General features: G+C 71.2%; 44 protein-coding genes, 1 tRNA gene, 1 other RNA gene and 1 pseudogene (1 of these 47 cut by a window edge). 16 read left to right on the forward strand and 31 right to left on the reverse strand.

The annotated features are described in order from the left end of the window. Positions 1 to 326 precede the first annotated feature (326 nt). From thyX to DEIMA_RS15335, 5 genes are all read right to left on the reverse strand, one after another. The gene (gene thyX, locus DEIMA_RS15315; protein WP_013558190.1) at positions 327 to 1082 is read right to left on the reverse strand and encodes an FAD-dependent thymidylate synthase; all 756 of its coding nucleotides are present in this window, start codon (positions 1080 to 1082) and stop codon (positions 327 to 329) included. 120 nt (positions 1083 to 1202) lie between these two features. After that, a complete protein-coding gene (locus tag DEIMA_RS15320; protein WP_013558191.1) occupies positions 1203 to 3155 on the reverse strand; it encodes an APC family permease in 1953 nt (650 codons plus the stop codon). 119 nt (positions 3156 to 3274) lie between these two features. Beyond that, positions 3275 to 4459, reverse strand: coding sequence for a DUF418 domain-containing protein (locus DEIMA_RS15325; protein WP_013558192.1), 1185 nt, complete (start codon positions 4457 to 4459; stop codon positions 3275 to 3277). A 10-nt stretch (positions 4460 to 4469) separates the two neighbouring features. Continuing rightward, positions 4470 to 5051, reverse strand: a complete 582-nt coding sequence (locus DEIMA_RS15330) for a TetR/AcrR family transcriptional regulator (RefSeq protein WP_013558193.1) — start codon at positions 5049 to 5051, stop codon at positions 4470 to 4472. A 338-nt stretch (positions 5052 to 5389) separates the two neighbouring features. Next, positions 5390 to 5869 (reverse strand): EVE domain-containing protein, encoded by a 480-nt coding sequence (locus DEIMA_RS15335; RefSeq protein ID WP_013558194.1) that lies wholly within the window; start codon positions 5867 to 5869, stop codon positions 5390 to 5392. Positions 5870 to 5942: 73 nt separating this feature from the next. Between DEIMA_RS15335 and DEIMA_RS15340 the strand changes: the two genes are divergently transcribed. Further along, a complete protein-coding gene (locus tag DEIMA_RS15340; protein ID WP_013558195.1) occupies positions 5943 to 7013 on the forward strand; it encodes a S1C family serine protease in 1071 nt (356 codons plus the stop codon). A gap of 26 nt (positions 7014 to 7039) precedes the next feature. On the opposite strand, the gene DEIMA_RS15345 is transcribed toward DEIMA_RS15340, so the two are convergent. The 4 genes from DEIMA_RS15345 to DEIMA_RS15360 all read right to left on the reverse strand — a co-directional run bounded on the left by DEIMA_RS15345 (position 7040) and on the right by DEIMA_RS15360 (position 10003). Then, positions 7040 to 7306, reverse strand: a complete 267-nt coding sequence (locus tag DEIMA_RS15345) for a suppressor of fused domain protein (protein WP_043816835.1) — start codon at positions 7304 to 7306, stop codon at positions 7040 to 7042. 292 nt (positions 7307 to 7598) lie between these two features. Beyond that, positions 7599 to 8342, reverse strand: a complete 744-nt coding sequence (locus DEIMA_RS15350; protein WP_043817476.1) for a chlorite dismutase family protein — start codon at positions 8340 to 8342, stop codon at positions 7599 to 7601. A gap of 101 nt (positions 8343 to 8443) precedes the next feature. Next, a complete protein-coding gene (locus DEIMA_RS15355) occupies positions 8444 to 9469 on the reverse strand; it encodes an aldo/keto reductase (RefSeq protein ID WP_013558198.1) in 1026 nt (341 codons plus the stop codon). 84 nt (positions 9470 to 9553) lie between these two features. Continuing rightward, the gene (locus DEIMA_RS15360) at positions 9554 to 10003 is read right to left on the reverse strand and encodes an ASCH domain-containing protein (protein WP_013558199.1); all 450 of its coding nucleotides are present in this window, start codon (positions 10001 to 10003) and stop codon (positions 9554 to 9556) included. A gap of 149 nt (positions 10004 to 10152) precedes the next feature. On the opposite strand from DEIMA_RS15360, the gene DEIMA_RS15365 reads away from it, so the two are divergent. Genes DEIMA_RS15365 through DEIMA_RS15375 form a run of 3 tightly spaced genes read left to right on the forward strand, consistent with a single transcriptional unit; the run spans position 10153 to position 11976 of the window. After that, complete coding sequence (locus DEIMA_RS15365; RefSeq protein ID WP_013558200.1) at positions 10153 to 10827, forward strand: hypothetical protein; 675 nt, start codon at positions 10153 to 10155, stop codon at positions 10825 to 10827. A 17-nt stretch (positions 10828 to 10844) separates the two neighbouring features. Continuing rightward, the gene (locus tag DEIMA_RS15370) at positions 10845 to 11207 is read left to right on the forward strand and encodes a VOC family protein (RefSeq protein WP_013558201.1); all 363 of its coding nucleotides are present in this window, start codon (positions 10845 to 10847) and stop codon (positions 11205 to 11207) included. 40 nt (positions 11208 to 11247) lie between these two features. Beyond that, positions 11248 to 11976, forward strand: coding sequence for an HAD family hydrolase (locus DEIMA_RS15375; RefSeq protein ID WP_013558202.1), 729 nt, complete (start codon positions 11248 to 11250; stop codon positions 11974 to 11976). A 47-nt stretch (positions 11977 to 12023) separates the two neighbouring features. Here DEIMA_RS15375 and DEIMA_RS15380 read toward each other — a convergent pair whose 3' ends face one another. The 4 genes from DEIMA_RS15380 to DEIMA_RS15395 form a co-directional block, all read right to left on the reverse strand. Continuing rightward, on the reverse strand, positions 12024 to 13127 hold the full coding sequence (locus DEIMA_RS15380; protein ID WP_013558203.1) for an AI-2E family transporter: 1104 nt from the start codon (positions 13125 to 13127) through the stop codon (positions 12024 to 12026). Positions 13128 to 13180: 53 nt separating this feature from the next. Further along, positions 13181 to 14155 carry a helix-turn-helix domain-containing protein gene (locus tag DEIMA_RS15385; protein ID WP_013558204.1) on the reverse strand — a complete coding sequence of 325 codons (975 nt, stop codon included), beginning with the start codon at positions 14153 to 14155 and terminating at the stop codon, positions 13181 to 13183. Positions 14156 to 14306: 151 nt separating this feature from the next. Next, positions 14307 to 15209: an ABC transporter permease gene (locus DEIMA_RS15390; protein WP_013558205.1), complete on the reverse strand. Its 903-nt coding sequence runs from the start codon at positions 15207 to 15209 to the stop codon at positions 14307 to 14309. Further along, positions 15209 to 17143, reverse strand: coding sequence for an ABC transporter permease (locus DEIMA_RS15395; protein WP_013558206.1), 1935 nt, complete (start codon positions 17141 to 17143; stop codon positions 15209 to 15211). The genes DEIMA_RS15390 and DEIMA_RS15395 overlap by 1 nt, the downstream gene beginning before the upstream one ends. A 306-nt stretch (positions 17144 to 17449) precedes the next feature. Here DEIMA_RS15395 and ndk point away from each other — a divergent pair, with 306 nt between their 5' ends. Both ndk and DEIMA_RS15405 read left to right on the forward strand, forming a co-directional pair. Continuing rightward, the gene (gene ndk, locus DEIMA_RS15400) at positions 17450 to 17863 is read left to right on the forward strand and encodes a nucleoside-diphosphate kinase (RefSeq protein WP_043817478.1); all 414 of its coding nucleotides are present in this window, start codon (positions 17450 to 17452) and stop codon (positions 17861 to 17863) included. 62 nt (positions 17864 to 17925) lie between these two features. After that, positions 17926 to 19086, forward strand: a complete 1161-nt coding sequence (locus DEIMA_RS15405; RefSeq protein ID WP_013558208.1) for an acyl-CoA dehydrogenase family protein — start codon at positions 17926 to 17928, stop codon at positions 19084 to 19086. Between the two features lie 9 nt (positions 19087 to 19095). Here the strand turns inward: DEIMA_RS15405 and DEIMA_RS15410 are convergent, their stop codons facing one another. Together DEIMA_RS15410 and DEIMA_RS15415 are read right to left on the reverse strand one after the other, a co-directional pair. After that, entirely contained in the window at positions 19096 to 19986 is an 891-nt protein-coding gene (locus DEIMA_RS15410; protein ID WP_245528331.1) for an ROK family protein, read from the reverse strand. A 58-nt stretch (positions 19987 to 20044) separates the two neighbouring features. Beyond that, positions 20045 to 20602 carry a hypothetical protein gene (locus DEIMA_RS15415; protein ID WP_013558210.1) on the reverse strand — a complete coding sequence of 186 codons (558 nt, stop codon included), beginning with the start codon at positions 20600 to 20602 and terminating at the stop codon, positions 20045 to 20047. Positions 20603 to 20746: 144 nt separating this feature from the next. On the opposite strand from DEIMA_RS15415, the gene DEIMA_RS15420 reads away from it, so the two are divergent. The 4 genes and pseudogenes from DEIMA_RS15420 to DEIMA_RS15430 all read left to right on the forward strand — a co-directional run bounded on the left by DEIMA_RS15420 (position 20747) and on the right by DEIMA_RS15430 (position 24562). Further along, complete coding sequence (locus DEIMA_RS15420; protein ID WP_013558211.1) at positions 20747 to 21913, forward strand: pyridoxal phosphate-dependent aminotransferase; 1167 nt, start codon at positions 20747 to 20749, stop codon at positions 21911 to 21913. Positions 21914 to 22167: 254 nt separating this feature from the next. Further along, positions 22168 to 22641 (forward strand): annotated as a pseudogene (locus DEIMA_RS18510) (TerD family protein); the annotation flags it as partial. 171 nt (positions 22642 to 22812) lie between these two features. Next, entirely contained in the window at positions 22813 to 23541 is a 729-nt protein-coding gene (locus tag DEIMA_RS18515) for an AIM24 family protein (protein ID WP_043817482.1), read from the forward strand. Positions 23542 to 23647: 106 nt separating this feature from the next. Continuing rightward, on the forward strand, positions 23648 to 24562 hold the full coding sequence (locus DEIMA_RS15430; RefSeq protein WP_013558213.1) for an L-lactate dehydrogenase: 915 nt from the start codon (positions 23648 to 23650) through the stop codon (positions 24560 to 24562). Here DEIMA_RS15430 and DEIMA_RS15435 read toward each other — a convergent pair. From DEIMA_RS15435 to DEIMA_RS15445, 3 genes are read right to left on the reverse strand one after another with little or no spacing between them, the layout of a single operon-like run. Continuing rightward, on the reverse strand, positions 24559 to 25581 hold the full coding sequence (locus DEIMA_RS15435; protein ID WP_013558214.1) for an LptA/OstA family protein: 1023 nt from the start codon (positions 25579 to 25581) through the stop codon (positions 24559 to 24561). The two genes, DEIMA_RS15430 and DEIMA_RS15435, sit on opposite strands and share 4 nt — an antisense overlap. A 47-nt stretch (positions 25582 to 25628) precedes the next feature. Continuing rightward, positions 25629 to 26525, reverse strand: coding sequence for an LptA/OstA family protein (locus DEIMA_RS15440; protein ID WP_013558215.1), 897 nt, complete (start codon positions 26523 to 26525; stop codon positions 25629 to 25631). A 17-nt stretch (positions 26526 to 26542) separates the two neighbouring features. Continuing rightward, positions 26543 to 27139 carry a hypothetical protein gene (locus DEIMA_RS15445; RefSeq protein WP_043816839.1) on the reverse strand — a complete coding sequence of 199 codons (597 nt, stop codon included), beginning with the start codon at positions 27137 to 27139 and terminating at the stop codon, positions 26543 to 26545. Positions 27140 to 27248: 109 nt separating this feature from the next. On the opposite strand from DEIMA_RS15445, the gene DEIMA_RS15450 reads away from it, so the two are divergent. Both DEIMA_RS15450 and DEIMA_RS18050 read left to right on the forward strand, forming a co-directional pair. Next, positions 27249 to 28010: a TatD family hydrolase gene (locus DEIMA_RS15450; protein ID WP_043816841.1), complete on the forward strand. Its 762-nt coding sequence runs from the start codon at positions 27249 to 27251 to the stop codon at positions 28008 to 28010. Between the two features lie 18 nt (positions 28011 to 28028). Further along, a complete protein-coding gene (locus DEIMA_RS18050) occupies positions 28029 to 28649 on the forward strand; it encodes a hypothetical protein (RefSeq protein ID WP_013558218.1) in 621 nt (206 codons plus the stop codon). 20 nt (positions 28650 to 28669) lie between these two features. Here the strand turns inward: DEIMA_RS18050 and DEIMA_RS15460 are convergent, their stop codons facing one another. Together DEIMA_RS15460 and DEIMA_RS15465 are read right to left on the reverse strand one after the other, a co-directional pair. Continuing rightward, positions 28670 to 29275 (reverse strand): IMPACT family protein, encoded by a 606-nt coding sequence (locus DEIMA_RS15460; protein WP_013558219.1) that lies wholly within the window; start codon positions 29273 to 29275, stop codon positions 28670 to 28672. After that, the gene (locus tag DEIMA_RS15465; RefSeq protein WP_013558220.1) at positions 29272 to 29856 is read right to left on the reverse strand and encodes an NUDIX domain-containing protein; all 585 of its coding nucleotides are present in this window, start codon (positions 29854 to 29856) and stop codon (positions 29272 to 29274) included. Before DEIMA_RS15465 ends, DEIMA_RS15460 begins: the two co-directional genes overlap by 4 nt. A gap of 146 nt (positions 29857 to 30002) precedes the next feature. On the opposite strand from DEIMA_RS15465, the gene DEIMA_RS18755 reads away from it, so the two are divergent. Beyond that, entirely contained in the window at positions 30003 to 31727 is a 1725-nt protein-coding gene (locus tag DEIMA_RS18755; RefSeq protein WP_245528332.1) for an N-acetylmuramoyl-L-alanine amidase, read from the forward strand. A 46-nt stretch (positions 31728 to 31773) separates the two neighbouring features. Here DEIMA_RS18755 and DEIMA_RS18370 read toward each other — a convergent pair whose 3' ends face one another. The 3 genes from DEIMA_RS18370 to ssrA all read right to left on the reverse strand — a co-directional run bounded on the left by DEIMA_RS18370 (position 31774) and on the right by ssrA (position 32489). Next, entirely contained in the window at positions 31774 to 31914 is a 141-nt protein-coding gene (locus DEIMA_RS18370; protein ID WP_013558222.1) for a hypothetical protein, read from the reverse strand. A 52-nt stretch (positions 31915 to 31966) separates the two neighbouring features. Then, a tRNA-Leu gene (locus tag DEIMA_RS15475) sits at positions 31967 to 32051 on the reverse strand. Between the two features lie 77 nt (positions 32052 to 32128). Further along, positions 32129 to 32489, reverse strand: a transfer-messenger RNA (tmRNA) gene (ssrA, locus tag DEIMA_RS17455). Between the two features lie 100 nt (positions 32490 to 32589). Here ssrA and DEIMA_RS15480 point away from each other — a divergent pair. Continuing rightward, entirely contained in the window at positions 32590 to 33573 is a 984-nt protein-coding gene (locus DEIMA_RS15480; RefSeq protein WP_043816842.1) for a glycoside hydrolase family protein, read from the forward strand. Between the two features lie 59 nt (positions 33574 to 33632). Continuing rightward, positions 33633 to 34709, forward strand: coding sequence for a DNA-processing protein DprA (gene dprA / locus DEIMA_RS15485; protein ID WP_013558224.1), 1077 nt, complete (start codon positions 33633 to 33635; stop codon positions 34707 to 34709). A gap of 27 nt (positions 34710 to 34736) precedes the next feature. Here the strand turns inward: dprA and DEIMA_RS15490 are convergent, their stop codons facing one another. From DEIMA_RS15490 to DEIMA_RS15525, 8 genes are all read right to left on the reverse strand, one after another. Continuing rightward, entirely contained in the window at positions 34737 to 35126 is a 390-nt protein-coding gene (locus DEIMA_RS15490; RefSeq protein ID WP_013558225.1) for a hypothetical protein, read from the reverse strand. Further along, positions 35123 to 35425 carry a DUF7009 family protein gene (locus DEIMA_RS15495; protein ID WP_013558226.1) on the reverse strand — a complete coding sequence of 101 codons (303 nt, stop codon included), beginning with the start codon at positions 35423 to 35425 and terminating at the stop codon, positions 35123 to 35125. The genes DEIMA_RS15490 and DEIMA_RS15495 overlap by 4 nt, the downstream gene beginning before the upstream one ends. After that, positions 35422 to 37797, reverse strand: a complete 2376-nt coding sequence (locus DEIMA_RS15500) for a glycoside hydrolase family 31 protein (RefSeq protein WP_013558227.1) — start codon at positions 37795 to 37797, stop codon at positions 35422 to 35424. Before DEIMA_RS15500 ends, DEIMA_RS15495 begins: the two co-directional genes overlap by 4 nt. Before the next feature lie 91 nt (positions 37798 to 37888). Beyond that, a complete protein-coding gene (locus DEIMA_RS15505) occupies positions 37889 to 38698 on the reverse strand; it encodes an SDR family oxidoreductase (protein WP_013558228.1) in 810 nt (269 codons plus the stop codon). Positions 38699 to 38720: 22 nt separating this feature from the next. Then, positions 38721 to 39482 carry an enoyl-CoA hydratase-related protein gene (locus tag DEIMA_RS15510; RefSeq protein WP_013558229.1) on the reverse strand — a complete coding sequence of 254 codons (762 nt, stop codon included), beginning with the start codon at positions 39480 to 39482 and terminating at the stop codon, positions 38721 to 38723. Between the two features lie 92 nt (positions 39483 to 39574). Next, positions 39575 to 40573 (reverse strand): hypothetical protein, encoded by a 999-nt coding sequence (locus tag DEIMA_RS15515; RefSeq protein ID WP_013558230.1) that lies wholly within the window; start codon positions 40571 to 40573, stop codon positions 39575 to 39577. 22 nt (positions 40574 to 40595) lie between these two features. Continuing rightward, complete coding sequence (locus DEIMA_RS15520; RefSeq protein ID WP_013558231.1) at positions 40596 to 43289, reverse strand: LPS-assembly protein LptD; 2694 nt, start codon at positions 43287 to 43289, stop codon at positions 40596 to 40598. Continuing rightward, positions 43286 to 44530, reverse strand: a complete 1245-nt coding sequence (locus DEIMA_RS15525; protein WP_013558232.1) for a SpoIID/LytB domain-containing protein — start codon at positions 44528 to 44530, stop codon at positions 43286 to 43288. The genes DEIMA_RS15520 and DEIMA_RS15525 overlap by 4 nt, the downstream gene beginning before the upstream one ends. A 109-nt stretch (positions 44531 to 44639) precedes the next feature. On the opposite strand from DEIMA_RS15525, the gene DEIMA_RS15530 reads away from it, so the two are divergent. Then, positions 44640 to 45582, forward strand: the 5' portion of a protein-coding gene (locus tag DEIMA_RS15530) for an FAD-dependent oxidoreductase (RefSeq protein WP_043816843.1). The gene runs 320 nt beyond the window's last position; 943 of the gene's 1263 nt are visible here — the first part of the coding sequence; it begins with the start codon at positions 44640 to 44642; its stop codon lies beyond the right edge, outside the window.

Genomic DNA, 45582 nt, shown 5'->3' on the forward strand with positions numbered 1-45582 from the left:
GGGAGCGCGAGGGGCGTCCCGCACGCCTGCCCGGGCCGTTCGGCATGGTCGAATGGCTGCTCCGCGTGCCGACGCCGCCCCTCCTGGCAGCCCACCTGTAGCAGTCGCGCGCCGGACCGCTCGGTGAGCGCCCGGATGCTCGGTTCGCTGATCCCGCGGTAGAAATCTCCAGCACAGCCGTCGCCTGGTAGCGAGCGTGGTGGCCAGGACGGTCTTGCCGGAGGCAGGCCACTGACGGCCAGCAGAAGTGGGGGCACGCCTCCGTATGGCAGGAGGGGGTCGTTGCGGCGTGTGGCAACGGCCCCCTCCTGCGTGCTGCGGCCTGTTCAGTGCTTCTGCAGTTCGCGCCAGGCGCTGAAGGTGACGGGGAACAGCGGTTCGGCGAGTTCCGCCATGGCGCGGGCGTACAGGCGCGTCTCGTACTGCGCGCCGTTGTGGTCGCGGAGTTCGAGGAAGTGCAGCAGGCTGCGGACGTTGAAGGTGTAGTACGACTCGGTGTAGAGCGCCTGGGGGAGCACGCCGCGCGCCTGTTCGCGGGTGACGCCGAGGGTCAGGAGGTCCTGGTACGCGCCGAAGGCGTTCCGCCAGGCGTCCGCCCAGACTTGGGCGGCTTTGCCCTGGTCGAGGGTGCCGTCGTCCTCGACGCTGGCCTGGCGGTTGCTGGGGGCCTGCTTGCGGAATTCGGTGGGTTGGTAGCCGCGTTCCTGCATTTCGACGTAGCGGCCGCTGATTTCGTTTTTGCTGACGCCGACGCGGTGGCGGACCATCTGGCGGTCCACGAAGATCGGGCAGACGACCTTGAAGGTGATGAGGTTGTGCTCGAAGGGGCTGCCGTGGTGCTCGCGCAGGAGGTAGCGGAGGAGTTTCTCGTCGCGCGCGTCGAGGGGTTTGGTGTTGTCGCCGCCGAAGCTGACGCGGGCGGCGTTGACGATCATTTTGTCGTCGCCGATGTGCTGGACGAGGGCGACGCTGCCGATGCCGTCACCGAGGGGGTAGAGCTGCTGGGCCTGGGGGTCTGCGGGGGCGGGGTGCTGCGCGTCGAGGGTGTCCACCATAACCTTAATATTCTTCACGCTGCTCATGTTCTCCGGGTGAGTATGTTGCCCTCTCCCCCGCTCGCAACCACGGGAAATCCCGGTGGGCGCGGCGTCCAAATGATGAGGAGCGCCTGCCGGGGCGCTCCTCGGTGACCCGCGCTGGCGTTACCCGCCGACGTGCACGACCGGGCGGCGTTTCTGGTCGGGTTCGGCCTGCCGGAGCACTTCGTGCGTGAGCGGCGGGATGTCCCCTTCCCCGGCCACGATGAAGCGCAGGGCGTTCTTGATGGGGCCGTCCTCGTCCCATTCGAAGTACACGTGCGGGGGGATGCCGGTGATGTCGCGGACCTGCAGCAGGAACGCCGCGATGGTGTTCGGGACGCTCGCGCCGCGCGCGCGCAGCACCTGGTACTGCCCGACGGCGACGCCCTGCACGTCCACGACGTCGCTGAAGGCGCTGGCGTCGCTGACTTCCACTTCGAGGAACAGGACGGGGTCGCCGCCGGGAATGTGCGTGTCGTACCGCACCTCGAGTTCCTTGAGGCGGTACTCGTCGGTGTCGCCGGCGTCGAGGTGGTTGGCGATGAACCGCAGGGGACGCTCGCCGTGCTGCAGCAGGAAGTACTGCGCGGTGTGGTCCAGTTCGACGCGGTCGGCGCGGAGTTCGGTGGCGCGGACGACACGCGAGGCGATGCTGACGACCAGGATGGCTGCGACGAACAGCAGCGCGATGTACAGGCCCTCGGGGCGTTCGGCGATGGTGACGACGCTGGTGTAGACGAAGATCAGGCTGATGAGCGTGAAGGCGACGCCGAGGCCGCGTTCGCCGTTACGGTAGCAGCTGAGCGTCACGGCGATAGCGGCGCTGGTCATGAGGGCGAGGACGCCGGTGGCGTACGCGCCGGCCTGGGCGTCCACGTTCGCGCGGAACGCGATGGTCACGAGGAAGCACACGCCTGTGAAGAGCAGGACGAGGGGGCGGTTGGCGCGGGCCCAGTCGGGGGCCATGCCGTAGCGGGGCAGGTAGCGCGGCACGATGTTCAGCAGCCCTGCCATGGCGCTCGCGCCCGCGAACCACAGGATCAGGATGGTGATGGCGTCGTAGGCGGTGCCGAACACCTCCCCGAGGCGTTCGTGCGCGAGGTATGCCAGCGCGCGCCCGCTCGCCTCGCCGCCCGGCTGGAACTGCTCGGGCGGGATCAGCAGGGTCGTCACGAACGACGAGCCGATCAGCATGACGCTCATGATGAGCGCGGCGGTGGTCAGGAGCTTCTTGCCGTTGCTGATGCGTCCGCGTGGGTTGCTTTCGGTGTCGCTGCGGTCGCCCTTGACGAGGGGCATGACGACCACACCGGTCTCGAAGCCGGACAGGCCGAGCGCGAGGCGCGGGAACACCAGCAGCGCCGCGCCGATCAGCGCGAGCGGGCTGGCGTACGTGGTTGTGAGGGTGTGCGTCCAGTTGCCGATCAGGCTGGGCTGCGCGACGACGAGCTGCAGGGCCTTGCCGACGACGATGACGTTCATGGCGAGGTACACCATGACGAGCGCGACGGCGATGCCGATGGCCTCGTTGAAGCCCTTGAGGAACACTGCGCCCAGCAGCGCGATGAGCGCGAGCGTGATGGGCATCTGCCAGCCGTCCAGGAGGCGGTGCAGGAACGGGTTCTCGACCATGTGGGCGGCGGCGTCGGCGGCGCTCAGCGTGATGGTGATGACGAAGCCGGTCGCGACGAAGCCGATGAGGCTGAGCACGAGGACCTTGCTGGGCCAGAACGACAGCAGGCGTTCGAGCATGCTGATGCTGCCGTCCCCGTGAGGGCTTTCGCGGGCGACGCGCCGGTACATGGGGAGCGCGCCGAACAGCGTCACCAGTACCAGCACGAGCGTCGCGATGGGTGAGAGGGGGCCGGCGGCGAGGGCCGCAATGCCCGGCTGGTACCCGAGCGTGCTGAAGTAGTCCACCCCGGTCAGGCACATGACCTTCCACCATGGGTGCTGGTGGTGCTGCGCGTGGACAGCGCTCTCCTGTTCGTAGAATCCTTCTTGTTTCGCCTGGGCGGTGTCCGCCTGCAGGAGCCAGTGTTTCAGGCGGGTTCGCCAGGAGTCTGCGCGGGTCATAAGCTGAATGCATTCTGGACGATTCGGTGGTGGGGCGTGAGGGCGCCTTGAGGTATCCGGCGGCGCGTTCCTTCATGCTCGGTGGGCCGGGCGGCGTGGGGCTGGGGGGGTACTGGAGGTCAGGTGGGGCGGGCGCGGCGGGCGAGGGGCGGCCACGTCCAGAGGGTCAGGGCGCGCAGCAGCCATTCGAGCGGGCCGTACTGGGCGCGGTGGAGCCACGCGGCGCTCAGGCGCAGTTGCGCGGCGTAGATCAGCAGCGCGAGGGCGGCGACGGTGGCGATGCCGAGTTGGCCCATCAGGCGCAGACCGTACGCGTGGAAAATCAGGGCGCACGCGAGGGACTGCAGGACGTAGTTGCTGAGGGCCATGCGGCCCGCAGGGGCAAGGCGCGCGACGAGGGTCGGCCACGCGCGGGCGGCGCGCAGGAACAGCGTGACGTACGCGGCGCTCAGCAGCGGCGCGGTGAGGGTGTCCACGGCGAACCCGGCGGTGGCGAGGGCGGACGGCACGGGGGCGTGGACGGTGTAGGTGTAGAACGCGGCGCCGAGCAGGCCGACCGGGAGCATAAAGCGCAGCGCGCGGGTGAGGGCCGCGTCGTAGTCGGTCCAGCGGGCGAGAAACTGGCGTTTCCCGGCGGCGAGGCCCAGCAGGAACATCGCGAGGGCGCTGGGGCCCTGCAGGGCGATGAGGGTGGGCCAGACGGTCTGCCATTCGCGCCAGTGCTGCTGGACGGTGCTGACGATGGTGCCCGTGAAGCCCTGCAGGGCGCGCTGCGCGTCCGCGTTTGACGTGAGGGCGGACGCGCTGGGGCTGAGCGCTTCGAGGGCGCTCAGCCCCAGCCACACGGCGCCGCCCGTGAGAATCAGGGCGGCGCCGGTGCGGGCGGCGCGTCTGGGCGTCCAGTGGCGGACGAGGAGCAGCGCGATGCCCAGCGCGGCGTAGATGGTGAGGATGTCGCCGTGGTAGAGCAGCAGGGCGTGCGCGGCGCCAAACAGCAGCAGGCCGGCGTGGCGGCGGAGCATGCGCGGCGCGAAGCGGTCGCCGGCGCGCTGGGCGGCGTTCATCTGCAGGGTGAAGCTGTACCCGAACAGGAACGAGAACAGCAGGTAGAACTTCGTTTCGAACAACAGTGTGATCAGGGCGTACGCGGCGGCGTCGAGGGGGGTGCGGACGGCCGGGTCGGGCATGCCGGTGGCGTAGTAGGGCGTGGCGAAGGTCAGGATGTTGACGATCAGGATGCCGAGCAGCGCGAAGCCGCGCAGGGCGTCCACGACGTCCAGGCGAACGGGGGTGGTGGGGGGCATGGGGGCCTCCTTACGGGGTGAGCAGGCGCCGGACCTGTTGCGTCCAGAGGGGGCGGATGTCGATGTCTAGGCCCATCAGGACGGCGTTGCTGAGGCCGTCGAAGGTGAAGGCCAGCCAGGCGGCGTGCGTGTTCACGTCGAGGGGCGGGAGCGCGCCGAGCTGCACGCCGTGGCGCAGCAGGTCCCGGAAGCCGTCATGGTAGCCGCGGACGAGATCGCGCAGGGCGTCGGCGTAGCGGGGGTCGCGCAGGCCGAGCGCGAAGTACTCGTGGAGCACGCGCGAGAACATGGGGTGGCGTTGCTGCTCCTCGATGGACGCGGCGCCGTCCTCGGCGAGGCGGTCGAGGAAGTTTCCGGGGGTGTACGTGGCCCAGGCGAAGGTGGCAGGGAATGCGGCGGCGCGGCAGACCTCGTGGAACAGGGCGCGCAGCAGGTCGTCCTTGGAGGGGAAGTAGTGGTAGAGGGTGGGTTTGGCGATGCCGACGCGCCGCGCGAGCTCCGCGAGGGCCATGCCGTCCAGCCCTCCTTCAGCAATCAGGACGTACGCTTTTTCGAGAATGCGCTTGAGTGTTTGTTGTCCATCTCTTGTCATGAATGTCCTCTCTACCGTACGGTCGGTAGAGAGAGCATAGACCCTGCCCTTCTGCGCCACCACCCCCGCCCCGCAGGTGTTCCCTCATGCCCACCAACAACACGCGCTCCGCCGAAGCGGAGCGCGAGATCAACAGAAGAAAGGAGGGTTACTTGCGGTTCGAACGCACGCGCACAGGCACCAGGGCCCGTTCAGCGCGCGGCGCCGCGCGGTGAGCGACGAGAGCCAGGACCACGACCACGCTCAGCAGCAGAAGTTCCATGCCGTATTCTGCCGCGCGGCGCCTCACAAATCCGTGACAATTGCCCTACACCCGTCCTGGCCGCACACCAGCACCCCTACCACGCCCCCGATGACACGCCCACCGCCTCCAGCGCCGCCCGAAATTGCAACGCTGTCACAGGCAGGACGCTCAGCCGCGTGCCCCGCTGCACCAACGGCGACTCCGCCCACGCCGGCAACGCCCGCACCTCTGCCAGGCTCAGCACCCGCGGGAACGCCTGCACCGGCGCCACATCCACCATGCTCCAGCGCGGCTCCAGCGCACTGCTCCGCGCATCGAAGTACGCGCTGCCCGAATCGAACTGCAGGTCATCCGGGTACGCCGCGCGCACCACCCGCGCCACGCCCGCCACGCCCGCCGGCGTGGCGTTCGAATGGTAGAACAGCGCCAGATCCCCGACCTCCATGGCCCGCAGGAAATTCCGCGCCTGATAATTCCGCACGCCGTTCCAGGGCTCCACCCCCACCCGCTCCAGGTCGGCGTACCCGAACACGTCCGGCTCGCTCTTCAACAACCAGTACTGCACGCCCCGCATGCTAGAGCACCCACACGCACTCGGGGACATGCCTCACGCTCGCGCGCGCAGCAGGCCAGTACAGTGAACGCATATGCGCCGCACGCCGTGGCTGGTGATCCTGCTCCTGCTCGCTCTGGGGGCGTACCTCGCTCCCGAGCGGGCGTCGTCGCCCTTCACGACGAACATCCGCCTCACGCCGAACCCACAGGTGGTCGGCGCCGAAGAACTCCCCACCGACACGCGCGCCCTGTTCCAGAAGTCGCGCCCCGCCACCGTCCGCGTCACCACCCTCACCGACGCGGGCGCCATCGGCATCGGCACCGGCTTCTTCGTGAACGACGCCGGCCTGCTCCTCACCGCGTACCACGTCGTCGACGGTGGCCGCCTGTTCACGGTCACGACCTTCAGCGGCCAGAAGTTCAGCGCGGACCTCATCGGCTTCGACAACGCCGCCGACGTCGCCCTGCTGAAAATCCGCACGCGCGGGAAGGTCCCGTACCTGAACGTCACCACCCGCGCGCCCCGCGTGGGCGAGCAGGTCCTCGCCATCGGCAACAGCCGCGAGCAGTTCCTGCAACCTCGCCGGGGCCGCCTGCTCAGCCTGAACGCCGACGCCGGCGAAGCGGACTTCCCGGACGGCACGCTCGAAATGAGCGCGCCCCTCGCGCCCGGCGACAGCGGCGGGCCCATCATCGACGGGAATGGGGAGGCCATCGGCGTCGTCAGCTACATCCGCGTGAACAGCCAGGACGAGACGCTCGCGTCGTACGCCGTGCCCGTCACGCAGAACGGCGCGCTGTACCGCAGCCTCCGCTCCGGCGAGAAGAAGGACGTGCCCGCCATCGGCATCGCGTTCGACCGCACGCACGACGGCGTCACCGACCCGCCCGGCGCGGTCATCTCGCTCGTGCCGCGCGGCGGCCCCGCCGCGCGCGCAGGCCTGCGCGCCCCGAAACTCGACGCGGACGGCAACGTCGTCCGTTTCGGCGACATCATCACCGCCGTGGACGGCACCCGCACGCGCAGCGCGAACGACGTGATCTTCGAGATTCGCCGCCGCCACATCGGCGAAACCGTGACGCTCACCGTGCAGCGCGGCGACCAGAGCCTGCGCGTCCCCCTGAAGCTCGTCGCGAAGGGCAGCATCGCCTACGAGGAGTAACGGCAGGCGGCGCCGCTGCCCGGGCTTCAAACCACCAGGGCACGCCGGAAATCGTGAACGGCCGGTTTCCGCTCGGAGCCCAGGACCTCGACCGCGTCCGGGCCGGCCTGCCGGATGAACTGATGCTCGGACTCGTGCGCCGGGAACACCCAGAACACCTGCATGCGCGCCGTGAGCGTCAGGATCTGGCCGTACGGGTCGGTGATGTAGATGTTCAGGTCGTTCTCGTACGGGTACGTGAAGTACACGCTGTGCATGGGTGAACCGCCGCCGATGCCGGTCTGGCGGTTCACATACAGCCCGTCCCCGGCGCTGTACGGCTGCCGCGTGACGTGCGGGCTGGCGCAGCCGCGCGCGAGCAGGGCACGGGCACGTCCCAGGGAGGCCGTGCATGAGCAGCTCCTGACGTACGCCGCGCGCGTCGAGGTGGTCGGCCCTGAGGGGGCTGGACTGGTGGGCGTGCCGAGTCACTGGAGGGAACGCTCCCGGACGAGCGTTCAGGGGGCCTTGTGCTCGTTGAAGTCGTTCGTGGGCGCTTCAGCGAAAGGGGGGCCCGGCGCGCCGGGCCCCCTTTCCGGGTGGGGGTCAGGCGAGGTCGTTCAGGAGGTCCGGCAGGGCCTTTTTCACGCAGGTGAACATCGGCACGTCACGCAGGGTGTACATGCTCGCCTCGGTGTAGCGGAGGCGGTGCACGAGGTCCACGAATTCCTGCGGGTGGTCACTGTCGAAGCTCACGACGAACTCCTGGTCGTCGATGCCGTAGCTGTAGCTGGTGTTGATGCGCACGCCCTTAAACGGCGTGGACGCGAAGATGTGCTCGTCCATCATGCCCTGGCGGGAGTGCGGCGTGAGGTCGTACCACGCGCGCGTCTTGATGAACGGGTAGATGAACAGGAACTGCCCCTGGCCGGGCAGGATTTCCAGGCCGTGGCCGCTGCCTTCGACGCGGTTCACGTACTGGCTGCGTTTGTTCATGCTGACGTAGTTGTACGGCTGCGTGAGGTACCCCATCAGGCGCGTGCGGTTGAGGCGCGCCTGGGCGTCCTGGAAGTCGCGGACGTCGAACGCGATGCGCCACAGCATGAAGTCCACGTCGCCGCGCACGCCGGTGAGGCTGTACGTACGCTGGATGAGGCCCTTTTCGGCGCTCTGGTCGAGCCAGCCTTCGGCGGCGGCGAGGAATTCGGCTTTGATGTCGGCCTGCTCGTCGCGGGGGAGGCGGCGGAAGGCCGGGTCGAGTTTGAAGAAGGCGTAGTTGAGGAACTGGCGGTTCGCGCGGTCCGGTTCGCGTTGCGTGACCTGCCCGCTGGGGTCGAGGTCGACCATCATTTTGGGGCGGCCGCCGGGCGCGCCGGTGGGGCGACCGCTGCCGGTGGCGGGCGGGGTGCCTTCGGCGCTTGGTTCGGGACGCTGCGGTTGACGTTCGTCGCTCATCGGATGACCTCGCCGATCAGGTTGGTGTTCAGGCCGAAGTTGTCGGCGTACAGCACCTGGATGCTGTCGTAGTCGGCGTCGGTGAGGGGCGCGACGTCGAAGGTCGCGGCGTACTCCTCGAGGCCCTTCTCGTCGTAGATGTTGGGCAGGACGCTGGCCATGGCGGGGCTGTGCAGTGCGAACTGGATGGCGAGCTGCCCGATGGTGCGGCCCTGGCCCTGCACGAACTGCGCGTTGAGCTGCTCGACTTTCTTGAGGCCGTCTTCCATCCAGGCTTTGCGGCGTTCGTTGGTGGTCAGGCGCCAGTTGCGGTGGTCGCCGGGTTCGAATGTCGTGTCGAGGGTCATGTAGCCTTCGAGCAGGCCGGACGCGTGGGGCACGCGGGCCATGACGCCGACGCCTTCGGTTTCGGCGACGGGCAGGACCTGCTCACCGAGGACCTGTTCGAGCAGGTTGTAGATGATTTGGGTGGGCGCTTTGCGTTCGCGGAGGCTGGCGATGCCTTCCTCGATTTGGCGTTCGTTGAGGGCCGGGCCGAGGGCGGTGCCGTACGCGCGGATCAGGCCCTCGTGCTTGAGCTGTTCGAGTTCCGCCCAGAGGTCGTCCTGGCGGATGGCGTCGAGGCGGCAGTTGTGCAGCTGGTAGTAGTCGATGTAGTCGGTGCCGAGGCGCTTGAGGCTGCCTTCGAGGGCCTTGCGGAGGTACTGCGGGGTCCAGTCGTGCGGGCGTTCCTGCTGGCCGGGGCGTTCGGGGTGGGTGTAGATGTCGTACCCGAACTTGGTGCCGATGACGATCTTTTCGCGCACGTCCCCGAGCGCTTTGCGTTGGATTTCCTCGGCGCGGCCGGAGGCGTACGTGTCGGCGTTGTCGAAGAAGGTGATGCCGAGGTCGTAGGCGCGTTGGAGGAGGCGCACGGCCATATCTTCGTCCTTGACGCCCCACCAGGTGGTGCCGACGGTCCAGACGCCAAAGCCGACGGCGCTGAGGGTCAGGTCGGTGCCGAGCAGTTTCCGGTATTCCATAGCTGCACTATAGGAGGTGGTCGGGGGGACAATGCACCCTGACCGAACGGTCGGGAAGCCGCTCAGGGACGGCATTTTCGTGGTTCAGGGTCGCGCGTGGATGACCTCGAAGCGTTCGCACAGGACCTCCTCGTCGTCCGTGAAGGGGCGGTCGGCGCGCTGCCGGGTGAAGTACCGGCGGTGCGCCTCGCGCCAGGCGTGGAGGGTGCGGTCATCCTCGCCCTCGTCGTACGCGAAGGCGGCGTCCACCTGCAGGAACGGCACGCGGCGCAGTTCGGTCGTGCGGATCAGTGCGGCGGGTTCGCCGGCGCCGTTCAGGACGACGCTCAGGTCGCCGGGCGCGATGGTGGCGCTTTCCGGCGGCCAGGTGCAGGTCGCTGTTTTCAGGCCGCGCAGGACCAGCTGCAGGAGCGCGTCGGCGAGTTGCGGGTGGTCGCCGAACGCGAACACCTCTTGGACGGCGGGGAGGGCACCGAGGTGCTGTTCGGCCTCGGCCATGAAGGCCTGCACGGCGGGCGTGAGGGTGGGGGGCATGGACGCACGGTAGGGGGCGGGGGGGCGCGCGCGCATCCGCCAGATGCACCGCCTGCATACGCTTGACGGCGCGCGCATACCAGGGTATCTTTAAGACATCACCGCCCTTCGGGGCGGCTTTTTCATGGTGCCTCGCGTACTGTGAGGGCATGACCGTCCCGCTGGACTGGATGCTGCCCGCGGCCCTGCTGGTCGGCGTACCGGCGCTGGGCGTCGGGCTGCTGATCGCGTGGGTGCTGCGGCGCGTGGCGCGCGCGAACAGCGGGCCGGGCCGCCGCGCGTTCCGCGAGGAAGCGCTCGTGGCCCTCGGCGCGGAGCGCGCCACCCTCGCGCCGCTCGCGTCGCCTGAGGCGCTCACGGGGCGCGGACGCGTGCGCTTCACGGAAGCCGGATACGTCAGTGCCAGCGGGGACCTGCAGGACGTACAGGGGCAGATCGTCGCGCACTACCGCCTGCGCTGGGGCGCGGGCCCCATGGACGCTGTCGTCACCACCCGCGAGCACACCTGGACGTTCGCGCAGGACGCGGGAGGGGCGACGCAAATTCTCCTTGATGAGCAGGAGTTCGGGTGGGTGCAGGGCGCGCGCCTGCTGAACGCGCACGGCGCGGAGGTGGGCGCGCTCGGTCCGGCACGCGGGGGTTGGCGGGGCGTCCACGTGCGCGGGCACGCAGTTGCCGTGCTGGGCGCAGCCACGAGCGGCGCGCTCGTCCGGGGCGTGCCGACCACCCTGGAGGCCGAGGCCCGCCTGTGGATCACGGCGCTCGCGCTGCGCGTCGGCGTGGAGGCGGCCCGTAACGCCACGGGAACCACGGCGGCCCTCTGAGGCGGTACCCTGCGGGCATGTTGAAGCACGTCTCGTTCCTGACCCGCGATGCAGACGCCACCCTCGCGTTCTACACGCTGCTCGGCGCGGTCACCGAGAAGGACGTCCTGACGACCGAGGGGTTCCGCCGGGTGGTGCTCGCCTTCACGGGGGGCGGGCGCCTGCAGTTCTTCCAGGTCGGCGGGGAGACGCCCACGCCGCACCCGGCGTGGCAGGAGCACGTCGCGCTGGTTGTCCCGGACCTGCGCGCGCGCGTGGACACGCTCCGCACGCAGGGCGTGACGTTCACGCGCGCGCTGACGCTCAGTCCGGGCGGGCGCGACCTGGCGTTCGTCCTCGACCCGGACGGACGGCAGGTGGAACTGCTGCAGGCCGATTGACGGATGCAGCCCGGCCTCGCGCGTGCCAGGATGCCCCGCCATGTTGAAGGTGTTTCTGGATGACGGTGGCGTCCTGAACGACAACGCGCGGCGCGCGCCGCAATGGGCGGCGCTGATCGGGCCGTACCTGGCCGGCAGGTACGGCGGTGAGGCGAGCGAATGGGCAGCGGCGAACGCCCGCGTGGCCCCGGCCCTGTGGGGGCGCCTGCGCGCGGACACCGACCCGCACGGCGGCTGGGCGAAGTTCGAGGCGCAGTACGCGGCCCTGTGGGTGCGGGGGATGTTCGCGGCAGTGGGACGGACGCCCCCGCCCGGCGCGGACCTCATCGGCGTGCAGCGCGCCGCGTACGAGGCGGTCATTCCGCACGTGCACGCGGCCATTCCCGGCGCGGTCCAGGCCGTGAAGGAGGCGTACGCGCTGACCGGGCCGCTGTTCATGGCGTCCGGCGGCGCGAGCTGGGAACTGGAAGGGTACCTGGCCAGCATGGGCGAGGGCGTGCGGTCGCTGTTCGCGGAGCGCCTGCACGGCGCGGACCTCGTGGACACCCTCAAGGAGGGCGCCGCGTACCACCCGCGCGTGCTTACGGACGCGGGCGTGCGCCCGCAGGACGCGGTCGTGGTGGATGACCGCGCGGACTGCGTGTCGTGGGCCCGCGCGGCAGGCGCGCGGGCGGTGCTGATCGCGCCCGGCGGGACGGCGCACGCCAACGCGAACGCCGTCATTCCGCACCTGGGGGCCCTGCCGGCGCTGCTGCGCGCCTGGGCCTGAAGACAAGAAGCGCCAGGGTGGTCCCCGGCGCTTCTGCCTGCGGGGCGTCAGGGCCCTTCGGTGTACACCTTGCTGGGGTAGTAATACTCCTCGATCAGCAGCTTCCCGAGCGCCGCGAGCGGCACGGCGACGAGCGCGCCCACGATGCCGTACAGCGTGACGCCCGCGAGGATCGCCAGGATGACCGTGACGGGGTGCAGGTTGGTGCTCTTGCCGAGAATCATCGGGGAGAGCAGGTGCGCTTCGATCTGGTTGGCGAACACGAACACCACGATGACCAGCACGACCTTCAGCCACCCGGCGGCAGCGGCGAGCAGCAGCGCGGGCGTGATCGCGATGATCACGCCGAGGTACGGCACGATGTTGAACGCCCCGGCGAGGAACCCGAGCGCGGGCGCGCTCGGCACGCCGCAGATTGCGAGGCCCACCGCGACGATGATGCCGACGCATGACGCGATCAGGATCTGGCCGCGCAGGTACCCGCCGACGGCGTGTTCCACGTCGCGCGAGAGGTTCAGCACGAACGGCTGCCAGGAGCGCGGGAAGGCGCGCAGCAGCGTCAGGCCGATCTTGTCGAAGTCGAGCATCATGTAGATGGCGATGATCAGCACCGCGAGGCCCTCGGCGAGGGTGTTGGCGAAGCTGAACGCGCCGGTGAGCAGTGACGACTGGTACTTCTGGAGGTACGGTACGACGACGCTGCTGATCTGCGACAGGCCGCCCCCGGTGAAGTTCTCGATCTGTTCGCGCAGCGGTACCAGGAACGCGTGCTGCTGCGCGAGACGGTCAATGAAGGTGGTGGTGTTGCGCGCCAGTTCGGGGAGCTTCTGGATCAGGTCGCTGAGCTGCCCGATGACGGTGACGAGCAGCGTGCTGCACAGCGCCAGGAAGCCGAGCAGCACCAGGATCACGATGATGACGCCCATGGCGCGCGGCAGGCGGCGGCGTTGCAGCCAGATCAGCAGCGGGTTGGTGAGGTACGCGACGATGTACCCGATCAGCCCGAGCACGATCACGTGCGCGAGCGAGCCGAACACGCGCGAGGCGGCGTAGAGCATCAGCAGGAACACGAGGGCGCGCACCCAGGGGCTGCGCCACACGTACTGGAAGGCGTTCTCGCGTGGTGGCGCGCTGTGCGGGGACGGGAGCATACGCCCACGCTAACACGGGGCTCAGGGGGGTCCCGGCAAAGGTCGGCGGAGGGTTAAAACGTGCGCGTCAGGGCACTCGCGGACGCGCCGAACGCCTCGGCGGTCTGGCCGTTCACGCTGACCTGCACCGCCGTGGGGTTTCCGGCACGGACCATGACGCCGCTCGGGAAGTCGCGGGTGGAGCCGGGGGTGGGGATGCCTTCGTACAGGGTCCGGCCGGCCTGCGTGACGCGCACCCACGAGCGTCCGGTGAAGGTGAGGCGCACGCCGGTGGCGGGCGTGGCCGCCGGGGTGGGGACCGCGTCCGGCGTGGGCGTGCCGGTGGCCGCCACGGGCGTGGTCGGCTTGGGTGGCGGGGGCGTGACGGGCACGAGGGCGGTGGTGCCGCTGCCCCGCTGGAGCTTCACGGTGTACGCGACGTTGCGCTGCAGCGGAATGCGTTCCTCGATGGTCTTGAACCCGCCGTATTCCACGCGCAGGTTCGCGGTGTCGCGCGCGTCGAGCGGGAAGCCGCTCACGGGCGTGAGGCCCAGGAACCGGTTGTCGAGGTACACGCGCGCGCCTTCGGGTTGCGTGCGCAGCGTGAGCTTCACCTGCGTGGCGGGCGCGGTGGGCGCCGGCGTGGTCGCGTCGCTGGTCTGGGCGGGGCGGGCGATCCACGCGGTGTACCCGAAGTACCCGAGGACGCCCACGGCGAGCAGCGCGGACAGCGTGCCGGCGATCAGGCCGGTGGGGAGCGCGCGGCGCGGGCGGGTCCTGATGGTGGGGCGCGTGATGGTGGGCGTGTCGCTGGCGGCGCGGGGGACGTGGGCGTCGAAGTCCGCGAGCAGCGGCGCGGGGTCCAGGCCCAGGGTGCGCGCGAGCTGCTGCACGTACGCGCGGGTGTACGTGCGTTCCGGCAGGGCGCTGAGGTCGCCGGCTTCGAGCGCGGCGAGGTAGTCGGTGCGGATGTGCGTCCGCTGGGCCAGGTCCGCGAGGGTCAGGCCTCGTTGTTCGCGGGCATGCTTGAGTTGTTCAGCGAACTTCACGGGCGGCCGTCCTCTCTGCGCAGCATTCACGTTCAGTGTAGCGCGGCGGGCATGAGCGGACGCTGCGGTGAACCTTACGCAGTCGTGTCCCGCGGCGGGCAATGTAAGCACGCCCCCACCGCGCGGTGGGGGCGTGCCAGGTGAGGCGCGGTCAGCCTTCGAAGGGTTTCCCGATGGCTTTGGGCGCTTTGCTCTTGCCGGTGAAGATCAGCGCGAGGATCGTGATCAGGTACGGCAGGGCCTCCACGAAGGTGGGGGGAATCAGGTCGGTGTTGCCGAACTGGATGCTCAGGGCGCGCAGGAACCCGAACAGCAGGGTGGCGCCGAGCACGCCGAACGGGCGCCACTGGCCGAAGATCAGCGCGGCGAGCGAGATGAAGCCCAGGCCGGCGGACTGGCTGCGCGTGAACGCGTCGCTGTTGCCGATGGACAGGAACACCCCGGCGGTGCCGGCGAGCACGCCGGACAGGATCACGGCGCTGTAGCGGATGCGTTTGACGTTCACGCCGGTGCTGGCGGCGGCGGCGGGGTGTTCGCCGCTGGCGCGCAGGCGCAGGCCGTACGGCGTCTTGTACAGCACGTACCATGCGACCAGCACCATCAGCACCGCGAAGTACACGGGCGGCGTGAAGCGCAGCTCGCCGATGCCCCACAGCGGGAGGGGGTTGGCGACGTTCTTGCTTTCGGTGGTGACGTTGTACAGCGCGCTGAGCACGACGGGCGGCACGCCGGTGGCGAGCAGGTTGATGGCGGTGCCGCTGATGATCTGATCCGCGCGGTACTTGATGCTCAGGATGCCGTGAATCCAGGCGATGAGACCGCCGACGATGGCGCCGGCGAGCCAGCCGACCCAGGGGGCGGCGGCGCCGAGCTGTCCTTCGATCTGCTGGGTGATGACGGCGCCGGTGAGCGCGCCGAAGATGATGAGGCCTTCCAGGGCGATATTCGTGACGCCGCTGCGTTCGCTGTACAGACCGCCGAGCGCCGTGAGGAGCAGCGGGGCAGTGGAGCGAATCAGGATCGCCAGGAACGAGATGGTGAACAGCTGATCCATTACTGCTCCTCGCGTCGGGCGTCACCGGCGTTGGTGACGTTGGGCAGGGGGGTAGCGGCTTCCGGCGTGCCAGCGGCGCGCGCGGGCATGGCGTTCTTGTCGACGCTTACGCCGGCGTCCACGGCTTTCACCAGGGCGGGCGGGGGCGGATCAGTGACGCGGCGGCTCAGGAACCCGCCGGCGGCGATGAACAGCACGATCAGGGCCTTGAGGACCGTGACGATGTCCTTGCTGAGCGCGTCGAGTTTCTGGTCGACGACCTGCCCGCCGGTGTCGAAGGTGCCGAACAGCGTGCTGGCGGCGACGATGCCGACGGGGGTGCTCTGGCCCATCAGGGCGACGGTGATGCCGTCGAAGCCGACGCTGACGGGGAGGCTCTGCTTGAGGTTGTACTCGTCGAGCGCGCCGCCCATGGTGTAGTGCGTGGCGGCGAGGCCCGCGAAGGCGCCGGAGAGCGTCATGGCAAGGATGGTGTTGCGCGCGACGCTGATGCCGCCGTACTGCGCGGCTTTGGGGCTGAGGCCGACGGCGCGCAGCGCGTAGCCGGCGCTGGTGCGCCACATCAGGACGCCGAACAGGACCACGGCGGCGAGCGCGAGGAGGAAGCTGAGGTTCAGGGTGCTGCCGGCCAGGGCCGGGTCGATGTTGGCGGGCACGCCGACGCGCCAGAACGCGAACAGGCTGACGAGGGCAGCGACGCTGGCGATCAGGGTGCGGCGGACGTTCTGGCGCAGGCCGAAGTACAGCGCGGCGAACACGATGACCGCGATGAGCGGCGCGAGCGTGATGCGGCCCTGCCCGGCTTCGAGGCCGAGGAGGTTGCTGATGGTTTCGAGGCGCGCGGTCGGCTGGAAGTCCTGGCTTTTCGCTTCGAACGATTCTTCCGGCTTGAAGGGCAGGTTGTACTGCCGGCCGAGGAACGTGAAGGAGTTGCTGCTGAGCAGGAACACGAAGATCGCGCTGGCGATGTAGTTCAGCATGATCGTCACGACGACCTCGCTGCTGCCGAAGCGGGCCTTCAGGAAGCCGGGGATGGCGCCCCACAGCGCGCCGCCCGCGGCGGCGGCCAGGATGGTGAGGGGAATGTGGAGCACCGCGGGCAGGTGCACGTACACGCCGACGAGCATGGCGACAATGGCGCCGACGGTGAGCTGGCCGCCCGCGCCGATGTTGAACAGGCCGGTGCGGAACGCGAAGGCGACGCTGAGGCCCGTGAAGATCAGGGGCGTGGCGGCCTTGAGGCTGTCGAACAGTCCGGAGAGGCTCTTGAGCGGCGCGAACAGGGTGCTGTACACGAACCACACCAGGTCCGCGCGGGACTGGAGGTACGCGCCCACGCCGAGCGGCTGACCGCTGCTGTTGATGGTGGGTTGCACGATCAGCACGACGATCGCGCCGACGATGATCGCGAGGGCGATGGACACGAGCGGGACGAGCAGGCCACGCATGCGGTTCAGGCGGTCCCACCAGGACTGGCGGGCGCTGAGGCCTGCGAGGGTGATGGCGAGGCCGGACAGCAGCGGGAGGACGAGGCCGAGGCTGATGCCGCCGCCTTCGTAGAAGCGGCTGAGGCTGCGCAGGGCGCGGCGGCCGAGGCCGAGGCTGGGCAGACCGGCAATGACGCTGTTGAGACCGGTCTTGAAGCTGATGATGGCGAGCACAGCGCTCACGAGGGTGGCGAGGCCGGCGATCCACAGCCAGCGCGCGCGTTGCACTGCGCCGACGAGGGCGGCGGCGAGCAGGGCAATGGTCGCCCAGGCGAGCGCGAGGGTGGTGCCGGTGGCGGGAAGCTTGAGGGACTGGAGGTCCGCGCCGGCGAGGTTCAGCGTTCCGCCGAACAGCCGCACGAGCAGGCCTGCAGTTTCGTCGTTGCGGCCGACGGTTGCCAGCGGGAAGGCCAGCAAGCCCACAAGCGCGACCAGCGCGGCAATCATGCTGATGCGCGCGGCCACGGGTGATGGGCGCAGGGAGGTGTCTTGCGTCACCCGCTTATTGTACTCGTCACACTCACCTCATGATGGGAAGAAACAAGATACCGCTTCCATGGCCGCGCCGCGCGAACTCTGCCTAAATCCTGCGCTACAGGAACCTCACCTGCCCGTATGTTGAGGGCCGCTCCACGCCCCCCACCACGCGGTGAAAGGTCAGCCGTATCAGTGTCCCCGGGCCCCCGGACCTCGGGACAGTAGGAGGGGGCGCTGACGGCGCGCCGATCAAAATCGGGTATGCTGAACGACCGTATGGAACGCACTTTTGCCATGATCAAGCCCGACGGCGTGCGCCGCGGCCTTACCGCCGAGATTCTCGCCCGCATCCAGCGCAAGGGCTACCGCGTCGTCGGCCTCAAGCAGATGGTCATCCCCCGCGAAACCGCCGAAGCGCACTACGGTGAGCACAAGGAGCGCCCCTTCTTCGGTGAGCTGGTCGACTTCATCACCGGCGGCCCGGTGGTCGCCATTGCCCTCGAGGGCGAGAACGCCATTGCCGGCTGGCGCGCCATGATGGGCGCCACCAACCCTGCGAACGCCGCTCCCGGCAGCATCCGCGCGGACTACGCCACTACGGTCGGCGAGAACGTTACGCACGGGAGCGACAGCCCCGAGAGTGCCGAGCGCGAACTGGGCCTGTTCTTCAAGCCCGAAGAGCTGCTCTAAACGTTCCACGTGAAACGCGGCGCGCCCTCCGGGGCGCGCCGCGTTTGGCTTACGCTGGGCGCATGCTCGACTACCTGCACGCCCTGGACCTGCTGGCTCCCGAGGACCGCGCGGCGCGCGCGAGCGTCCGCGCCTTCGCGGACGCCGAACTGCTCCCGCACATCGGGGGGTGGTGGGACGCGGGGCACGCCCCCACCCGCGACCTGATGCAGCGTTTCGGGGCGCTCGGCCTGCTCGGCCCGAAAACCCCCGAAGCGTACGGCGGAGCGGGCGCGAGCAGCGCCGCGTACGGCGTCATGATGTACGAACTGGAACGCGCCGACAGCGGCCTGCGGTCCATGGCGAGCGTGCAGGGCAGCCTGGTGATGTACCCGATTCTCGCGTACGGCAGCGACGCGCAGCGCCGACGGTACCTGCCGGAACTCGCTGCGGGCCGCCTGATCGGTTGCTTCGGCCTCACGGAAGCGGACGGCGGGTCCGACCCGGGCGCCATGCGCACCCGCGCGCGCCGCGACGGCCAGCACTACGTCCTGAACGGCACGAAGATGTGGATCACCAACAGCCCCCTCGCGGACGTGGCCCTCGTGTGGGCCAAGGACGACGACGGGCACGTCCGCGGCTTCCTCGTGGACCGCGACACGCCCGGCTTGCACACTCCCACCATCGAACGCAAGATGAGCCTGCGCGCCAGCACGACCGGCGAGGTGGTGCTGGACGACGTGCGCGTGCCCGCCGAGCAGATGCTGCCGGACGCACGCGGCCTCAAGGGCCCCCTGTCGTGCCTTACGCAGGCGCGGTACGGCATCGCCTGGGGCGCACTCGGCGCGCTCGAAGCCGTCTACGCCGCGACGCTCGCCTACACGACCGAACGCACGACCTTCGGTCGACCCCTGGCCGCGCGGCAGCTCGTGCAGGACAAACTGGTCGGTATGCTGACCGCGCACACGACCGGCCTGCTGCTCGCTGCGCGCCTCGGGCAGCTCGCGGACGCCGGCGCCCTCACGCCCGCGCAGGTGAGCCTCGGGAAGCGCACGAACGTCCGCGCGGCGCTGAACGCCGCGCGCGCCGCGCGGGAACTGCACGGCGGGAACGGCATCACCACCGAGTACCCGGTCATCCGGCACATGCTGAACCTCGAAACCGTCGACACCTACGAGGGCACGCACGACGTGCACACCCTGATCGTCGGGCGGGACCTCACTGGCCTGAACGCCCTGGAGTGAACGTGGGCGTTACGGCGCGCGCTGGGTGAGGACGGCCGCGCCCAGCAGCGCCGCCTCGTCGAACCGTACGCTCGGGCGGCAGGCCACCCCCGGAAGCGCTCCCTGGAGCGCGTGGCTGAACAGCGGCCACGCGCGCGCCACATTGCCGCCCACCACCACACACGACGCGCCGAACGCCGCCACGTGCGGACGCAGGATGGCGCCCAGGTGCCGCCCGAGCGTCTCGAACGCCGCGCGGGCAGCCGGGTCGTGGGGGGCGCGGCGCGCGACTTCGGCGGCGCTGGCCGTCTCCCCCGTCTGCGCGGCGTACGCGCGGGTGACGGCCGCGCCGCACGCGTACGCCTCGGCGATACCGTCCAGGTACGGCGTGTTCCACAGCTCCCCGCCCGGCGGCACGTCCACGCGGTCCGTGATCACCGCGCCCGCGTCGATGAACCCGGCCCCCAGGCCCGTGCCGAGCGTCACGCCGATTACGCGGGCTTCACCACGCGCCGCGCCCGCCCACCACTCCCCGAGGGCGAACAGGTCCGCGTCGTTCCCGAACACCACCGGCAGGGCCGCGAGCGGCGTCCCCGCCAAGCACGCCCGCAGGCCACCGAGCACGTTCAGGCCGTACAGCGCCGCGAACTTGTGCTGCAGGCGCGACACGCCGGTGGCGTACTCGAACGGCGCGGGCACCGCCAGCCCGATGGCGTCCACGCGCGCCGCGCCCGCCGCGTGGCGCGCCGCGTCCGCCCACGCCTCCAGAATCACGTCGGCGGGCGCGTCCTGCGGGACGGGCGCATGGATACGGGAGGACGGCAGGACGGCGCGCGCGGACGCGTCCACGACCGCCGCGGTCACATGACTGCCGCCAATGTCGAGCGCAAGGGCCGAGGAAACAGGCGTGAGCGTGGGCACGAGCGACAGCATACGGCGCCCCGAGGGGCGCCGCGCGGACGCTCAGTAGTGCGGACGCTCAGTAGTACAGGATGTCCCAGTGGTTCGCCCAGTACTCGTCGGCGTAGATGTTTCCCGCCGCGCTCTTGTACTGGGGTGCGCCGTCGCCACGGTTCGCGATGCGCGTGAACGAATTCGTGATGTACGACGCGATGCAACTGTTCTTGCTGATGTCCAGCTTGTAGCCGTTCCAGTGGCTGTACGTGCCGCTCGCGTGCCCCACCTCGGTGCCGCCCGTGATGGTGATGCTGCACCCAGAAGCGTTCCGCAGGGTGACGATGCCGTCGATGGTGCCGCTGTTCACCTGCTCCAGCGACGTGCACGTGGACGTGTAGCGGTCGGTGCAGCCACCGCTCGACGTGACGCCGATGCCCGCATTGCGGACGCGGGAACGCGCCGTGGAGTCCGAGAGCTTCACGCCGCTGAGCGCCGCGAGGTCCGGCGCGGGGGTGTCCGCCGCGGGCGCGGCGGTGCCCGGCTCGGTGGTGGCGTCCGGGGCGGTCGAGGCCGTGTTCCCGCACGCCGCGAGCGTGAGGGCGAGGGTGGCGGGCAGCATGGCAATCCAGATTCGGCGCATGATTTCTCCTTCTCGGGGGGGCGAACCCAGCGTACCCCGCGACCGTCACTGCCCCGTCACACGCCCGGCACCCAGGGCGTTGCCTAGCGCGTTTGTCTTGCAGTGGACCGGGCGCCCGGGCCGCCCGCGTGCTGTAGTTGAGGTATGTCCCGCATTCCGCTGTCTTCGAAAGTCCGCGCGCTCAAGCCGTCCAGCACCGTCGCCGTCACTTCCCGCGCGCTGGAACTCCGCCGTGCCGGCGTGGACGTGATCAGCATGTCGGTGGGCGAACCGGACTTCGACACGCCCGCGCACATCAAGGCCGCTGCCGCGCGCGCCCTGAGCGAAGGGAAAACGAAGTACACGCCCGTGAACGGCATCGGTGAACTGCGCGAAGCCATCGCCGCGAAGTTCGAGCGCGAGAACGGCCTGACGTTCACGCCGGACGCCGTGACGGTCACGAGCGGCGGGAAGCAGGCGATCTTCAACGCGCTGTTCGCGCTGCTCGACGCGGGCGACCAGGTGATCATCCCCGCGCCGTACTGGGTGAGCTACCCGGAAATGGTCCGCTTCGTCGGCGGCGAGCCCGTGGAGGTCCACACCCGCGCCGAGGACGGCTTCGCGCTCGACCCGGACGCCGTCGCCGCCGCCATTACGCCCCGCACGCGCGTCATCCTGCTGAACAGCCCCGGCAACCCCACGGGCGCCGTGTACCCCCGCGAGGTCCTGCAGGCCGTCGCGGACCTCGCGCGCGCCCACGACCTCGTGCTCCTCACGGACGAGATGTACGAGCACCTCGTGTACGACGCCGAACACGTGAGCGTCGGCACGCTCGCGCCGGAACGCACCATCACGATCAACGGTGCCAGCAAGGCCTACGCCATGACCGGCTGGCGCATCGGGTACGCGGCTGGGCCCGCCGACGTGATCCGCGCCATGAACGCCATCCAGAGCCAATCCACCAGCAACGCCAGCAGCGTCGCGCAGTGGGCGGCCCTCGAGGCGCTCACGAACGTGGACGCCACCGCCGCGTTCGTGAGTGGCGCGCTCGCCGCGTACCGGGAGCGCCGCGACCGCATCGTGAGCGGCCTGAACGCCCTTGGCCTGCGCACGCCCACGCCGGACGGCGCATTCTACGTCATGGCCGACACCACGCCCATCCACGCGGACGAACTGGAAGCCGCGCGGCGCATTCTGGACGACGCGCGGGTGGCCGTCGTGCCCGGCACGGACTTTGCCGCGCCGGGCATGGTGCGGCTCAGCTACGCCACCAGCCTGCCCCTGATCGACGAAGCCCTCAAGCGCATCGGCGGACTCCTCCAGGGTCAGTGACGGGCAGCGCCTGCACTCCAACCCTCAGACGCCCGTGAGGGGCAATCCAGGCCAGGTCCGCGCACACGGACCTGGCCTGGGTTGAGCCGCCGGGTGCTCCACGGTCCCTGAACGCCCCTCCGTCTCGTTCGGGCCTGTGGTCGGCCGCTCGGGGGTGCCGGTGGATGGTGGTCAGCCGTGCGCTCGCAACCCGGGCGGCCCTGGTCGCATAGTGAGGCATACAGCGCCCACCCGGGCGCGGAGAGGACCTGACCATGACGCAACTGCAACGCGGTGAGAAACGCAAGCTCGCGGACCTCACGCCGAACCGCACCCTGACCGTGCAGGTCACGACCGACCACGCGGGCGCGGACGTGAGCGTGTTCGGCCTGAACGCCGACCGGAAACTGCAGGATGACCGGTACTTCGTGTTCTATAACCAGCTCAGCAGCCCCGGCGGGGAGGTGACGCTCACGCCGGCCACGGGAACGTTCACGGTGCACCTGGACCGCCTGCCGGCGGGCGTGGAGCGCCTGATGTTCGTGGTAACGCACGACAGCGCGCCGTTCTCGCGCACGGGCGCGCTCACGCTGACGCTCGGCGACCCGCAGCCGCGCGCGACAGTCACGCTGCGCGGCGCGGATTTCGGCACGGAACGCGCCGTCATGATCGCCGAGGTGTACCGGCACGCGGGGGAGTGGCGCGTGGCGAGCGTCGGGCAGGGGTTCGCGGGTGGCTTGGACGCGCTGCTCACGTACTTCGGCGGGCAGATCGCGGACGCGCCCGCCAGCCCGCCCGCGCCCGTCGCCCCGGCGCCCACCTACACGCCCGCACCTCCAGCGCCGACGCCCAGCCCGGCGGCCTCTCCCCCACCCGCGTCCGCCCCGTCAGCACGCCACAACGCGCACGGGTCGGCGCCCGTGTCACTGCGGGACTTCCTGGCGCGCACCGCCGAGCGGGACAACCCCGGGGACGTGTTCGAGCTTGAAAGCAGCAAGATGCTGGAGGTGAAGGTCAACGGGCGCATCTGGAGCAAGATGGGCGCGATGATCGCCTACACCGGCAACATGACCTTCAAGCGGGAAGGCATGCTGGAGGGGGGCGTCATGAAAGCCCTGATGCGCGCCGTCAGTCAGGAGAGCGGACCGCTCGTGAAGATCGAGGGGCGCGGCACGTGCTACCTCGCGGATCAGGGCAAGGAAATCGCGATCATGCGCCTGCAGGGCGACGCGCTGAACGTGAACGGCAATGACCTGCTGGCGTTCGAGGACAGCCTGCAGCACGACATCGTGATGATGCACCGCGTTGCGGGCATGGCGGCGGGCGGGCTGTTCAGCGTGCGCCTGCGCGGAAACGGCATGGCCGCCATCCTGTCGCACGGGAAGCCGCTGACGTTGCGGGTCACGCCGGGCGAGCCGATCTTCACGGACCCGAACGCCACCATCGCGTGGAGTGAGCACCTGCAGCCGCAGATTCGCGTGGACGCCAGCCTGCGCAGCATGTTCGGGCGGGGCGGCGGCGAGACGCTCCAGATGGTCTTCCAGGGGGACGGGTTCGTGATCGTCCAGCCGTACGAGGAAGTGCCGGAGATCAGCAAGTCCAGCAGTTCCGGCGGGAACCTCGGGAATCTCGGCGACCTGTTCGACTGAGCGCGCCTCCCCGCGCGGCGCACCAGGAACGGGCGCCGCGCGGAAATGGACCGGCGTCTTTTGTGAATCGCCACGCACCTCATGCGCGCGCCCGTACGCTCGGGGCATGAAGGTCGGCATTGTCGGGGCGGGATTCGTGGGGGCGACGGCCGCGTACGCGCTGCTGCTGCGCGGGCGCGTGCGGGACATCGTCCTGGTCGATAAGGATGAGCGGCGCGCGGAGGCCGAGGCGCAGGACATTGCGCACGCAGCGCCCGTGTCGCACGCCGTGCAGGTCCGTGCGGGCGGGTACGAGGCCCTGGCGGGCGCGCGGGTGGTGCTGCTCACCGCCGGCGCGAACCAGCAGCCGGGCGAGACGCGCCTGGACCTGCTGCGCAAGAACGCCGCGGTGTTCCGCGACGTGGTGCCGCAGGTGCGGACGCACGCGCCGGACGCGGTGCTGGTCGTGGCGACGAACCCGGTGGACGTCATGACGCACCTCACCATGGACCTCGCCGGGCCGGACGCGCGCGTGCTCGGCAGCGGCACGGTGCTGGACAGCGCGCGCTTCCGGCATGAGGTGGCGCTCCGCGCGGGCGTGGACCCGCAGCACGTGCACGCGTACGTCCTCGGGGAGCACGGGGACAGCGAGGTGCTCGCGTGGTCCGGCGTGACGGTCGCGGGGTTGGGCGTGGCGGCGTTCATGGCGGCGCGGGGCCTGCCGTGGGATGACGCGGTGCGCGCGGACATCGACGGGAGCGTCCGCGACGCGGCGGCGCGCATCATCGGTGGGAAACGCGCGACGTACTACGGGGTCGGCGCGGCGCTCGCGCGCATCACCGAGGCGGTCTTGCGGGATGGCCGGGCGGTGCTGACCGTGAGCGGCCCGAGCGGGTACGGCGTGAGCCTGAGCCTGCCGCGCGTGGTGGGCGGCGCGGGCATCGTCGAGACGCTCACGCCGGACCTGACGCCGCCGGAGACGGCCGCGCTGGAACGCAGCGCGGCCGTGCTCCGCGAGGCCGTGCGCGGCCTGGAAGGTTAGGGGGCCGTCGGGGGTGGGGCAGCGGGGGCGTCGGGGGTGGCGGGCGTGCCCGCGTCCTCGAACTTCCCGCTGAGCTTCCCGACCGCCACGACCGAACCGTCGTCGAGGTTGTACCGGATGGCCTCGGCGCGCAGCGTGTCGCCGCCGCTGACCGTCTCGGCCGGCTGCTCGGCGGTGCCGCGCAGGATGGCGATGTTCGCGGCGTCGTCGTACTCCACGCGCGCCGCGCGGCTGGTCCGCTCCCCGTCCTTGAGGGTGACCTTGCCGACGAGTGTGGTGGTTTCCGCATCGACGTTCACCTCGATCTGCTCGCTGGTGCCCGTCAGGGGCGCGCCGCCCGCGCGGTCCGCGGTGCGCTGGAAGCTGATGGGTCCGTCGATGCGGGCGAGGCCGTCTTGCTCGTCGTACACGAGCTTGCTGCCTTTCAGGCTCGTGCGGCCCTGCGTGACGCGGACCGTGTCGGGCTTGACGGCGGGCGTGGCCTCCACGCCGCAGCGGCTCAGGCGGTCCGTCTTGCCGGCCGGGACGTCCTCGAGGAAGCGGGCGGTACCGGCACTCACCTCGATATGCCCGTCGCCGCCCTGCTTCTTGGTGACGACCGCGAGCGGCGCGGTCACGACGTTCTTGTCGATGGTGATGCGCACGCCCGGCTCGCGCGCGTCGCTCGCGACGGACACACTGGGGGCGTCCTCCGGCTCGCCGTCCTGCGGGCCGCAGATCGTGAAGATCCCGATGTCGAACGAGGGCGCGGTCGTGACGACGCTCAGGACGCGTTCCTTGCCGTCCTTGCCTTTGCGGGTGAGCGAAATGCCGCCTTCCGCGCTGGCGTCCGCGTCCGCCGTGTCGTCACCGGCGGGCGCGTCCGTGCCCACCGGTGCGGGGGCAGGGGCGGCGCCCGGCGCCGGGGCCGCGCCCGGAGCGGGTGTCGGCGCGGGCGTGGCGGGGCCCTGCTGGGCCAGTGCCGCCCAGGCGGGCAGCGCCAGCAGGGCCGTGAGGGCGAGAATGCGCGCGCGGTACATGCGCCCTCAGGATGTCACGCGCCCGCTGGCGCGCGCTGCTGCCTGCGTCACTTCTCGCCGGTCACGCGGAACTGGTCTTCGGGGATTTTGAAGCCGCCCGGCAGGGTGCGCACGCGCGCGAGGTCCGTGCGCTGCTCCAGCGCGCCGCTCGCGGGCGCCTTCACGGTCGTCTTGTTCTTCGCGTCGACGCTCACGGCGTTCCCGATGACGTACGCGACGTTCTTCTTGTCGTCGTAGTACATGGCGTTGCCGGTGGTGGTCACGTCGCCCTGCACGAGCTTCACGCCGCCGCGCACGTACATCAGCTTGCCTTTGGTGAGGATGCGCGCTTCCGTGCCGGTGATGACCAGTTCCTTCTGGCTGCCTTTCGCGGCGCGGTTCATGCGGACGTTCCCGGTGAACGCACCGAGCTCCTTCGTCTCGTCGAACACGAGCTTGTCGCTGGCGCCGGTCTGGTTGCCGTTCACGAGTTTCACGCCGCCGGTGCTGGTGCTGATGTTGTTGTCCACGTCGAGGCTCATGGCCTGCGCGCTGATGTTCACGGGGTCGCCGCCGTCCGTCTTGTCCGGCACGAACACCGCCGAGGGGTTGTTCTTCAGCACGCCCTGACCGTCCGCTTCGCTGTACGTGAGGCTGCCGCCCTTCGCGGTGAGGCGACCGCGCGTGACGACGACGCTGCCGTCGAAGGTCGCGTTGCGTTTCCCTTCGGCGCTCGTGATGGGCGTGCCGCTCGGCGCGCTCAGCACGGCCTTCTGCGCGGTGATGCCGAGCGTGCTGACGTTCGCCTTCACGGGCGCGCCGGGCTTCCCGGTGAACGTCCACGGGCCGTTGCGCAGGTCACCCTGGAAGATCTTGCTCTCGAACTTCAGGATGCGGTCCGCGGTGGCGGCGAGGGTCGCGCCCGTGAGGGTCAGGGCGGTGAGGACAGCGGTGCGTTTCATCATGGTGAGCCTCCGTGAGGTCAGGGGTTGGCGGGGACGGGCACGAGGCGGCCGTTCTCGCAGCGTTGCGTCTGATCGAGGTTGGCCTGCAGGGCCTGGTCCTCGCCGTTGGTGTCTTTGAGGTCGAAGCTGGCGCGGACGTTCCGCATGGTCCACGTGCCGTCCGGGAAGCGGATCCGCGCGTTCGGCGCGGTGTACCCGTACGCCTGGTCGACCTTCACGGGCTCCTGGGCGGTGCCGCTCAGGTCCAGTGACGTGCACTCCCGCACGACGACCATCTGGGCTTTGTTCATGAGGAGGTTGTCGCTGCCGTCGATTTTGACGGTGGACGCACTGAGGGTCGTGTCGAGTTCGGGCGTGCCGGTCTGCGGGTTCGGCACCCAGCGCTCCCCGCGCGAGAGGCCCGTGAGGACGCTTTCGTTCGAGACGGGGTCGTACTGGACGTTCTGCGCGCCGAACCGCCACTGCGCGTCGGGGTCGCGGGCGGGGTACAGCTGCAGGGACACGCCCTCCAGGCGGATGCCGGTGGTGTCCGCGGGTGCCTTGGACGGCAGGAGCGCGAACACCAGGCCAAACGCGAGGAGCACGGCCAGTGCGGTGAGGCTGAGTTTCAGCACGCGTGCATCATAGCGAAGGCCCCTCATGAGAGTGCTGAAGTTCCGGCGATAACCCTGGCGTGCGCGTCAGGTTCGCTTCATGCCCGCCGGTTTCCGGTACGTTCAGGGCATGTTCGACACGCACTGCCACCTCGATTACCTGGATGACCCGGCGAGCGCCCGCGCGGAGCTGGGCCTGACCGGCATGGTCTGTATCGGCGCGGACCCGCAGCACGCGCGCAACGCCATTGCGCTCGCGGAGGCGTACGCGGACGTGTACGCGACGGTCGGCCTGCACCCCACGGACGCGAAGGCGCAGGACAACGCGGAGACGCGCGCGCTCATTGAGTCGATGAGCGGGCACGCGCGCGTCGTCGGCATCGGGGAGACGGGCCTGGACGATTACTGGCATGACGATGAGCGCGCGGAGCAGCGCGCGGCGTTCGCGTGGCAGCTGGACCTCGCGCGGCGCCGGGACCTGCCGGTGGTGATTCACACGCGCGACAAGGCCGGCACGGAGACGGCGTCGCTGGGCTGCATCGAGGAGCTGCGGAACGCTGGGTGGCGGCGGGGCATCCTGCACTGCTGCAACGGGCACGTGGGGCTGCTGGAGGCGGCGCTGGAGTTGGGGTTCCACGTGGGGTTCGCGGGGAACGTGACGTACAAGAACGCGCGGGAGATTCAGGCGGCGGCGCAGGTGGTGCCGCTGGACCGGCTGCTCCTGGAGACGGACGCGCCGTTCCTGGCGCCGGTGCCGAAGCGTGGGAAGCCGAACCGCCCGGGGTACGTGCGGTACACGCTGCAGTTCATCGCGGGGCTGCGCGGCCTGGAGGAAGCGGAGCTGGAGCGCCTCACGGATGAGAATGCCCGGCGGGTGTATGGCCTCGCCTGAGCCGGAGGGGGGCCGGCCGTGCCTATGATGCCGGACCTGCTGCTGCCGTCGGCCGCCGAGTGTCAGCGGCGTGCGCAGGCGCTGGCGGTGCTGGACGCGGTGCTGTTTCCGGCGTGGGATGCGCGCACGTTCCGGTACGACGCGCACTGGCCGGCGTCGGACGGGCTGGCGTCCATGCAGGACGGGCCAGGGGCGGAGGCGTTCATGCTGTTCGCGCGGGGCGGCGCGATCTTCAAAACGTTCGATCATGAGCGGCCCGCCCGGGACGTGGACCTGCCGGGCCTGCGGCCGCGCGTGCCCGTGGCGTACCAGGGGTTCTGGTCGGAACCGGCGTTCACGCTGGATAACGTGACGTGCCTGGGGTGGGTGGAGCACGGGGCGTGGCAGGTGACGGGGCCGGTGAACGACAATCCATTGTTGCTGCTGCTCGCCGCGCCTGACCCGGCGCGCGCGTACGTGGCGTGGGCGGAGGATCAGGGCGAGGGGCAGGTGTCGCTCGTGGCGGTGCAGGCGGTGTTCGATCACGCGCCGCTCACGGGGGCGCTGGTCGCGCTGCTCCGTCCGCACGTGACGCTGGAGGCGTTGCGCGCCGATCTCGACGAGATCGGCTACCCGAACAGCGCGGCCCGTCGCTCCTGACCGAACGGGGCGGCGCGGGGTTAGTCCTTCAGTTGGCCGGTGCCCCGCGTGGCGTCCGTGAGGGCCTGCCGAAACGGGTCAACGTCGTCCGGGTAGAGGTCGAGTGTGAGGGACAGGCCGCGTTCGGTGTAGACCTCCTCGCCGCGGGCGACGTCGTACTGCGTGAGCAGGTGGTACAGGGCGCTCACCTGGTCGAACGGGACGGTCGCGCGGGCGGGGACGCGCGGGCGCACCGTTTCGCGCGCGGCGGTGCGGAGCGTCTCGGCGGCTTCGCCGCCGTACGCGCGGGCGAGGCCGCCCGTGCCGAGCTTCGTACCGCCGTAGTAGCGGACGACGGCGACGCTCACGCGGTCCACGCCCTGCCCCTCGATGGCGCGCAGGATGGGCGCGCCGGCGGTGCCGCCCGGTTCGCCGTCGTCCGCCCAGCGGTACGCGCCGCGCAGGCGGTACGCCCAGCAGACGTGCGTGGCGTCCGGGTGGCGCGCGCGGATGCGCGCGACGAATGCGAGCGCGTCGTCGGGCGTGTCGGTGCGTTCGGCGTACGTGAGGAAGTCACTGCCGCCGATGACGGCGGCGCGTTCGGCCGGGCCGGCCAGGGTCGTGAACGGCGTGAGGTCCGCGCTCAGATGAGCCCCCGGGCGTGCAGGTGCGCGCGCGCGTGGTACAGCGTGAGGCTGCTGGGGCCGTCGTGAATCTCGCCCGCTTCGAGGCGCGCGTACGCGTCGCGCAGCGGCACGCGCACGGGCGTGATGAGTTCCGTGCGTTCCGGCTGCGCGTCGGTGACGCGCACGCCGAGCGCGAGGTACGGCAGGAACACCACGCCGCTGATGCTCGGCTGCGGGTAGAAGCCGGGCAGCGCCACCCACTCGCGCGCCGTCCCGCCGACCTCCTCGAGTAGCTCGCGTTCGGCGGCGCCCTGCGGGTCCTCGTCGCGCTCCACGCCGCCCGCGACGACCTCCGTGATGGTGGCGCGCAGCGGGTAGCGGTACTGGCGGATCAGGATGGCCTCGCCGGCGTCCGTGACGGGCAGGATGAACACGGCGCGCGGGCCGCGCGGGCGGTACGTGTACTCGATCTCGTCGCCGGCGTGCGTGCGCACGCGGTCAATGTGGACGCTGCGGGGGGGCGGCACGGCAACGCGGGTCTCGAGGGTTTCCCAGGGCTGCTCGGCGTCGGGCGTGAGGGCGTCCCAGTTCGCGTGGCGCATACCGTACACCCTACCGCGTTTGTGAGGGCGGCCCGGCATTCCGGAATGCGCCTCTCACCGGCACACGTTAAGGTGAGGGCGGTCCCAGGTGCGTTTCCCGTCGTCGATGCCGTGAGGCGCGCCTCTGCCACCCTCCACTTATGCGCGTGACCTCTTCCCTCCTGTCCCTCCACGCGGCACTCGCTGCGCTCGCGCTCGCGGGCGGCGCCGCCGCCCAGACCAAAAGTCCTTTCGTGCCGGGCACGCCGGGAACGCAGCGGCCCGGCCTGGCGCCCAGCAGCGCCCTCCCGGCGCAGGCGCTCGGCACCACTGCGGCCACGCCCGCCCTGCCGACCGCCGCGGCGCTGGGCGCGCCGCGCGTCAGCGTCTGGAACGGCGTGACGCGCGTGAACCTGGACCTGCCCGCCGGCGCGAACGCGACGTTCACGCCGACCAGCGCGGGCCTGCGCCTGGACGTGCGCGGCGTGAGCGCCGCACCGACCGTCATCGAGAACCTCGGCGCGAACCTCACGACGTACCGCGTGAGCGCCGCGGCGGGCAGCGTCACCATCATCGTGGGCACGCCGTACCCGCTGGGCCTGGATGACGGGTGGCGCGCGGCGAGCACGCCGGTCACGGGCGGCGGGTCGCTGCTCACGCTGGAGTTCGGCGGGAGCGTCCGGGGCGGCGCCGTCGGCATTGTCGGCGCGGAGGTGCGCACGACGCCGCCCGCCGCGGCCATCCCCCCCGGCGACGCGCACAGCGGGCAGGTGGTGACGCCGCCCACGTTGCCACCCCTGCCGGGCGCGTCACCGACGAGCGCGAACACCACGTCCGGGCGCGTACCGGGCACCCCGCAGGCGGGCGCGCAACTCACGGCGCCGCGCGTCGGCAAGAACCCGGGCCTCACGCGCGCCGTTCTGGACCTCCCGCCGGGCGTGTCGTTCCGCGTGACGCCGAGCGGCACGGCCCTGCGCGTGGACGTCACCGGCGCGGGCGCCGCCACCATGAGCGCGCAGAACGTCAGCCCCGAACTGGGCGCGTGGCGCGTCGACCCGAGCGGGAGCGGCGCCGTCGTGACGTTCATCACGCCGACGCCGCTGGCAGCGCGCAGCGGCTGGCGCAGCCTCCTGCTGCCGCCCGTGGCAGGCAGTGACCGTTCCCGGCTGGCACTGGACTTCTCCCCGGCCCTCGCGGACCTCACGCCGCTGCCCGCCGCGGAACGCACGCTGGCATTCATTCCACCCGTTCAGAACCTCACGCTGGCCTCGGCGGGCGGCGCGAGCGACGCGTTCGCGCCGGGCGCGCCTGCTGTGAGCACGCCCGCGCGCGTCGTCATTGACGCCGGGCACGGCGGCGTCGACCCGGGCGCCATTGGCACCGTCACTGAGAAGGCCGTGACGCTCGACGTGGCCCTGCGCGTCCGCGACCTGCTGCGCGGCGCGGGCGTGGACGTCGTCATGACCCGCGACCGCGACACGCAGATCAGCACGAACAAGAACGCGGACCTCGCGGCGCGCGCCGCGCTCGCGAGCGCGCCCGCGAACCTGTTCGTGAGCATCCACGTGAACAGCATGGACCGCAGCACCATGCTGCGCGGGTACGGCGTGGAAACGTGGTGGTACCCGAACAACCCGAACAGCAGCACCCTTGCCCGCAACCTCCAGAACCGCGTGGTGGGCGTCACGGGCGCGTACTCGCGCGGCACGAAGAACAGCCAGCCGCTGTACGTCCTGCGGTACGCCCGCGTGCCCGCTGCGCTCGTCGAGATCGGGTACGCCAGCCACCCCGTGGACGGCCTGAACCTCCAGAGTGACGCGTACCTGGAACGCGTGGCCGTCGGGATCGCGCAAGGCATCCGGGACACGTTGCTGCAGGGCATCACGAAGTAACCCCGTGTGCGTGCGCGTGGCCCTCGGGAGGGCCGCGCGCACTCGTTCAGCGGCGGAGCTGCCGGCTGTACCAGCCGAGCGCGACGCCGCCGATGGTCCAGAGCGCGCCGCCCCAGTCGCCCATGAACAACTGCACGACGCCCACCGCGAACGAGAGGACCGCGCCCATCAGCACCCAGGCCTGCATGCCTCAGCGTACCTGAAGGGAGCAGCGCCGCCCTGGAGGGCGGCGCTGCTGCTGGTGCCGAGAGCGGGACTTGAACCCGCACGGGTTGCCCCGGCCGATTTTAAGTCGGATGCGTCTACCGATTCCGCCATCCCGGCCTGCGAGGGAGTATAGCAAGCGTGCGTGCGCGGCAGGCGCGAAAGAGAAGCGCCCGCGCGGGTGCGCGGGCGCTGGCTGGTGGAGACGGGCAGAGTCGAACTGCCGTCCGAAGATCCGTTCAGCGTGTCTCTACGTGTGTAGCCTGCTCTTGAATTGTCGGGTGTGGGTGTGGCCTGCAGGCGGGCTTCCCGCACCGTAGCTCGATTTGGTTTCGCCGTCCGTTACCGAGCGTCACGGGGGCTAGCCTTCTTTTGTTCAGCTCACTCAGACGCCAAAGGCCGGGCTTCTGAGCGCTGGTCTCACTTAAGCAGCGAGAGCAAAGGTGGTGCTGTTGTTGTTGCCAGTTAAAGGCTTGGTCGGATGATTAACGAGGCCAACGACCATCCTCGACACGCAACATCACTTGCAGTAATCCCCGTCGAAACCGGGTCGTCCCCAAGCAAGACCTATTGTAGCAGCCTTCGCCCCGGGCACCGTTATGGAGGCACCATGCGTCCCCTCACGTCCCGTCAGGTGGCGTGCGCGACCCTGAGAGGCATGCGGAAGATCATCATGCTCGCCGCGTGCCTCTCGTCCGGCGCGCTCGCGCAGTCCGGGCGGACCGCCGTGTGGCTGCGCCCGCCGAACACTGCCGCCGAGCTGGAGCGCACGCTCGTGCAGGCGCGGCAGGCGGGCTTCACGGACGTCTTGCTGGAAGGCTTCTACCACGGGCGGGCGGTGTGGAGCTCGAACGTGGCCCCCATGAAGCTCCCGTACGACGCCCTGAAGGTCGCGGCGCGCGTCGCGGACCGCGAGGGCCTGCGCCTGAACGTGTGGATGGAAACGATGTACTGGCGGCCCGCCGCGAAGTTCGGCGTGCCCGTCACGCCCTTGTGGCGCGACGACGCGGCCACGCGCACGCGCGATGGGCGCGCGAGCCTCGACGTCAGCAACCTCGGGTTCGTGGACCCGGCGGACGAGGGCGTCCGCCGCACCCTCGACGCGCTCGTCCGCGAGGTGGCCACGGCGTATCCGAAGGTGGGTCTGCACCTGGATTACCTGCGGTACCCGCGCGAGGACGATTTCGGGTTCCACCCGGCCGCCGTGGACGGTTTCCGGGCGCAGTCGGGCCTGGACGCGCGCCGCATCGCGAAGTACGGCGAGGGCGGGCGCGTCACGCCGGAGTGGCAGGCGTGGAGCCGGTACCGGCGGGACCTGATCACCAGCCTCGCGGAGCAGCTGATCGGCGCGTACCGCAGTGCGGGCGGCCAAGGGCAGGTGAGCGCGGCAGTGTTCAGCGGCCTGGACCCGCTGCAGGACTGGCGTTCGTGGCCGGGGCTGGACGCGGCCATGCCGATGCTGTACCTGCCGAGCGCGGGCCTGTACCGGCTGGCGCTGCTGCCGTACGAACGCGGGGCGCGGGTGTGGCCGGGCATTCAGGTGGGACCGGGGCGCCCGGCGCTCGCGGAGCAACTGCGGGTGGTGCGGTCGTTGGGCTTCCCGAACGTGGCGGTGTTCGGGTGGACGCCGCCGGACGCCTGAGCGTCCGCGCCCGCTGACATGCGGCGCGGACCGGGCAGAGCGGACGGTAGCATCGCCGCATGACGCTGTTCGACACGACCGCCACCGAGGAGCTGCGGGCGCTGCTGGCGTTGCGCTTCACGCCGCAGCTGGGGCCGCGCCGCATTGAGGCGCTGCGGCAGCATTTCGGGAGTGCGGGCGCCGCCCTGATGGCCGGGCCGTCCGGCGCGCGCCACGTGGACAGCGTGGACGCGCGCGGCGCGGCCGGCCTCGGGGACGCGGCGACGCTGCGCCGCGCGGACGAGGAGATCGAGCGGGCCCGGAAGGTGGGGGCGCAGCTGCTCGGGCGGGGCCTGCCCGGGTATCCGGCGGCGCTGGAGGCCCTGCCGGACCCACCGCCGGTGCTGTGGGTGCGCGGTACATTACCGGACCTGGCGGTCGTGCCGACCGCGATTGGCGTGGTGGGCACGCGGGCGTGCAGCGCGCACGCGCGGTCGTTCACGCGGGCGCTCGCCGCGGACCTCGCGCGGGCGGGCGTGGTGGTCGTGAGCGGCCTCGCGCGCGGCATCGACACGGCGGCGCACACAGCCGCCGTGGACGCGGGCGGGGCGAGCATCGGAGTGCTGGGCAGCGGCGTGGACACCATCTACCCGGCGGAGAACAAGGCTCTGGCCGCTCGCCTGTGCGTGGTGAGCGAGTACCCGCTGGGCACGCGCCCGGCGGCGCACAACTTCCCGGCGCGGAACCGCGTGATCGCGGCGCTCAGCGCGGGGAGCGTCGTGGTGGAGGGGGAAGCCCGCAGCGGCGCGATGATCACGGCCGTGGCGGCGCTGGAGTGCGGGCGGACCGTGTTCGCGGTGCCGGGGCGTGCGGGGGACCCGCTGGCGGCGGGCCCACACCAGCTGTTGCGGGACGGAGCGGTGCTGGTGGAGGGCGCCGCGGACATCCTGCGGGAGTTCGGGTGGGCGGACGCGCCGTCGCGCGCGCCGCTGGACCTGCCGGACGATCAGGCGCGGGTGCTGGCGGCGCTGACGGGGCCGCGCACGCTCGATGACGTGCTGAGCGTGTCGGGCGTGGCGGACGCGCACACGGCGCTGCTGATGCTGCAACTGGCGGGGCTCGTGGAGGAGAGTGGCGGGCGGTACGCGCGCCGGTAGGGGCGGCGCGTTCGTGGGTTCCTTCGGTCAGTTGAGTTCGAGCAGCAGCCAGTGCGGGTACGGCGCAGTGAGGGTGCGGTGCGCGACCTTCTGGATGCAGGCCATGACGGGCGCGAGGGCGGGGTCCTCGATGAAGCTGGCGAGGAACGCGAGTTCATCGAGCACCTGCCGGCTCTGCTGGCGGGGGATGCGCAGCTGCTCCTCGCGGTTGATGCGCGACAGGACGCGCAGGTCGTAGGCGCGTGCCAGCAGGCCCAGGCGTTCCAGCAGCGCTTCCGGCACCCAGTACGTGAACACGGGAGCGTCCTCCCACGTGAAGCGCGCGCTGTCCGGGTGGAGGCGTCCGTCGATGAGGGCGACGGCGGCCTGGAGGCCGTCGGCGTACGTGGCGTACGTGCGGGGGTCGGGGTGTTTCATGTGAGGTGCTGCGGCCCGTAGTCCTTCTCGACCAGGATGCGCGTGTCGTCGGTGCGCAGTTCGACGCCTTCCTCGCGGGGATCGGCGAGGCGCGCGCGCGTGGCGGGCCCGAGCGTGACGGTGAGGGTGCCCCCCTGCCCGCGCGCGCGGTCGTGGTCGCCGGGCTGCAGGGTGAGTGTCCAGTGCCCGCCGGGGAACGGGACGGTGAGCGTCTGGGGGTGGCCGAGGACGGTGAGCGCTTCGGTTTCGAGATCGTCGAGACGCGCGCGGACGCTGCGGGCCGTGAAGCGGACCTTCATGCCTGCACCTGCACGGTCAGGGTCGTCCAGTCGGCGGGCGCGGTCACATGGACGGCGTGGGCGTCGCGCGTCCAGTGGGCCGCGCCCGTCACGCGGACGTCGCCGTCCGGGAGGCCGAGCAGCACGAGGGTGTCGTGTGGGCGGTCCACGGCGAGGTCGCCGTGCGTGGTGCGCGTGAGGGTCAGGGTGGCGCCGTCGAGCGCGCCGGTCAGTTCGGTGAGGCGGTGCGGGCCGTGGCCGTCGCCGTCGTCCTCGTACAGGGCGCCGTGGACGGCGTCGCCCGCGTGGATCAGCCAGGTGAGGTGCGCCCAGCGGGCGGTGGTGGTGTGCGGGGCGGGCTCGGTGAGGGGCACGGCGCCACCCGCGCGGAGGTACAGCGGGAGCGTGTCGAGGGCGGCGTCCGCGACGGCGGCGTGCCCGCCCGGGTGCACCTGAGTGCCCGGCGTGAGGTTGAACACCGCTGCCCAGGGGCGCGCGCCCGGAAGGTTCACGAGGCGGCGGGTGTGCCCGGCGTGCAGGATGGGCGCGACGAGCAGGGCGTCCCCGAGCAGGTAGGTGGTGTCGTCGTGCGCGGCGTGCGGGTCGTCCGGGTGGTGCAGCGCGACGGGCCGCATCACGGGCAGCGCCTCGCGCGCCGCCTGCCACGCGAGGGTGTAGAGGTGCGGGAGCAGGCGCGCGCGGAGGCGCAACGCGTCGCGGATGACGCTCAGGTACGGCTCCCCGAACCGCCACGGTTCCTGCATGACGCTGCCCTTCGCGCTGTGGTTGCGCAGGAACGCGTACCCGACGGCCGCCTGGTACCAGCGGGTGAGGAGCTCGCCGGTGGTGTCGCCGTGGAAGCCGCCAACGTCCGCGGCGGCGAACGGAACGCCGCTCAGGCCGAGGCCCATGATCATGGGGAGACTGAGGGCCAGGTGACTCCAGGTGCTGGTGTTGTCGCCGGTCCACAGGGTCGCGTGCTTCTGGATGCCGGCGTACGCGGCGCGGGTGAGCACCCAGGGGCGCGCGTGCGGCGCGTACCGCGCGTACCCCTGGCGGGTCGCGGCGCTCATGCCGTTCGCGTACGCGTTGTGCACTTCCAGGTGCGTGCGCAGGCCGTGGCGGGCGTCGTTCGGGAGGGTTTTGCCTTCGGCGGCGGGGTCGCCGCGCACGCTGAACGCGGCGGGCTCGTTCATGTCGTTCCACTGTCCGGTGATGCCCAGGTCCGCGAAGACGCGGTGCTGCTCGGCCCACCACGCGACGACTTCGTCGCGCGTGAAGTCCGGGTACACGGCCGGGTCGGGCCAGACCTCGCCGACGAGCACGTCACCGCGCGCGGTGCGGACGAGGTGGTCGTCGCGCACGGCCTCGTCGTATACGCGGTAGCCGGCTTCCTGCTTCACGCCCGGGTCGACGATGGGCACGAGGTGCACGCCGTGCGCGAGGGCGTCACGCACGGTGCGGGCCGGGTCGGGGAAGCGCCCCGGGTCGAAGGTCCAGACCTTGAAGGCGTCCATGTACTCGATATCGACGTACACGCTGTCGAGCGGCAGGTCGCGTTCGCGGTACCCGCGGATGACGTGCGTCAGGTCATGTTCGCTCTCGTACCCCCAGCGGGACTGCGCGGCGCCGAGGGCCCACAGGGGCGGGAGGGGCGCGTGGCCGGTGAGGGCGGCGTAGCGGCGCAGGACGTCCGTGGGGTGCGGTCCGTCAATGACGTACACGTCGAGGCTGGGGCCGGCGCTGGCCCAGCGGAGTTCGTGCGGGTGCGTGCGGGCGACGTCGACGTCCATGCGCCACGTCTCGTCGAGGAACACGCCGCTGGCCCGTCCGTCCAGGAGGCGGGTGGTGAAGGGAATACTGGCGTACAGCGGGTCGCTTTCGGTGTGGTGCGGGAAGCAGTCGGTGTTCCAGAACGTGAAGCTCAGGCCGCGTTTGTCCAGCGGGCCGACCTTCTCGCCGAAGCCCAGGTACGCGGCCCGGGCAGGCGCGTGCAGGGTGAGGGTGCTGCGCGCGCGGTCACTGCCGCCGTTCGCGCGCCAGTCGAGCGCCGCAGCGAGGGGGTCGCCGGCGTCGTTCGTGATGATCCACGCGCCGCTCGCGCGGTCCACGGTGACGCTCAGGCCGCCCGCGCGCGCGGTCAGGTGCGGGCCGTCCTCGTGGACGTCCGGGGTGAGGCCCGTGTCCTGCGGGACGCCCGCGAAGCTGTGCTTGGGCGGGACGTGCGGGTACGTGAGGGTCTCGGCGCGCCAGTCCGGCAGGGCGCGGACGCGGGCGACGCCCTCCAGCGGGAAGGAGACGGTGAGGACGTCGGTGGCGCCCCAGACGCGCAGGGTGTGGCCTTCCAGAACGTGCGCGCCGAGGCGCACGGGCATCGCGGGGAAGGGCGGCATGTGCGGAGCGTACCGCACGCGCCCGGCGGCATGGCCATATGCACATGAAGGCGAACCCCCGATTTCGCGGGGGTTCGCGCAGATGGCCGGTTCAGCCTTGTTTCTGGGATTCCATGATGGCGTTCACGAGGACGCCAGGGCCGAGCAGTCGGCTGCCGCCGTCCACGGGGAGGATCACGCCGGTGATGAAGCTGGCGGCGTCGCTGGACAGGAACAGCGCGGCGTTCGCGATGTCGTCCTTGATGCCGAAGCGGCCGAGGGGGACGCTGCGGATGACGCTCTTGCGGGCGGCGTCGGTGGGCGCGAGGCGGCGCATGCCTTCGGTGTCGTCGATGGGGCCGGGGATGATGGCGTTCACGCGCACGCCGCGCATGCCCCATTCGAGGGCGAGCACCTCGGTGAGGCGGTCCACGCCGGCTTTCGCGGCGCACACGTGCGCCTGGAGCGGCACGGGCATGCCGTACGCGCTGATGCTGAGGACGCTGCTGCCGGGGCCGCGCAGGTGCGGCGTGGCGGCCTTGATGGTGTTGAAGGTGCCGAGCAGGTCGATGTCCATGACGCTCTTGAAGCCGTTGGTGCTGATGCCCTCGAACGGCGCGGGGAAGTTCCCGGCGGCGCCGCACAGCACGATGTCGATGGGTCCGAAGGCGTCGACGGCCTGTTGCGTGGCGGCGGTGAGCGCTTCGGGGTCGCGGACGTCGGCGCTGACGCCGAGGGCGCGCCCGCCGGCGGCCGTGATGTCCTGCGCGGCGCCGACGGTGCGTTCCAGGGTGCGGCCGAGCAGGGTGACGGCGCAGCCGTGCGCGGCGAACGCGCGGGCGACGCCGAGGTTGATGCCGCTGCCGCCGCCAGTGATGAGGGCGTGCTTGCCGGCGAGGAGGTCCGGGGTGAAGTGCGTCATGGTGGTCCTTTCGAGGGGGGGGTCAGCCGTTGGAGCGGCTGAGCTTCTGGAGGTGCGCGCCGAGGGCGTTCAGGTCGAGGTGGTCGGCGTTCCACTGCGCGGCGTGGCGCAGGCTGTCCGCGTGCGGGAGGTGCGCGTTCAGGGTGCGTTTGGTGCCTTCGGCGGCGCGGGGGGGCAGGGCGGCGAGGCGCGCGGCGAGCGTTTCGGCGCGGGTCAGCAGGGCGTCTTCGGTGTCGTGCAGTTCGGTGACGAGGCCCCAGTTGAGCGCGGTGGGGGCGTCGATGGGGTCGCCGGTGAGGGCGAGGTGCTGGGTGCGTCCGAGGCCGATGAGCGGCGGGAGGCGGGAGAGGCCGCCCAGGTCGGCGACGATGCCGAGCGTGACTTCGGGGAGGCTGAAGCGCGCGCTGGTTGTGGCGAGGCGCACGTCGCAGGCGCTGATGAGCTCCAGGCCCGCGCCGATGCACCAGCCGTCCACGGCGGCGATGACGGGGATGGGCAGGGCCGCGAGGGCGTTCAGGGCCTGCTGCATCTCGTCCACGAGGCGCAGGAATTCGCCGTCCTGTGGGAGGGCGGCCGCGATGATGGGCGCGGTCTGGTGGAGGTCGAGGCCGACGCTGAAGGTGCCTGCCTGCCCGCGGATGATCAGGGCGCGGGCGTCCCCGAGGTCCGCGAGGGCGGCAGGCAGGTCGCGCCAGAAGGCGGGGCCGAACGCGCCGCGTTTGCTGGCGAGGGTGAGCGTGGCGACGGGGCCGCTGCGGGCCACGTGCACGGTGGTGGACGTCATGTTCGCAGCGTACCCCAAGTCACCAGAGAATTGAACCGAGTTCAGGAATCCTGGGTGGCGCGAACCCGGGCGCCCCACCTTAGGCCCTGCGCTCAGGGGGTGGTGGCCGTGTCGGGGGGAATCACCCAGCTGAGGGCGCGCGCGTCACTGAGCCCGCCGATAATCACGGTCGGCGTGCCGCCCGTGGTGCCGGTGAGGCTGTAAGTGTCGAGGCGCGTTACGTCCGTGCCGGTCAGGACGTACGCGTACCCGTCGGACGCGAGGGTCAGGTCGCGCAGGTCCGTGAACGTCCGGTCGAGCGGCGTGGACGTGCCGGCCGTGCCGTTCCAGAACGTGAGCCGTCCGCTGTCGACGTTCCACGCGGCCAGCAGGTTCAGGCCGGTGAACAGCCGCGACGCCTTGCCGCTCAACACGGCCGCGCCGAGGGCGGGGGCGGCGTCGACGTTTACCGGGCGGACATCACTGTTCGTCGCGGCGTACAGCGTGCGGCGGTACACCGCGAGGTCGTTGATGGTGGCGTCCGTGCTGAACAGCGTCGCGGGCGTCCCGTCGGTGATGCGCAGGACGTCGCTGCCGCCCGTGAGGTTCGGGCGGGCGACGGTGACGGTGCTGCCGTCGGTCACGGCGAAGCGGGTGGCTTCGGCGGTGGTGGGCGTGGGGGGCGGCAGCGTCGCCTGCCAGACGAGCGTGCCGTCCGCGCGGTACAGCGCGAGCCGCTGCAGTTCGCCGGTGCAGGCGCTGAGGACCGCCAGCAGGTCGCGGCTCTCGCTGGCGCGCGCGCGCACCAGGCACGGCGCGGGCGTGAGGGCCGTGAACGCGCCGCCGGGCGTCAGGGCCGCGTCGATGCGGCGCACGCCGGTGGTGCGCGTTTCGAGGACGCGCGTGCCGGTGCCGTCATCGATGAGGCTCACGACCGGCGCGTCGCTGGCGCGCGTGGCGGTCTGCGCGCCGGTGGTGGGGTTGTAGGCGCGCACGGTGGTGCCGCTCACGTCGGCCACAACAAGACGCAGGTTGGGTGGGGTTTCCTCGGTGCCGGTGCACGCGGCGAGCAGCAGCGGCAGGGCGAGGGCGGCAATCAGGGTGCGGCGCATGCGGGGCTCCTTTGCGGGGCGGTCAGGGGGTGGGCAGGCCGGGGAAGCGGGGGCCGCTGGGGGTGGCCTCGAAGGCGGGGACGTTCACGCTGCCCGGCAGGCCGACGGTCACGCGGAAACGCTGCGCGCCCGGGTTGATTTCAGCCTGCAGCGCCCAGCAGCAGCGGTCCACCGTGACGAGGAACGTCGGCTCCAGGCGCCCAGGTGCCTGCAGGACGCCGTTCTCCCAGCGGAGTTCCTGATTGAGGATGGTGCTGACGTACGCGTCCGGACGGGGACGGTTGCCGAGCGCGACCGTGAACGCGACGGGACTGAGCGTGAGGCGTTCGGTGAGGTGCCCGTCCGGCGCGCGGTAGCGGTTGTATTCGGCGTTCGCGCGGATCGCGAAGCGGCTGCTGGCGTCCCAGTTGGCGGTGAGCCGCGCGCGGCTCAGTTCGGTGATCTTCTGATCGAGGCCGGGGACGTTCAGGGTCGCTTCGGCGGCGATGCTCTGCCCGGGGCGGGTGGCGCTGGCGCGCGCCGTGAGTTGCGGCGCGACCCACCCGCCGCGCGCGAGGTCGTACAGGCCGCCGTAGCGGACGTTCCAGCTGTTCGCGCTGCCTTCGGTGCTGCCGACGCTGAAGTTCACGGTGTCGCTGGCCTTGTTGCCGTTCGGGAAGGTGAGGTTGTGGTCGCTGGCGAAGGTCACGTTGCGCCAGCGGACGCTGAACGTCCCGGTGGCGCGCTCCACGCGGTAGTCGATGGTGTACGGCGCGAAGTACACCGTTTCGGTGGCGTTCAGGGTGACGGGGTTCAGGACCGTGTCGTACACGCTCACGCCGCTCACGCTGAACGTCATGCGGTCCAGGCGGCGCGCGGCCGGGTCGTACACGGCTTCGACCTTCGCCTGGTCAGCGCTGGTGTTGCCGGTGAGCGTGATCGCGCCGGTGGCCGGGCCGAGGCCGGCGTCGGTGGTGTAGCTGGCGTTGCCGCTGACGTTCACGCCGCGCGCGGGCGTGACGCTGAACGAGCCGCTGCCGTCCACCTTGCCGGTGAACAGGTTCGGGTTGAAGGTCAGGGTGGCGCTGTTGCTGCTGGTGTAGCTGTTGGGGCCCTTGCCGATGGTGCGGCTGCGGTTCAGGTTCACGCCGAACGTCGCGGCGGCCTGGCGGGGGCGCGGCAGGAAGAAGTCGTACGTCTGCCCGGCAGTGACCGTGACGCCGTCGGCGGCCTGCAGGGTCAGGGTGGCGGTGAGCGGGGCGCGCAGAATGCGGGTGTAGTACGTCGTGTCGAAGTCGAAGGGGCTGTAGCCTTCCTTGCGTTCGTACTGGTAGCGGACCGTGAGGGCGTGCTGGTTCTTCACGCCGAACCTCTGCGTGAGGTTCGCGTCGAGGTTCACGTCGACGACGCGCGCGCCCGTGCCGTAGTACCGGCCGGTGAAGGTGTTCGTGACGCTGAGCGTCGCGTTCGACCACGGCGCGTTCGTGAATGCGAGCGTGTGCCGCTCCTCCAGGCGCACGGTGGAGAGGTTCGGGCTGGTGCGTGCGGCGACGCTGCCGGTGCGGGCGGGCGCGGTGTAGTTCCCGACAGTGAACGCGAAGTCGCCGCTGAGGTCCCCGGCGGTGAACTTCGGCGGGTCGTACGTTACTTCCGGGAGGCGCAGCGGCACGTCGAGGCGCGTTTTCAGGGAGCGGCCCCAGCGGTCCACGTACGAGACGCTGAAGGCGTGCCCGTCGATGGTGGTGGCGGCGGTTGCCTCGACGGCCGTGACGCCGCGTTCCGGGTCGGTGCGGCTGCGGCCGATGTCGCGCCGCGCGAGGTTCACGCTGTACGTGAGGCCGTTTTCGGTGTTCGTGAGGGGCACGCGGCCGTTCGCGCGGACGCTGGCGTCCACCTCGTACCCGGTGTCCGGGAGGGGGCGGGGGTTCACGAGGGCGTACACGTCGGCGCGTTCCATGGTGGGAATGGGCGCGTACGCGCGCAGCTGCACGCCGAAGCCCACGGCGGGTTTGCGGTTCTGGTAGAAGCGCAGCAGCGTGTACCCGAAAGCTTTGCTGCCGATCACGAACGGCAGGTCGGCGGCGGCGGTCAGGCCGTCGGTGGTGTCGCGTGACACGCTGAATTTCGGTTGGCGGTCCGGGTCGCCGAGCGGCAGCACGATCACCGGCAGGTACAGCACCGGCTCGTCGGCGAGCAGCAGCGTCGCGCGGTACGCGACGAGGCGGTCACCGGGGTAGAGCAGGATGCGTTCGGCGCGGAAGGCGTAGTCGTTGGGGGTGCGGCCGCAGCGGGCGCACGGCGTGAAGTACCCGCTGTTGACCTGCAGCTGCCCGGGGACGCGCTGCACGTCCTCCCCGCGGATTTCGAGGGCGGCGTCGCTGACGAGCACGTCCTCGCCGGTGAGGGCCTGCGTGCCGAGGTCCACGACGAGGTCCTGGCCGCGCAGGACCTGCTCGGTCGTGACGCCCGTCGGGCCTTTGGGGTGAGACAGGTACGTGCCGTTGCCGACGATGGTGAGGGTGCGGCGCGTGCGGTTGTACTCGACGCGCGAGGCGTTGATGACGTCGTCGTCGACCTTGAGCTGCACGCGTTCGCCGCTGATGACGACGATCTCCTGGCCGTCCACCTTGCGGAGTTCCAGGCGGTCAGCCTGCACGATCTCGACGGTGCGGGCGCTCGCGAACGCGCACAGCGCGAGCGTGACCGTCGCGGCGAGGCGCGCGAGGCGGCGCTTCATAGGCCCGCGAGGTGCAGTGTGGGCGTCACAGCGGTCAGCGGGGCGGGCGCGTGGCGCGCGGTGAACGCCTGCAGGCGCGCGGCGTCGTTGAGCGGCACGGTATCCGCGAGGAGCGGGCCCTTGCCGGCGACGCCCAGCAGCGCGCTGATGCTCGCGCCGGGGTAGTAGAAGCCAAGGATCTGCAGGTGCGTCCACGCCTGCTGCGCGAGGCCGGACGCGCCGTACTGCGAGAGGCCCACGCCGTGCCCGCTGCCGGCACCGGCGACGAGCAGCGCGTCCGCGCCGGGCGTGAAGGTCACGCGGGTGCTGTACGCGCCGAGCGAGCGCACGAACCCGCCAGCGTCCGCGCCGGCGAGGCGGGCGGTGCCGCTCGTGCCGGTCAGGGTGAGCTCCTGCGGGCGACCAGAGGCGCTCGCGCGCGTCACCTGCACGCCCGTGACGCGGCCGACGCGCACGCCGTACCGCGCGGCCACCTCCGCGACGCGCGGGTACGGCACGCTCATGGACCACTGGCTCTTGGGGCCCTGCGACGCCGGGTCGGCCTTCGCGACGAGGTACGGAAGCGCCTCGCCCCACACTTCCGCGCTGGACGCCGTGAACCCGCCCGAGTCGCTGGAGAAGAACGTCTTGGCAGCCCGCCCGGCGTACGACACGACCTGCCCGGCGGTGGCGTTGATGGCGGCGTCGCTGTTGTTTGCCTCGCGCGCCACGCCGCCGTACACCTGGCACTGCTCGGTCGCGCACACGTCGTAGGGGGCGTTCGGGTTCACGCGGGACGCGGCGTACGTGCGGGCAATCACCGCCTGGGCCTTGAGGGCCTCCTGCGGCCAGGACGCGGGCATCTCCGCGGGCACGACGCCGCGCAGGTACGCTTCCATGTCCACGACGTTCACGGCCTGCACGCCGCCATTCACGGCGCGCAGCTGCACGCCCCCGCGGTAGGTGCGCCCGGCGATCTCGAGGGTGCTGTTCGCGGCGGGCGGGAGGTACAGGGCGTCACTGCCGGAGTCCTGGCCGCCGACCGTGAGGTTCCGGCCGCGCACGCCGATGACCCATTCGGTCGCGCCGGCCGGCTGAGCGGTCGTGCCGGGCAGCGCGGCGTTCGTGAGGGGCGTGCGGACGGTCAGCTGGGGGGCGCTGGCAACTAGCACCCGGATGTTCACGGCGTGCGCGGCGCCCGCGCCAAGCGCGGCCAGCAGGGCCAGCGGGCGCAGGGCGCGCAGGAAGAGCGGGGCTCGCATGGTTCGGCAAGTATAGCCTGACGCTTTTCCGAAGCTTATGAGAACACTCACACGTGGAAAACCGCTCATTCTCGCACTTCCGCGGCGCGCGCGCGGGCATGATGGACACGTGACCTCCAGCGCCTCCTCTGCTGCCCGCCCAACCGCTGGGCGCGTGTTCACGCACGCGCAACACGCCCTCCCGGACACCTCGTATGACGTCGTGATCATCGGCGCGGGCCGCATGGGCCTGGCGGCGGCGTTCTACCTGCGGCGCCTGCAGGTGGGCGCGCGCGTGCTCATCGCGGAGCGCGGCGGCATTCCCAGCGAGGATGGCGCGACGCTGCACGCGCCCGGCGTGTGGCACCGGCAGGGCCTGCCCGCAGCGTGGGCGGCGCGCGCCGCGTGGGTGCGGCACCTCTGGGCGAACCCGGAAGTGGAGACGGGCACGGCGCGTCCGCACGACCCGCCGTTCATCGCGTGCGGGCACGCGCACCTGCACTTCACGGACGAGCCCGCGACGCCGCCCCCAGCCGGCCTGCGGACCTTCACGCCAGAGACGTTCCTGGCCTCCCTGTGCGCGCCCGCCCGCGAGCAGGTGCAGACGCTCGTGGACTGGCCGAGCGTGGTCGCCGTGACCTTCGACCCGCTGGGCGGCGTGGGAAGCGGCAGCACGCTCGCGCTGAGCTACGGGTACGCAGCGGTGCGCCTCGGCGCGGACCTCGCGCTGAACACCGAGGCGCGCCTGACGCCGGGCGGCGTCACGCTGCGGCGCCTGGACGTGACGAACACGCACCAGATCGTCGTGGCCCGCGAGGAGCAGGTCCGCGCGCCCGTGGTGATTGTCGCCGCGGGCGCTGACAGCATGACGTTGCTGGAGCACGACCTGGGCGTCATCCGCCGCCACGGGCGCGCGTACGCGCAGTACCCGCAGCTGGAGGTGCCGCCCGCGCCGGGTCTGCCGGCCCTCGCGGCGCAGGGGTTCACGGTGCGGCCCGCGGCGAGCTACCTGCGGGTGCTGCCGCCCGTGCAGGGCGCCGACCCGCACGGGTACGCACCGGTCGGCGGGCGCC

This window comes from Deinococcus maricopensis DSM 21211 (assembly GCF_000186385.1).
Lineage (GTDB): Bacteria > Deinococcota > Deinococci > Deinococcales > Deinococcaceae > Deinococcus_B > Deinococcus_B maricopensis.

Excerpts from the sequence above, each read along its gene's own strand:
- DEIMA_RS15510 (WP_013558229.1), bottom strand. The coding sequence starts at position 39,482 with ATGACGTCCACCACCGTGCACGTGGCCCGCAGCGGCCCCGTCGCCACG.
- DEIMA_RS15435 (WP_013558214.1), bottom strand. The coding sequence starts at position 25,581 with ATGTACCGCGCGCGCATTCTCGCCCTCACGGCCCTGCTGGCGCTGCCC.
- DEIMA_RS15390 (WP_013558205.1), bottom strand. The coding sequence starts at position 15,209 with ATGGATCAGCTGTTCACCATCTCGTTCCTGGCGATCCTGATTCGCTCC.
- DEIMA_RS15335 (WP_013558194.1), bottom strand. The coding sequence starts at position 5,869 with ATGCGGGGCGTGCAGTACTGGTTGTTGAAGAGCGAGCCGGACGTGTTC.
- thyX (WP_013558190.1), bottom strand. The coding sequence starts at position 1,082 with ATGAGCAGCGTGAAGAATATTAAGGTTATGGTGGACACCCTCGACGCG.
- DEIMA_RS15415 (WP_013558210.1), bottom strand. The coding sequence starts at position 20,602 with ATGCGCCGAATCTGGATTGCCATGCTGCCCGCCACCCTCGCCCTCACG.
- DEIMA_RS15505 (WP_013558228.1), bottom strand. The coding sequence starts at position 38,698 with ATGACGCACTTCACCCCGGACCTCCTCGCCGGCAAGCACGCCCTCATC.
- ndk (WP_043817478.1), top strand. The coding sequence starts at position 17,450 with ATGGAACGCACTTTTGCCATGATCAAGCCCGACGGCGTGCGCCGCGGC.
- DEIMA_RS15355 (WP_013558198.1), bottom strand. The coding sequence starts at position 9,469 with ATGGAATACCGGAAACTGCTCGGCACCGACCTGACCCTCAGCGCCGTC.
- DEIMA_RS15490 (WP_013558225.1), bottom strand. The coding sequence starts at position 35,126 with ATGAAACACCCCGACCCCCGCACGTACGCCACGTACGCCGACGGCCTC.
- DEIMA_RS15420 (WP_013558211.1), top strand. The coding sequence starts at position 20,747 with ATGTCCCGCATTCCGCTGTCTTCGAAAGTCCGCGCGCTCAAGCCGTCC.
- DEIMA_RS15440 (WP_013558215.1), bottom strand. The coding sequence starts at position 26,525 with ATGATGAAACGCACCGCTGTCCTCACCGCCCTGACCCTCACGGGCGCG.
- DEIMA_RS15450 (WP_043816841.1), top strand. The coding sequence starts at position 27,249 with ATGTTCGACACGCACTGCCACCTCGATTACCTGGATGACCCGGCGAGC.
- DEIMA_RS15405 (WP_013558208.1), top strand. The coding sequence starts at position 17,926 with ATGCTCGACTACCTGCACGCCCTGGACCTGCTGGCTCCCGAGGACCGC.
- DEIMA_RS15370 (WP_013558201.1), top strand. The coding sequence starts at position 10,845 with ATGTTGAAGCACGTCTCGTTCCTGACCCGCGATGCAGACGCCACCCTC.
- DEIMA_RS15325 (WP_013558192.1), bottom strand. The coding sequence starts at position 4,459 with ATGCCCCCCACCACCCCCGTTCGCCTGGACGTCGTGGACGCCCTGCGC.
- DEIMA_RS15520 (WP_013558231.1), bottom strand. The coding sequence starts at position 43,289 with ATGAAGCGCCGCCTCGCGCGCCTCGCCGCGACGGTCACGCTCGCGCTG.
- DEIMA_RS15500 (WP_013558227.1), bottom strand. The coding sequence starts at position 37,797 with ATGCCGCCCTTCCCCGCGATGCCCGTGCGCCTCGGCGCGCACGTTCTG.
- DEIMA_RS15395 (WP_013558206.1), bottom strand. The coding sequence starts at position 17,143 with ATGATTGCCGCGCTGGTCGCGCTTGTGGGCTTGCTGGCCTTCCCGCTG.
- DEIMA_RS15375 (WP_013558202.1), top strand. The coding sequence starts at position 11,248 with ATGTTGAAGGTGTTTCTGGATGACGGTGGCGTCCTGAACGACAACGCG.
- DEIMA_RS15495 (WP_013558226.1), bottom strand. The coding sequence starts at position 35,425 with ATGAAGGTCCGCTTCACGGCCCGCAGCGTCCGCGCGCGTCTCGACGAT.
- DEIMA_RS15320 (WP_013558191.1), bottom strand. The coding sequence starts at position 3,155 with ATGACCCGCGCAGACTCCTGGCGAACCCGCCTGAAACACTGGCTCCTG.
- dprA (WP_013558224.1), top strand. The coding sequence starts at position 33,633 with ATGACGCTGTTCGACACGACCGCCACCGAGGAGCTGCGGGCGCTGCTG.
- DEIMA_RS18370 (WP_013558222.1), bottom strand. The coding sequence starts at position 31,914 with ATGCAGGCCTGGGTGCTGATGGGCGCGGTCCTCTCGTTCGCGGTGGGC.
- DEIMA_RS15350 (WP_043817476.1), bottom strand. The coding sequence starts at position 8,342 with ATGATGGTCGACCTCGACCCCAGCGGGCAGGTCACGCAACGCGAACCG.
- DEIMA_RS15525 (WP_013558232.1), bottom strand. The coding sequence starts at position 44,530 with ATGCGAGCCCCGCTCTTCCTGCGCGCCCTGCGCCCGCTGGCCCTGCTG.
- DEIMA_RS15465 (WP_013558220.1), bottom strand. The coding sequence starts at position 29,856 with ATGCGCCACGCGAACTGGGACGCCCTCACGCCCGACGCCGAGCAGCCC.
- DEIMA_RS15330 (WP_013558193.1), bottom strand. The coding sequence starts at position 5,051 with ATGACAAGAGATGGACAACAAACACTCAAGCGCATTCTCGAAAAAGCG.
- DEIMA_RS15360 (WP_013558199.1), bottom strand. The coding sequence starts at position 10,003 with ATGCCCCCCACCCTCACGCCCGCCGTGCAGGCCTTCATGGCCGAGGCC.
- DEIMA_RS15515 (WP_013558230.1), bottom strand. The coding sequence starts at position 40,573 with ATGCGCCGCACCCTGATTGCCGCCCTCGCCCTGCCGCTGCTGCTCGCC.
- DEIMA_RS15340 (WP_013558195.1), top strand. The coding sequence starts at position 5,943 with ATGCGCCGCACGCCGTGGCTGGTGATCCTGCTCCTGCTCGCTCTGGGG.
- DEIMA_RS15480 (WP_043816842.1), top strand. The coding sequence starts at position 32,590 with ATGCGGAAGATCATCATGCTCGCCGCGTGCCTCTCGTCCGGCGCGCTC.
- DEIMA_RS15365 (WP_013558200.1), top strand. The coding sequence starts at position 10,153 with ATGACCGTCCCGCTGGACTGGATGCTGCCCGCGGCCCTGCTGGTCGGC.
- DEIMA_RS15430 (WP_013558213.1), top strand. The coding sequence starts at position 23,648 with ATGAAGGTCGGCATTGTCGGGGCGGGATTCGTGGGGGCGACGGCCGCG.
- DEIMA_RS15380 (WP_013558203.1), bottom strand. The coding sequence starts at position 13,127 with ATGCTCCCGTCCCCGCACAGCGCGCCACCACGCGAGAACGCCTTCCAG.